The sequence below is a fragment of the Streptomyces sp. NPDC002181 genome (assembly GCF_042890485.1).
Classification (GTDB): Bacteria; Actinomycetota; Actinomycetes; order Streptomycetales; family Streptomycetaceae; genus Streptomyces.
In genome coordinates, this window is record NZ_JBIASC010000022.1 from 1 (window position 1) to 55,496 (window position 55,496).

At 72.6% G+C, this 55,496-nt stretch carries 57 protein-coding genes (1 of these 57 running past the window's edge); 28 read left to right on the forward strand and 29 right to left on the reverse strand.

The genetic code is table 11. The annotated features are described in order from the left end of the window. From ACFYXV_RS33100 to ACFYXV_RS33130, 7 genes are all read right to left on the reverse strand, one after another. On the reverse strand, window positions 1–726 hold a 726-nt coding region (locus ACFYXV_RS33100; RefSeq protein WP_389384952.1), incomplete at its 3' end, for a pyridoxal-phosphate dependent enzyme. Further along, window positions 723–1,565 carry an indole-3-glycerol phosphate synthase TrpC gene (gene trpC / locus ACFYXV_RS33105; protein WP_385472453.1) on the reverse strand — a complete coding sequence of 281 codons (843 nt, stop codon included), beginning with the start codon at window positions 1,563–1,565 and terminating at the stop codon, window positions 723–725. The genes trpC and ACFYXV_RS33100, both read right to left, overlap by 4 nt. Window positions 1,566–1,621: 56 nt before the next feature. Continuing rightward, entirely contained in the window at window positions 1,622–2,668 is a 1,047-nt protein-coding gene (gene trpD, locus ACFYXV_RS33110; protein ID WP_389384953.1) for an anthranilate phosphoribosyltransferase, read from the reverse strand. After that, the gene (locus ACFYXV_RS33115; RefSeq protein ID WP_385472459.1) at window positions 2,665–3,285 is read right to left on the reverse strand and encodes an anthranilate synthase component II; all 621 of its coding nucleotides are present in this window, start codon (window positions 3,283–3,285) and stop codon (window positions 2,665–2,667) included. Before ACFYXV_RS33115 ends, trpD begins: the two co-directional genes overlap by 4 nt. Then, window positions 3,282–4,796: an anthranilate synthase component I family protein gene (locus ACFYXV_RS33120; protein ID WP_385472462.1), complete on the reverse strand. Its 1,515-nt coding sequence runs from the start codon at window positions 4,794–4,796 to the stop codon at window positions 3,282–3,284. The genes ACFYXV_RS33115 and ACFYXV_RS33120 overlap by 4 nt, the downstream gene beginning before the upstream one ends. Continuing rightward, complete coding sequence (locus ACFYXV_RS33125) at window positions 4,793–6,061, reverse strand: acetyl-CoA carboxylase biotin carboxylase subunit family protein (protein WP_385472465.1); 1,269 nt, start codon at window positions 6,059–6,061, stop codon at window positions 4,793–4,795. Before ACFYXV_RS33125 ends, ACFYXV_RS33120 begins: the two co-directional genes overlap by 4 nt. A gap of 12 nt (window positions 6,062–6,073) precedes the next feature. Beyond that, a complete protein-coding gene (locus ACFYXV_RS33130) occupies window positions 6,074–6,643 on the reverse strand; it encodes an NADPH-dependent FMN reductase (protein ID WP_385472468.1) in 570 nt (189 codons plus the stop codon). A gap of 426 nt (window positions 6,644–7,069) precedes the next feature. Here ACFYXV_RS33130 and ACFYXV_RS33135 point away from each other — a divergent pair, with 426 nt between their 5' ends. The 11 genes from ACFYXV_RS33135 to ACFYXV_RS33185 are packed head-to-tail and all read left to right on the forward strand — an operon-like array spanning window position 7,070 to window position 18,742. Continuing rightward, window positions 7,070–8,527 carry a hypothetical protein gene (locus ACFYXV_RS33135; protein WP_389384954.1) on the forward strand — a complete coding sequence of 486 codons (1,458 nt, stop codon included), beginning with the start codon at window positions 7,070–7,072 and terminating at the stop codon, window positions 8,525–8,527. Further along, a complete protein-coding gene (locus ACFYXV_RS33140) occupies window positions 8,524–9,786 on the forward strand; it encodes an acetyl-CoA carboxylase biotin carboxylase subunit family protein (protein ID WP_385472474.1) in 1,263 nt (420 codons plus the stop codon). Before ACFYXV_RS33135 ends, ACFYXV_RS33140 begins: the two co-directional genes overlap by 4 nt. Before the next feature lie 10 nt (window positions 9,787–9,796). Continuing rightward, window positions 9,797–10,606, forward strand: a complete 810-nt coding sequence (locus ACFYXV_RS33145) for a tryptophan 2,3-dioxygenase family protein (protein ID WP_389384955.1) — start codon at window positions 9,797–9,799, stop codon at window positions 10,604–10,606. After that, window positions 10,603–11,814 (forward strand): aminotransferase class V-fold PLP-dependent enzyme, encoded by a 1,212-nt coding sequence (locus ACFYXV_RS33150; protein WP_389384956.1) that lies wholly within the window; start codon window positions 10,603–10,605, stop codon window positions 11,812–11,814. The genes ACFYXV_RS33145 and ACFYXV_RS33150 overlap by 4 nt, the downstream gene beginning before the upstream one ends. Next, window positions 11,811–13,088, forward strand: coding sequence for a tryptophan 2,3-dioxygenase (locus tag ACFYXV_RS33155; protein WP_385472482.1), 1,278 nt, complete (start codon window positions 11,811–11,813; stop codon window positions 13,086–13,088). The genes ACFYXV_RS33150 and ACFYXV_RS33155 overlap by 4 nt, the downstream gene beginning before the upstream one ends. Continuing rightward, window positions 13,085–14,758, forward strand: a complete 1,674-nt coding sequence (locus ACFYXV_RS33160) for an FAD-dependent monooxygenase (protein ID WP_389384957.1) — start codon at window positions 13,085–13,087, stop codon at window positions 14,756–14,758. The genes ACFYXV_RS33155 and ACFYXV_RS33160 overlap by 4 nt, the downstream gene beginning before the upstream one ends. A gap of 50 nt (window positions 14,759–14,808) precedes the next feature. After that, entirely contained in the window at window positions 14,809–15,756 is a 948-nt protein-coding gene (gene ilvE / locus ACFYXV_RS33165) for a branched-chain-amino-acid transaminase (RefSeq protein ID WP_389384958.1), read from the forward strand. A gap of 1 nt (window position 15,757) precedes the next feature. Next, the gene (locus ACFYXV_RS33170; protein WP_389384959.1) at window positions 15,758–16,579 is read left to right on the forward strand and encodes a cyclase family protein; all 822 of its coding nucleotides are present in this window, start codon (window positions 15,758–15,760) and stop codon (window positions 16,577–16,579) included. Window positions 16,580–16,602: 23 nt separating this feature from the next. Next, a complete protein-coding gene (locus ACFYXV_RS33175; RefSeq protein WP_389384960.1) occupies window positions 16,603–17,928 on the forward strand; it encodes an MFS transporter in 1,326 nt (441 codons plus the stop codon). A gap of 29 nt (window positions 17,929–17,957) precedes the next feature. Further along, window positions 17,958–18,185 carry a chorismate mutase gene (locus ACFYXV_RS33180; RefSeq protein ID WP_385472497.1) on the forward strand — a complete coding sequence of 76 codons (228 nt, stop codon included), beginning with the start codon at window positions 17,958–17,960 and terminating at the stop codon, window positions 18,183–18,185. Further along, window positions 18,182–18,742: a hypothetical protein gene (locus ACFYXV_RS33185; protein ID WP_389384961.1), complete on the forward strand. Its 561-nt coding sequence runs from the start codon at window positions 18,182–18,184 to the stop codon at window positions 18,740–18,742. Before ACFYXV_RS33180 ends, ACFYXV_RS33185 begins: the two co-directional genes overlap by 4 nt. Here the strand turns inward: ACFYXV_RS33185 and ACFYXV_RS33190 are convergent. The 7 genes from ACFYXV_RS33190 to ACFYXV_RS33220 form a co-directional block, all read right to left on the reverse strand. Next, a complete protein-coding gene (locus tag ACFYXV_RS33190) occupies window positions 18,720–19,787 on the reverse strand; it encodes a LuxR C-terminal-related transcriptional regulator (RefSeq protein ID WP_385472503.1) in 1,068 nt (355 codons plus the stop codon). The two genes, ACFYXV_RS33185 and ACFYXV_RS33190, sit on opposite strands and share 23 nt — an antisense overlap. Window positions 19,788–20,201: 414 nt before the next feature. Next, window positions 20,202–20,690: a DUF3180 domain-containing protein gene (locus ACFYXV_RS33195; protein WP_383339586.1), complete on the reverse strand. Its 489-nt coding sequence runs from the start codon at window positions 20,688–20,690 to the stop codon at window positions 20,202–20,204. Between the two features lie 66 nt (window positions 20,691–20,756). Beyond that, entirely contained in the window at window positions 20,757–21,365 is a 609-nt protein-coding gene (gene folK / locus ACFYXV_RS33200) for a 2-amino-4-hydroxy-6-hydroxymethyldihydropteridine diphosphokinase (RefSeq protein WP_383498130.1), read from the reverse strand. Beyond that, the gene (gene folB / locus ACFYXV_RS33205; RefSeq protein ID WP_030158540.1) at window positions 21,362–21,721 is read right to left on the reverse strand and encodes a dihydroneopterin aldolase; all 360 of its coding nucleotides are present in this window, start codon (window positions 21,719–21,721) and stop codon (window positions 21,362–21,364) included. The genes folK and folB overlap by 4 nt, the downstream gene beginning before the upstream one ends. A gap of 130 nt (window positions 21,722–21,851) precedes the next feature. Next, a complete protein-coding gene (locus tag ACFYXV_RS33210; RefSeq protein ID WP_078865047.1) occupies window positions 21,852–22,295 on the reverse strand; it encodes a nuclear transport factor 2 family protein in 444 nt (147 codons plus the stop codon). 28 nt (window positions 22,296–22,323) lie between these two features. Next, window positions 22,324–23,196 (reverse strand): dihydropteroate synthase, encoded by an 873-nt coding sequence (gene folP / locus ACFYXV_RS33215; protein WP_383339594.1) that lies wholly within the window; start codon window positions 23,194–23,196, stop codon window positions 22,324–22,326. Between the two features lie 149 nt (window positions 23,197–23,345). Beyond that, complete coding sequence (locus ACFYXV_RS33220) at window positions 23,346–25,205, reverse strand: phosphatidylglycerol lysyltransferase domain-containing protein (RefSeq protein WP_385472508.1); 1,860 nt, start codon at window positions 25,203–25,205, stop codon at window positions 23,346–23,348. 152 nt (window positions 25,206–25,357) lie between these two features. Between ACFYXV_RS33220 and ACFYXV_RS33225 the strand changes: the two genes are divergently transcribed. Then, on the forward strand, window positions 25,358–26,467 hold the full coding sequence (locus tag ACFYXV_RS33225; RefSeq protein ID WP_383339600.1) for an alpha/beta hydrolase: 1,110 nt from the start codon (window positions 25,358–25,360) through the stop codon (window positions 26,465–26,467). A gap of 40 nt (window positions 26,468–26,507) precedes the next feature. Here ACFYXV_RS33225 and ACFYXV_RS33230 read toward each other — a convergent pair whose 3' ends face one another. Next, on the reverse strand, window positions 26,508–27,476 hold the full coding sequence (locus ACFYXV_RS33230) for an ABC transporter ATP-binding protein (RefSeq protein ID WP_383339603.1): 969 nt from the start codon (window positions 27,474–27,476) through the stop codon (window positions 26,508–26,510). A 153-nt stretch (window positions 27,477–27,629) separates the two neighbouring features. Here ACFYXV_RS33230 and ACFYXV_RS33235 point away from each other — a divergent pair, with 153 nt between their 5' ends. The 4 genes from ACFYXV_RS33235 (at window position 27,630) to ACFYXV_RS33250 (ending at window position 31,303) form a co-directional block, all read left to right on the forward strand. Then, window positions 27,630–28,382, forward strand: coding sequence for an ABC transporter permease (locus ACFYXV_RS33235; RefSeq protein ID WP_389384962.1), 753 nt, complete (start codon window positions 27,630–27,632; stop codon window positions 28,380–28,382). A gap of 4 nt (window positions 28,383–28,386) precedes the next feature. Further along, window positions 28,387–29,052: an ABC transporter permease gene (locus ACFYXV_RS33240; protein WP_383339608.1), complete on the forward strand. Its 666-nt coding sequence runs from the start codon at window positions 28,387–28,389 to the stop codon at window positions 29,050–29,052. Window positions 29,053–29,132: 80 nt separating this feature from the next. Next, on the forward strand, window positions 29,133–30,125 hold the full coding sequence (locus tag ACFYXV_RS33245; protein ID WP_385472517.1) for an ABC transporter substrate-binding protein: 993 nt from the start codon (window positions 29,133–29,135) through the stop codon (window positions 30,123–30,125). Between the two features lie 101 nt (window positions 30,126–30,226). Then, entirely contained in the window at window positions 30,227–31,303 is a 1,077-nt protein-coding gene (locus tag ACFYXV_RS33250) for a hypothetical protein (protein ID WP_389384963.1), read from the forward strand. Between the two features lie 18 nt (window positions 31,304–31,321). Here the strand turns inward: ACFYXV_RS33250 and ACFYXV_RS33255 are convergent, their stop codons facing one another. The 3 genes from ACFYXV_RS33255 to ACFYXV_RS33265 are packed head-to-tail and all read right to left on the reverse strand — an operon-like array spanning window position 31,322 to window position 33,611. Beyond that, a complete protein-coding gene (locus ACFYXV_RS33255; protein WP_385472523.1) occupies window positions 31,322–31,537 on the reverse strand; it encodes a hypothetical protein in 216 nt (71 codons plus the stop codon). 28 nt (window positions 31,538–31,565) lie between these two features. Next, a complete protein-coding gene (locus tag ACFYXV_RS33260) occupies window positions 31,566–32,414 on the reverse strand; it encodes an arylamine N-acetyltransferase (RefSeq protein ID WP_389384964.1) in 849 nt (282 codons plus the stop codon). A gap of 54 nt (window positions 32,415–32,468) precedes the next feature. After that, window positions 32,469–33,611: an NADH-quinone oxidoreductase subunit D gene (locus ACFYXV_RS33265; RefSeq protein ID WP_053691355.1), complete on the reverse strand. Its 1,143-nt coding sequence runs from the start codon at window positions 33,609–33,611 to the stop codon at window positions 32,469–32,471. A gap of 113 nt (window positions 33,612–33,724) precedes the next feature. Between ACFYXV_RS33265 and ACFYXV_RS33270 the strand changes: the two genes are divergently transcribed. Then, window positions 33,725–34,216, forward strand: a complete 492-nt coding sequence (locus tag ACFYXV_RS33270; RefSeq protein ID WP_385472530.1) for a PH domain-containing protein — start codon at window positions 33,725–33,727, stop codon at window positions 34,214–34,216. Continuing rightward, entirely contained in the window at window positions 34,213–35,553 is a 1,341-nt protein-coding gene (locus ACFYXV_RS33275) for a PH domain-containing protein (RefSeq protein ID WP_389384965.1), read from the forward strand. The genes ACFYXV_RS33270 and ACFYXV_RS33275 overlap by 4 nt, the downstream gene beginning before the upstream one ends. Window positions 35,554–35,571: 18 nt before the next feature. Here the strand turns inward: ACFYXV_RS33275 and ACFYXV_RS33280 are convergent, their stop codons facing one another. Further along, window positions 35,572–36,240 (reverse strand): response regulator transcription factor, encoded by a 669-nt coding sequence (locus ACFYXV_RS33280; RefSeq protein ID WP_048478161.1) that lies wholly within the window; start codon window positions 36,238–36,240, stop codon window positions 35,572–35,574. 17 nt (window positions 36,241–36,257) lie between these two features. Continuing rightward, the gene (locus ACFYXV_RS33285; protein WP_385472537.1) at window positions 36,258–37,460 is read right to left on the reverse strand and encodes a sensor histidine kinase; all 1,203 of its coding nucleotides are present in this window, start codon (window positions 37,458–37,460) and stop codon (window positions 36,258–36,260) included. Between the two features lie 107 nt (window positions 37,461–37,567). Between ACFYXV_RS33285 and ACFYXV_RS33290 the strand changes: the two genes are divergently transcribed. Then, complete coding sequence (locus ACFYXV_RS33290) at window positions 37,568–38,563, forward strand: SAM-dependent methyltransferase (protein ID WP_389384966.1); 996 nt, start codon at window positions 37,568–37,570, stop codon at window positions 38,561–38,563. Between the two features lie 51 nt (window positions 38,564–38,614). Here ACFYXV_RS33290 and ACFYXV_RS33295 read toward each other — a convergent pair whose 3' ends face one another. After that, on the reverse strand, window positions 38,615–40,171 hold the full coding sequence (locus ACFYXV_RS33295; protein ID WP_385472543.1) for a M28 family metallopeptidase: 1,557 nt from the start codon (window positions 40,169–40,171) through the stop codon (window positions 38,615–38,617). 216 nt (window positions 40,172–40,387) lie between these two features. Then, window positions 40,388–41,509: a DUF5937 family protein gene (locus ACFYXV_RS33300; protein ID WP_385472545.1), complete on the reverse strand. Its 1,122-nt coding sequence runs from the start codon at window positions 41,507–41,509 to the stop codon at window positions 40,388–40,390. 108 nt (window positions 41,510–41,617) lie between these two features. Between ACFYXV_RS33300 and ACFYXV_RS33305 the strand changes: the two genes are divergently transcribed. After that, the gene (locus ACFYXV_RS33305) at window positions 41,618–41,839 is read left to right on the forward strand and encodes a hypothetical protein (protein WP_385472548.1); all 222 of its coding nucleotides are present in this window, start codon (window positions 41,618–41,620) and stop codon (window positions 41,837–41,839) included. Window positions 41,840–41,860: 21 nt separating this feature from the next. Here the strand turns inward: ACFYXV_RS33305 and ACFYXV_RS33310 are convergent, their stop codons facing one another. The 6 genes from ACFYXV_RS33310 to ACFYXV_RS33335 all read right to left on the reverse strand — a co-directional run bounded on the left by ACFYXV_RS33310 (window position 41,861) and on the right by ACFYXV_RS33335 (window position 48,201). Next, window positions 41,861–42,598 (reverse strand): GntR family transcriptional regulator, encoded by a 738-nt coding sequence (locus tag ACFYXV_RS33310; protein ID WP_385472551.1) that lies wholly within the window; start codon window positions 42,596–42,598, stop codon window positions 41,861–41,863. Between the two features lie 159 nt (window positions 42,599–42,757). After that, complete coding sequence (locus ACFYXV_RS33315) at window positions 42,758–43,567, reverse strand: type III pantothenate kinase (RefSeq protein ID WP_383339647.1); 810 nt, start codon at window positions 43,565–43,567, stop codon at window positions 42,758–42,760. Continuing rightward, a complete protein-coding gene (nadC, locus tag ACFYXV_RS33320; RefSeq protein WP_385472576.1) occupies window positions 43,567–44,523 on the reverse strand; it encodes a carboxylating nicotinate-nucleotide diphosphorylase in 957 nt (318 codons plus the stop codon). Before nadC ends, ACFYXV_RS33315 begins: the two co-directional genes overlap by 1 nt. 38 nt (window positions 44,524–44,561) lie before the next feature. Next, window positions 44,562–46,301, reverse strand: a complete 1,740-nt coding sequence (locus ACFYXV_RS33325) for an L-aspartate oxidase (RefSeq protein ID WP_383339649.1) — start codon at window positions 46,299–46,301, stop codon at window positions 44,562–44,564. After that, window positions 46,298–47,299 (reverse strand): pantoate--beta-alanine ligase, encoded by a 1,002-nt coding sequence (gene panC / locus ACFYXV_RS33330; protein WP_385472555.1) that lies wholly within the window; start codon window positions 47,297–47,299, stop codon window positions 46,298–46,300. The genes ACFYXV_RS33325 and panC overlap by 4 nt, the downstream gene beginning before the upstream one ends. Continuing rightward, window positions 47,296–48,201: a DUF2520 domain-containing protein gene (locus tag ACFYXV_RS33335; RefSeq protein WP_359179517.1), complete on the reverse strand. Its 906-nt coding sequence runs from the start codon at window positions 48,199–48,201 to the stop codon at window positions 47,296–47,298. The genes panC and ACFYXV_RS33335 overlap by 4 nt, the downstream gene beginning before the upstream one ends. Window positions 48,202–48,298: 97 nt before the next feature. Here ACFYXV_RS33335 and ACFYXV_RS33340 point away from each other — a divergent pair, with 97 nt between their 5' ends. The 7 genes from ACFYXV_RS33340 (at window position 48,299) to ACFYXV_RS33370 (ending at window position 52,374) form a co-directional block, all read left to right on the forward strand. Then, window positions 48,299–49,420 (forward strand): threonine aldolase family protein, encoded by a 1,122-nt coding sequence (locus tag ACFYXV_RS33340; RefSeq protein ID WP_385472560.1) that lies wholly within the window; start codon window positions 48,299–48,301, stop codon window positions 49,418–49,420. A gap of 146 nt (window positions 49,421–49,566) precedes the next feature. Next, complete coding sequence (locus tag ACFYXV_RS33345) at window positions 49,567–49,752, forward strand: DUF397 domain-containing protein (RefSeq protein WP_030158488.1); 186 nt, start codon at window positions 49,567–49,569, stop codon at window positions 49,750–49,752. Window positions 49,753–49,817: 65 nt separating this feature from the next. Further along, on the forward strand, window positions 49,818–50,501 hold the full coding sequence (locus ACFYXV_RS33350) for a hypothetical protein (RefSeq protein ID WP_385472563.1): 684 nt from the start codon (window positions 49,818–49,820) through the stop codon (window positions 50,499–50,501). Between the two features lie 13 nt (window positions 50,502–50,514). Further along, the gene (locus ACFYXV_RS33355) at window positions 50,515–50,688 is read left to right on the forward strand and encodes a hypothetical protein (RefSeq protein WP_048478149.1); all 174 of its coding nucleotides are present in this window, start codon (window positions 50,515–50,517) and stop codon (window positions 50,686–50,688) included. Between the two features lie 141 nt (window positions 50,689–50,829). Then, complete coding sequence (locus ACFYXV_RS33360) at window positions 50,830–51,330, forward strand: BlaI/MecI/CopY family transcriptional regulator (RefSeq protein WP_389384967.1); 501 nt, start codon at window positions 50,830–50,832, stop codon at window positions 51,328–51,330. Window positions 51,331–51,339: 9 nt separating this feature from the next. After that, window positions 51,340–51,870: an amino-acid N-acetyltransferase gene (locus tag ACFYXV_RS33365; RefSeq protein ID WP_385472569.1), complete on the forward strand. Its 531-nt coding sequence runs from the start codon at window positions 51,340–51,342 to the stop codon at window positions 51,868–51,870. Between the two features lie 165 nt (window positions 51,871–52,035). Next, the gene (locus tag ACFYXV_RS33370) at window positions 52,036–52,374 is read left to right on the forward strand and encodes an Lsr2 family protein (RefSeq protein WP_383339669.1); all 339 of its coding nucleotides are present in this window, start codon (window positions 52,036–52,038) and stop codon (window positions 52,372–52,374) included. On the opposite strand, the gene ACFYXV_RS33375 is transcribed toward ACFYXV_RS33370, so the two are convergent. After that, window positions 52,353–53,000 carry an SCO3374 family protein gene (locus tag ACFYXV_RS33375; protein WP_385472573.1) on the reverse strand — a complete coding sequence of 216 codons (648 nt, stop codon included), beginning with the start codon at window positions 52,998–53,000 and terminating at the stop codon, window positions 52,353–52,355. The two genes, ACFYXV_RS33370 and ACFYXV_RS33375, sit on opposite strands and share 22 nt — an antisense overlap. A 450-nt stretch (window positions 53,001–53,450) precedes the next feature. On the opposite strand from ACFYXV_RS33375, the gene ACFYXV_RS33380 reads away from it, so the two are divergent. Next, window positions 53,451–55,496, forward strand: partial view of an ATP-dependent Clp protease ATP-binding subunit gene (locus tag ACFYXV_RS33380; protein WP_048478491.1) — the 5' portion only. The gene runs 480 nt beyond the window's last position; only the first 2,046 of its 2,526 coding nucleotides appear in the window; it begins with the start codon at window positions 53,451–53,453; the stop codon falls past the right edge of the window.

Below are 55,496 nucleotides of genomic sequence, written 5' to 3' on the forward strand. Positions count from 1 at the left end.
GCAGGCGGCGACGGCGTCGGGGAGGCGGCCTGCGCGTTCCAGGATCTGGCGGCGGGCCTCGACGCCGATGACGCGGTGGAAGTCGCGGACCATGGTGGGGAAGGGGTGGGGGCCGGCGACGGTGCCGAAGAGGTAGTGGGTGCGGTCCACGTTGGCGACCCAGTCGCGGAACGCCTCGTTGATGGCGTCCTTGAGGGTGCGGGAGCCGGATGTCACGGCGATGACCTCGGCGCCGAGCATCCGCATGCGGGCCACGTTCAGGGCTTGGCGCCGGGTGTCGATCTCGCCCATGTAGATGGTGCATTCGAGGCCGAAGAGGGCGCAGGCGGTGGCGGTGGCGACGCCGTGCTGGCCGGCTCCGGTCTCGGCGATGACGCGGGTCTTGCCCATGCGTTTGGTGAGGAGGGCCTGGCCCAGCACGTTGTTGATTTTGTGGGAGCCGGTGTGGTTGAGGTCCTCGCGCTTGAGGAAGATCCGGGCCCCGCCGGCGTGCTCGGCGAAGCGGGGGACCTCGGTCAGGGCGCTGGGCCGGCCGGTGTAGTTGACCATGAGGTCGTTGAGCTCGGCCGCGAAGGCCGGGTCGTCCTTGGCCTTCTCGTACTCGACGGCGACCTCGTCCACCGCGGCGACCAGCGCCTCCGGGATGAACTTGCCACCGAAGTCACCGAAGTAACCCTCGGCATTCGGGGAGTGACCCTCCGGGTCCGGGATGAAGAACGAGGTCATGACCCCTCCTGAAGGGTTCGGTGTGCCTGCGTGTTCTTGAGTCGTGCCACCTCGGCGGCCGGATCGGCCGACCGCATCAGGGTTTCCCCCACCAGCACCGCGTCCGCCCCGTCGGCGCGCAGCCTCAGGGCGTCCGCCGGGCCGCGTACGCCGCTCTCCGCGACCAGCACGCGGTCTGCCGGGACCTGCGCCCGCAGCCGGCCGGTGAGGCCGAGGTCGATGCTGAAGTCGCGCAGGTCGCGGTGGTTGACGCCGATGTTGACGGCGCCGAGGGCGAGGGCGGTCCGTGCCTCCGCCTCGCTGTGGACCTCGACCAGCAGGTGCAGGCCCAGGGTTTCGGCGTACGCGTACAGCTCGGCCAGCCGGTCCTCGGTGAGGGCGGCGACCACGAGCAGGACCGCGTCCGCGCCGTACGCGCGTGCTTCGGCGATCTGGTACTCGTCGACGATGAAGTCCTTGCGCATGACGGGCAGGTCCACGGCCTCCCGTACGGCTTCCAGGTCCTCGGGCCGGCCGCCGAAGCCCTCGGTGTGCGCCAGTACGGAGAGCGCGCACGCGCCGCCCGCCCGGTAGCGCCGGGCCAGCTCGGCGGGCCGGTACGCGGCCGGGTCGACGAGCGGGCCCTTCAGCGGGCTCCGGGGCTTGAGCTCGGCAATGACGCCGAGGCCGGGGGCGCGCAGGGCGGCACCGAAGTCCCGTACGGCCGGGGCGGCCGCGGCGCGCCGCTCCACCTCGGCCGGCGGGACCTCGGCGCTGCGGGCGGCCGTCTGGCGGTGTGCGGCTTCGATCAGCTCGCCGATCAGGCCCGGCAGGCCCGGCGGGGCGGTGGGGGTGGGCAAAGCGGTTGCTCCTCGTTCGGTTCGCGGGTGCGGAGGTGTCGGTGCGGTGCGGGGTGTCACGCGGCGGCCCGCTCGGCCCGCTCGGCCCGCTCGGCCCGCCGGGCGGTGCCCGTCGCCACCCACCGGTCCAGGACACCGGCCGCGTCCCCGCCGTCGATGGCCTCGGCGGCGCGGGCGATGCCCGCCCGCCAGTCCTCGCACTGCCCGGCCGCACGCAGTGCCGCGGCCGTGTTGAGCAGCACGACGTCCCGGCACGGGCCGTGCTCGCCCGCCAGGATCCGGCGTACGGTCGCCGCGTTGGCGGTGGCGTCGCCGCCCCGCAGGTCCGCCAGGGTGGCGGTGGCGAGACCCAGATCGGCGGGGTCGAGCCGGTAGGAGGTGGTGGTGCCGTCGGCCAGTTCCACGACGCGCGACGGGGAGCAGGTGCTCAGCTCGTCCAGTCCGTCCTCGGCGCAGAACACCAGGGCGCGTTCGGTGCCGAGCCGGTGCAGGACCTCGGCCATCACCTCCAGCAGGGCGGGGTCGGACACCCCCAGGGTCTGGAAGCGGGCGCCGGCCGGGTTGCAGAGCGGGCCGAGGACGTTGAAGACGGTCCGTACCCCGAGTTCGCGCCGGGGACCGGCGGCGTGCCGGAACGCGGGCTGGAAGACCGGCGCGAAGAGGAAGGTGATGCCGATCTCGGCCAGGCAGGCCGCGGCGTCCGCCGGGCCCAGGTCGATGGGCACGCCCAGCGCTTCGAGGACGTCGGCGCTGCCGCAGGCGGAGGAGGCGCTCCGGTTGCCGTGTTTGGCGACGGGAACTCCGCAGGCCGCCGCGACGATCGCCGCGGTGGTGGAGATGTTGAAGGTGTCGTGGCCGGCGCCGCCGGTGCCGCAGGTGTCCAGGACCCGGCCGTCACCGGCCAGGCGGGTGCCGAAGGCGCGGGCGGTGGAGACCAGTCCGACGATCTCCTCCACGTCGGCGCCACGGGCGGACAGCGCCATGGCGAAGCCGGCGATCTGGCCGGGAGTGGCCTCGCCGCGGAGTACGGCGGCCATGGCGCGGCCGGTCTCCTCAAGGGTCAGGCGGTGGCCGGCGGCCAGCGTGCGCAGTGCGGACTTCACCGGACCTCCTGGAGCCGGCGGGAGGAGGAAGAACGTACGGATTCCACGAAGTTGACGATGATCCGCAGCCCTTGGTCGGTGAGGACGGACTCGGGGTGGAACTGCACTCCGTACGTCGGGTGGACGAGGTGCCGCAGGCCCATGACCGTGCCGTCCTGGGCCCACGCGTTGGCGACCAGCTCGTCGGGCAGGGTCCGGGGGTCGACGGCGAGCGAGTGGTAGCGGGTGGCCGTGAACGGGTCGGGCAGGCCGGCCAGTACGCCGGTGCCGTCGTGCCGTACGCGCTCGGTCTTGCCGTGCACGGGGCCCACCCGGACCACGTCGGCGCCGAAGGCCTCGGCGATGGACTGGTGGCCGAGGCAGACGCCGAGCAGGGGGAGGCGTCCGCTGAGGTCGCGGACGGCGGCGAGGCTGACGCCCGCCTGGCCGGGGTTACCGGGGCCGGGCGAGATCAGGACGGCGTCGTGGGCGGCGAGTTCGCCGGTGGTGACGCCGTCGTTGCGGTGGACCACCGGTTCGGCGCCGGCCTGCGCGAGGTACTGGACCAGGTTGTAGGTGAAGGAGTCGTAGTTGTCGACGACTCCGACGCGGACCGGGACGCGGGGGCGGTCGCTCATGCGGCTGCCTCCGCCCGTTCCACGGCGGCGAACAGCGCCTGCGCCTTGTTGAGGGTCTCCCGGTACTCGGCGGCGGGGTCGGAGTCGGCGACCACTCCGGCGCCGGCCTGGACCCAGGCCTTGCCGTCGGCGATGACCAGGGTGCGCAGCGCGATGGCCGTGTCGAGACAGCCGCCGGTGCCGATGAAGCCGAGGGCGCCGCCGTAGACGCCGCGGCGTTCCTCCTCCAGCTCGGCGATGATCTCCATGGCCCGGATCTTGGGTGCGCCGGAGACGGTCCCCGCGGGGAAGGTGGAGCGCAGCGCGTCCAGGGGGGTGCGTCCGTCGGCGAGGTCTCCGCTGACCGTCGACGACAGGTGCATGACGTGCGAGTAGCGCTCGACCTCCATCAGCCGGTCCACGCGGACGGTGCCGGGGGCCGCGATCCGCCCGATGTCGTTGCGGCCGAGGTCGACGAGCATGACGTGCTCGGCGCACTCCTTCTCGTCGGCGAGCAGTTCCGCCTCCAGGGCGGCGTCGGTGGCGGCGTCGGTGCCGCGCCAGCGGGTGCCGGCGAGCGGCCGGGTCTGCGCCCTGCCGTCCTCGACCTTCACGAGCAGCTCCGGCGAGGCGCCGATGACGTGCCGGCCGCCTCCGAGGGAGAGGTGGAACATGTACGGGGACGGGTTGACCGCGCGCAAGTGGCGGTAGACGTCCAGGGGTTCGGCGGCGAGCGGCTTGCTGAACCGCTGGGAGAGCACGACCTGGAAGATGTCCCCGGCCCGGATGTACTCGCGGGCGGCGGCGACCATGTCGAGGAAGCGTTCCTCACTGGTGTGGGCGTGCCAGGCGGACCGGTCCTGCTGCTGCGCGGTACGGGTCGGGGCGAGCGGCCGGGTGTCCGCGCCGCTGCCGCTGCCGTCGCGGCCGGGGGCTGCGTCGGCGAAGAGGCGGTCGCGGGTGGCGGAGAGCCGGGCGACCGCGTCCTCGTACGTCTCCGCGGCGGTGTCGTGGAGCGTGGTGATCAGGAGTCGGCGGGTGGCGTGGTCGAAGACGACCAGGTCGTCGGCGCGCAGGAACACCGATTCGGGCATGCCGGGCCCGGCTCCCGGTGCGCTGGGCAGGCGCTCGAAGTGACGGGCGCTCTCGTAGCCGAGATAGCCGACGGCCCCGCCGTGGAAGGGCGGCAGGCCGGGTACGCGGGCGACGTCGCGCTCCGCGAGCGGCTGGAGCGCGACCAGCGGGTCGCCGTCGCCGAGGGGGACGGGGCTGGTCCGGTGGGCGATGTACGAGTAGCGGGCCACGGCGACGCTGCTCTCGGTCCCGATGACGCTCTCCAGGAGCAGGCCGGGCTCCTCGGGGCCGCAGAGCCGGGCGAAGGCGGTGACCGGGGAGAGCGCGTCGGCGAGGAGTTCGACGTAGAGCGGTACGTGGGCGTGCTCGGCGGCCAGTGCGCGGGCGGCCGCGGGGCCGGGGACGACCCCGGAGCCGAGGGAGGCGGGCAGGGCGGCTGCGGTGGTGGTGGCGGTCATGCGGCGGCCTCCGTTCCCGGCTCGGGGAGCGGGTCCACGGCGCGGTCCACGGCGCCGTGCGCGGAATCGAGGATCTGCCGGCAGGCGTGCTCGTACGGGCCCACCGCCACCAGTGCGGCCAGCCGCGGGATGGCCTGGCGGGGCGGCAGCAGCAGCCGGTCGCCGGGTTCGGCCAGGACGGCGGTGTGGGCGATGCCGGGGACGGCCGCGGCGGCGGTGAGGTCGAGCGGGCGGGCACGGCCGTCGGTGTCGGCGTACACGAACCGGACCTCGGCGGTGCGCCGCAGGGTCGGGGTGAGGTCGGGGAGGCGGCCGAAGGACAGCTCGGCGGCGACCCTGACCAGGTCGATCCCGGTCGCGAAGGCGCTGATGAAGGGGATGAGGTCGCCGCCGAGGCGGGCGTTCAGCTCGATCAGCCGGGGGCCGCGGGAGGTGAGGCGGACCTCGGCGTGCGTGACGCCGGTGGTGACGCCGAGCACCCGGTGCGCTGCGGCGACGAGCTCGCGCACCTCGTCCTCCCACGGTTCGTCGTACGAGGCGGCGACCAGGTGGCCGACCTCCTCGAAGTACGGGGCGAAGCCGAGGCGCTTGCGGGCGATGTGGACGACGTGGACCTCGCCGTCGTGGACGGCGCTGTCGACGCTGATCTCGGGGCCGTCGAGGTACTCCTCGACGAGGATGCCGTGGCCGGTGGGGAGCGTCGCGAAGGCGGCCCCGGCGGCGAGCGCGAACGCGGCGCGCACCTGGGTCTCGTCGTCGGCGCGGGTGACGCCGATGCTGCCGGCCAGTGCGCGCGGCTTGAGGACGACGGGCCAGCCGAACTCGGCGGCGGCGGCCACCGCTTCGTCGGCCGTGGTGACGAGCCGGTGGCGGACGGCGGCGAGGCCCGCGTCCGCCATCAGGGTGCGGGTGGCGTACTTGTCGCGGCAGTGCCGGGCGGCCTCGGGCGACAGCTGCGGCAGCCCGAGCTTGGCGGCGGCTTCGGCGGTGGCCTCGACGGCGGTCTCGTCCCAGGTCATGACGGCGACCCGGGTGGAGTCCGCGCCGGCCAGCGCGAGCACGGCGTCGGCGATGGCCACCGGGTCGGACAGGTCGGCGACGACGTACGAGTCGAGGTAGGCGCGCTGCCAGGTCGGCTCGGCGCCGAGCACGGCGCTGAGGGCGTACTCCGTGTGCAGGGACCGGAAGGAGTACTCCCGGTACGGGCGCCCGCCACTGCCCACGACGACGAGGCGCTCGGCGGACCGGAGGAAGGGGTCGGTCATGTCGGCTTCCTCTCAGACCTGTGCGGGGGAGGCGGCGGTGTCGGCGGCCAGCTTGGCCAGCTCGTCCAGTACGCAGGACAGTTCAGCGGCGAGCCCGGCCGGGGCACGGAACCCGTCGGGGCCGGTCAGCTCGCCGATGCCGGGTACGCGGACGCTGTGCCCGGCGGGGCGGAAGCCGATGCGGGTGAGGATCGGGCGCAGGGCCTCGATCGCGGGGACGCCGCCGGAGGGGCCGGCCGTGTACGTGAACAGGCCGACCGGCTTGTCCTGCCACTCGGCGTAGAGGAAGTCGATCGCGTTCTTCAGCGGCGCGGAATAGGTGCCGTTGTACATCGGCATGACGAAGAGGCAGGCGTCGCCGCGGGAGATCGTGGCGCTCCAGTCCTTGGTGTGCTGGTGGACGTAGTTGCCGGTGGACGCCTCCTCCGGCTCGTCGAGGAACGGCAGGGCGACCTCGGCCAGGTCGATGGCCTCGACCTCGAAGGCTCCGTGCCGGCGGGCCTCGTCCAGGGCCCAGGCGGCGACGGTGGAGCCGACGCGGCCGGGGCGGGTGCTGGCGGTGATGATCTGCAGGCGGGGCATGGGGTTCTCCTTGGTGGACGTTCCGGTGTCACCGCGGATCGTCCGGAGGGGCACGGGCCCCTGCAGTGATGTGTAGGTAAACAGCAGCGCCGGGCGGCGCGCAACCGGAAGTGGCCCGCCGGCCGTGCCCTACGTACCCATCTGTCTGTTTATGTCCGGCCGGGCCCGCCTGGCGCATTCACGACAGCCGTAAACGCGCGGCCCGGGAGGCGGCCCCGGCCGGTGGCGCCGGTGCCACAGTGAGATCACGTCACCGCGGATCTCCTCGCATCCGTCCCGTCATTCCGGCGCGACGCGCTTTCCTTCCCCGGTATTTCCCTCCCGGTACTGCCTTCCCCGGTACTTCCCGCGCCGCCGCGCTTTCGGCGGCTTCCCCTTCGTGCCGTGATCCGGCATGCCCTGATCCGGCAGAAATGGAGACCGCCCATGGAGAATTCAGCGAATTCGCCCACCGGTCGCTACGTCACCGCGACCGCGGATCCCGACAACGACCTGCGCACGCTGATCGCGCGGATCGACCTTCCCGCCGAATACGACAAGTCCTACGGACACGTCCTGCTGCCCCGTCCCGTCCTCGTCTCCGAGCGCGAGATCACGGCCTTCGCCGAAGACCTGGCAGCCGTCTTCCGGCTCCTCGTCTCGCTCCCCGGCCGCTGCTTCGGCGGCGACCTCGACCGCTACGGCGCGGCCATCGGACTGACGCCGGAGCTGATCGAGGTGATGAGCGAGGGGGCGACCGGCGACCCGCTGCTGTACGCCCGCGCCGACGCCTTCCACGACGGTGAGCGCTTCCGGCTGCTGGAGCTGAACGTCGGCAGCGAACTGGGCGGGGTCGACAGCGCCCAGCTGAACCGGGCACTCCTGGACGTGCCCGCGTTCCGCGCCTTCGCCGAGGCCAACGGGCTGGGCCACACCGACACCATGGACCACCTGGTGGCCGAGGTGCGCGCCGCGGCGGCCGCGGTCGCCGGCGCCGACCCGGTCAGCCCGGTGGTGGCACTGCTGGAGGGGCCGGGAGCGTTCGGCGACCACGACAGCGTCTTCCTCTCCATCCAGGAGGACATGCGCGGCCACGGCATCGAGCTGCTGCTCGGCGAGATCCAGGAGCTGACCGAGGAGGCGGACGGCAAGCTCGCCCTGCACGGCCGCCCCCTGGACGTGGTCCTGCGCTACTTCGCCGCCGGCCAGATCGCCGGGGACCCCGTCGCCAGGGCGGCCCTGAGCCGGGTCAACCGCGCCCACGCGGCCGGCCGCACCGCCCTCTTCACCCCGCTCGAAGGGGCCCTGTTCACCAGCAAGGCCGCGCTCGGCCTGCTGCACCGGTCCGCGGTGCGCGCCGAACTCTCCGACGCCGAGAAGGAGCTCGTCGACCGGGTGCTGCCGCGCACCTGGGTGCTCGCGGCCGACGCCCCCGACGCAGCCGAGGCCCTCGCCCACGCCCGGACGCACCGCGCCGGGCTCGTCCTGAAGCCCGGCATCGGCTACAGCGCCGACGGCGTGGTCATCGGACGCGACGTCACCGACGCCGTGTGGCAGGAGGCCCTGGCGGTGACCGCCGTACGGGACTACGTGGCGCAGGAGCTGGTCGTACCGGCCCTGGAGCCGGTGCTCGACCCGGGCAGCGGACGCGTCGAGGAGTGGGTCGCGAACTGGGGGATCTTCGTCACCCCGCAGGGATTCGGCGGGGCCTTCTGCCGCGCGCTGAAGCCGCAGGACGGCTCCGTCATCACGTACGCGAACCCCGGCACCCGCGGCACCTGCGTATTCACCCACCCGGAATCCGCGCCGGAATCCGCCCCGGAATCCGCCCCGGAATTCGCGCCTGAAGCCGTGCCCGCATCCGCGCCGGAATGCGCGACCGCATTCGAGGAGTCCCGGATATGACCGACCACCGTCCGCACATCGTCGTCGTCAATCGCTGGCGCGAGCGGTACGCGGAATTCACCCGCTACATCGACCATGCCGAGCACCGCGTCAGTTACGTCACCACCGAGGTGGGCACCGGTTCCGTACCCGCAGAGGCCCACGAGGTCGTCCTGGTCCCGGCCACCGACGACTTGGAGCGGGTGCGCACCGAGGTCCGCGCCCTCGCCGCCCGGCACGGTGCGCCCGCGGCGATCGTCGCCCTCAAGGAGGACGACCTGCTGGTCGGCGCCGCACTGCGCGAGGAGTGGGACGTCCCCGGCCCCCGCCAGCCGTCGCAGATCGTCTTCCGCGACAAGTACGTGATGTGCCGCGCCGTCGCCGACGCGGGACTGGACGTCCCCGCCTTCGCCGCGGCCACCGACACCTCTGCCGTCCTCGCCTTCGCCGCGGACTCGGGCTGGCCGCTCATCGTCAAGCCCCGCACCGGCAGTTCCAGCGCCGGCGTGGTGAGGGTGGACGGCCCGGAGGAGGTCGGCGGGCTGGACCTGGACAGCGAGCCGATGCTCGTCCAGGCCTTCGTCCAGGCCCCGATCTCCCACGTGGACGGAGTCTTCGACGGCCGGCGGATGTCGGCCTGGCGGGCTTCGCGCTACCTCAACACCTGCCTGGGATTCCGCGGCGGCAACTTCCTCGGCTCCGTCGAGATCGACGATCCGGAGGTCAACGCGGCCGTCGAGCGGGCGGCGAACGCCTACCTCGGCGCGCTCTCCCCCGGCCGGGCCACCGTCTTCCACCTCGAACTCTTCATCGACCGGGACGCGGACGGCCGCCCCGTCTGCCGGTTCCTGGAGTGCGGCGCCCGCGTCGGCGGAGCCGAGATCCCCTTCCTGTGGCGGGAGGTGCACGGCTACGACCTGATGCACGCCGCCTGGCAGCTCCAGCTGGACCGCCCCCTGCCGCCGGTGCCGCCGGGCGCCGCCGCGCCGCACGCCGCCGGCGAGGTGGCCGCCTGGATGCTCGTGCCCGCCCCGGCCGAACGCCCTTGCCGGATCACCGAGTCCACCTCCATGACCGGCCGCGCCGCAGGCCCGTACGCCGAGGTCGTCCTGCGCCCCGGGGAGGTGCTGCCGGACGCGGACGCCTACTACGAGCACGTCGGCGGCCGCTTCCGGTTCCGCGCCGCCAACGGCGCCGCCGCCGAGGCCGCCGTCACCGCCACCGCCGAGGACTTCCGGGTGCGCGCCGAGCCGCTCGCCCTGTCCACCACGAACGCCTGACAGGAGCACCGTGTCCGTGTCCAAGGACTACTCGGTTCCCGTACTCGACGGAGACGGGGACAACGACTACACGCGCTACATGCGCACCGACACGCTGTTGTCGCTCCAGCGCCGCCCGGAGGACATGATCCACCGGGACGAGATGCTCTTCCAGGTCGTCCACCAGTCCACCGAACTCTGGCTCAAGCTGGCCTGCTACGAGGTCGAGGAGGCGGCCCGGCAGATCGACGCGGGGCGTCTGGACACCGCGGCCCGTCTGCTCGGCCGCGCCTCGCTCGGCGCCCGGATGACCGCCGACCAGCTGGAGATGATGCGGCACCTGGCCCCCTGGGACTTCCAGATCATCCGCACCGTCCTCGGCCACGGCTCGGGGTTCGAATCCCCGGGCTGGAAGCTGGCCCGCCAGGTCAGCCAGGACATCGACAAGTCCTTCTCGCGGCTCGTCGAGGCCCGCGGCACCGACCTCGTGGAGGTCTACCGCACCGGCCACGACACTGCCGAGTACCGGCTGGCCGAGGCGATGATCGACTGGGACGAGCGGATCTCGCTGTGGCGCACCCAGCACTACAAGATGGCCACCCGCGTCATCGGCCACTCCGTGGTCGGCACCAAGGGTGCCCCGGTGGAATTCCTGGCCAAGCTGATCGGCCACAAGTTCTTCCCCTACCTGTGGGAACTGCGCACCGAGCTGACCCTGTCCGGCCCGATGGGCGATGCCGAACCGGCACCCGAGTTCGCCGACGAGGCCGCCGAGGCCGACGAGGCCGCCGAAGCCGCCGAAGCCGGCGCGACGCAGGTCTGCCCGGTGGGCCGGGCATGAGTCCCGGCCCACAGGCCCCCGCACCCGTCACGGCCGCCGCTTTCCGCCGCGGGTTCCCGATGCTGGAGCGGACGGTCCACCTGGCCAGCTGCAGCCTGGGCGCCCGTTCCGACGCGGTCGACGCGGCACTGGAGCGGATGCAGGAGGCCATCGCGGCCCACGGCGCGCCCTGGGCCCGGTTCGAGCAGGAGATCGAAGGCGCCCGCCTGCGCTTCGCGACCCTGATCGGCGCCGCCCCGGAGCAGATCGCGATCCTGCCCAACGCCTCGGTCGGCGCCTACCAGGTGGTCTCGACGCTCGCCCTGGACACCCGGACCGACATCGTCGCGACCGTCGAGGAGTTCCCGTCCGTCGCGCACGTCTGGCTCGCCCAGCGTCCGCGCGGCGCCCGGGTGGTCTTCACGGGCGACCGGGGCACGGGGCGGATCCGGCCGTCCGACTACACGGCGGTCCTGGGCCCGGCCACCGCGCTCGTGTCGGTCCCGATGTCCACCTACCAGTACGCCGAACGGCCGCCGGTCGCCGAGATCGTCGAGGCCGGCCGCGAGGCCGGGGCGCTGACCTTCGTCGATGCCTACCAGGCCGTCGGCGCGATGCCGGTGGACGTCGCCCGGATCGGCTGCGACTACCTGGTCGCGGGGACCATGAAGTACCTCGCCGGACTGCCCGGACTGGCCTTCCTCTACGCCCGCTCCGGCCTGGCGGGTGATCGGGATCCGCAGCTGACGGGCTGGTTCGGCCGCGTCGAGCCGATGGCCTTCGACCCGCTGAACCTCGACTTCCCGGCCGTCGCCCGGCGGTTCGAGACCGGCACCCCCGCGGTGCCCGCCGTGTACGCGGCCAACGCCGCGCTCGATCTGTTCCTCGGGGTCGACCCGGCCGACGTGCGGCGTCACGTCGCAGCCCTGATCGACCGTACGGCGCGCACGCTCGGCGCCCAGGGCGAGCGCGTGCGGCGGGCCGAGACCCCCGAACTCCAGGGGGCGCACCTCGGCCTGTACGACGCCGACCCGCCCGCCCTCGCCGGCTGGCTGGCCGGCCGGGGCATCGCGGTCAGCCCGCGCGGCCCCGTCGTACGCCTGTCCTTCCACTACTACAACTCCACCGACGACGTGGAGGCCCTGTGCCAGGCCATGCGCGAGTTCCGCGCGCTGACCGGTCCGGCCGTCCTTCCCGTCCCACTCCCGAAGGTGAGCCCGCAAGCGTGAATGAGCTGACCGACTGGCTGGCCGATCCCGTGCCCAGCCGGTTCCCCTACTCCGCGGTGACCTGCGAGTTCCACCGCGTCGGCAAGCACTTCGTCCCGGACCGGACCCTGAAGTCCCTGGCCCTGGCCAGGGAGCGGCTCGCCGCGCAGGAACCCTCCGGCGCCGACGGGGCCGAGCGGCTCCTCCTGGACCGGTTCCTGGACACCGCGCTCGACAAGTGGGACGGCCGCTACGACTACCCCACCTACACCTCGCTGAGCGTGCTCGGCCTGCCGACCGCGGACGACGGCGAGGCCGCCGCCCCGGCCGCGCGGACCACCCGGGACCGGCTCACCGTCCAGCTCCTCGCCGACCTGCTCCGGTTCGAGCTGTCCGCGGCACAGGGCCGTACCGACTGGCTGCCGCACATGCGGCCGGACGCCCGGCTGGTCGAGAAGCGCCACCGCCTCGCCATACGGGTGGCCAGGCCCGCGCTGGCCCGGCTCGGCCACGCAGACCCGCTCACCGCGACCGAACCGGCCGACCAGGCCGCGCAGTTGTGGGAGTTCGTCGAGGGCGAGCTGCTGGACCCCCGCGAACGCGACGTGCTGAGGCTCAGCATGCTGCCCGTGTACACGTCCCACGACGAGCACATGTTCATCCGGGTGCTCCAGACCTTCGAGACCACCTTCGCGCTGCTGGCCCTGAGCATCCGTACGGCCATCGGCTGCCTGGAAGAGGCGCGCACGCAGGACGCGGCCGGGCACCTGAAGGCCGCCGAGACCGTACTGTCCGAATCGGCTCCGCTGTTCTCGCTGCTCGCCACGATGCAGGTCGAATCCTTCCGGACCTTCCGGGAGTTCACCGACGGCGCCAGCGCCATCCAGTCCCGCAACTACAAGCTGGTCGAGTCCCTCTGCCGGGTCCCCGACCAGGACCGGCTGGACTCCCCGGCCTACCGCTCCACCCCCGAGGTGCGCATGCGCATCCTGGCCGGCCAGCCCACGCTCGACGAGGCCTGCTCCGCCGCCCTCGCCGACGACCGGTTCGGCGCACAGGACCGCGAGCTGCTGACCACCGCGATGCTCGGCTTCGCCGGCGCGCTGCGCCGCTGGCGCCAGACGCACTACCGGATCGCCGTCCGGATGCTCGGCACCCGCTCCGGGACCGGCTCCACGGAGGGCACCCCGTACCTCAGCTCCGTACGCAAGATCCCCGTCTTCCGCAGCGTCGTGGAGGCGCCCGGGGCCACCGATACCACCGACCACGCGAACGAAGGCGAAGCAGCAGCATGAACAGCGACCTGATCCCCGTAGGCATCGTCGGGGCCGGGCCCGTGGGCATGGCCCTGGCCGCGCGCCTCGCCTCCTTCGGCATCCCCAGCGTCCTCTTCGAGCGCGACCCCGAGCTGCGCAAGCAGGGCTCCAAGGCCTGCCTCATCCAGGGCGACGTGCTGGAGGTGCTGGACAAGTTCGGCTGCGCCGAGACCATCGGCGCCGAAGGCGTCACCTGGACCACCGCCCGCACCTACGTGCGCGGCAAGGAGATCCGCGCGGCCGAGTACACGCGCCGGATCGGCTACGGCCCGTTCGTGAACATCTCCCAGTTCCGCATCGAGCAGCTGCTGCTGGAGAAGGTCGAGGCCGGGGCCCTCACCGAGGTCCGCTGGAGCCACGAGATCACCGGTGTCGAGCAGGACGGCGAGGCGGTCACCGTCACCGCCGACACCCTGGACGGCCCGCGCTCGTACCGCTGCCGCTACGTCGTCGCCTGCGACGGCGTGCGCAGCCCGATGCGGGCGCTCACGGGGGTCGAGTGGACCGGCTACAGCCACCAGGACCGCTTCCTCATCACCGACCTCAAGGTGAAGCTGCCGCTCGCCAAGGAGCGCCACTTCCACTACGACCCGCCCTTCAACCCGGGCCGCCAGCTGGTCATGCACCCGCAGCCGAACGACATCTGGCGCATCGACTGGCAGCTCGCCCCCGACACCGACATCGAGGCCGAGCGGGCCGACGGCCGCTTCGACGCCCGCGTCCGCGCGGTCATCGGCGACGTCGACTACGAGATCGACTGGCTGTCCACCTACCGCTTCCACCAGCGCGTGGTCGAGAAGTTCCGTCTCGGCCGGATCTTCTTCGCCGGAGACTCCGCCCACTCCCTGCCGCCCTACGGCTCCCGGGGCATGAACAGCGGCATCCAGGACGCGGACAACCTCGCCTGGAAGCTGGCCCTGGTCATGCAGGGCAAGGCCGAGGACGCCCTCCTCGACACCTACCACGACGAGCGCCACGCCGCCGCAAAGGAGAACCTGGCCGTCACCGAGGCCACCATCAAGTTCATGGTGCCCCCGAACCTGGCGCGCCGGATCGCCCGCAAGGTGCTGCTGACCCTCTCCCGGCCCTTCCAGGGAGCCCGCGACAAGGTCAACAGCGGCAGGATGGCCGAGCCGTACACCTACACCGCATCCGCGATCACGGAGTCCGCCGAACGGCATCCGCTGCTGGGCGCCTTCGCCCCCGACGCGCGGATCACGGCCCCGGGCGCCGTCCGCGTCCGCGAGCTGTACGGCGCCGGCTTCACCGGTCTGTACTTCGCCCCGGACCGTGCCGCCGCCCGCGCCTTCGCCGAGCGCGCGCTCGCCGACACCCGGGGCCTGGCCGCCCGTCTGATCGTCGTGCTGCGCGAGGGCGAGCTGGCCGTACCGGCCGCCGGCCCCGCGTCGGACATGCCCGACGGAGTCACCGTCCTGCGCGACCGCGACGGCGTGCTGCGCGAGGCCTACCGGGCCGCCGAGGGCACGTGCCTGGTCGTCAGGCCCGACGGGCACCTCGCCGCCCTGGCCGACGCGGAGCGGCCCGAGCTCTTCGGCGCGACGCTCGCCCGCTGCGCCGTCGCCACCGCGCCGGCTTCCGCCCCGGCTGCCGCCCCGGACCGCGCCGGGCGCGTTCCCGCCGCCGCCTGACCCCGGTCGCCCGCCCCCTTCCCGATGCCCCTTCCCGCTTGGAGTACGAAGTGACCACACCCCCACCCCCCACCCACGCCTGGCTGGGCGGCACCATCGTCGACTGGGACAAGTGCACGGTCCACGCCCGTTCGCAGGGCGCGTTCTGGGGCGCCAACGTCTTCGAGGGCCTGCGCGCCTACCGCCGTCCCGGCCAGGACGGGCTCGCCGTCTTCCGGATCGACGAGCACCTGGCCCGGCTGCGCCGCTCGATGAAGAGCCTGCGCATGGAGATCCCGTTCAGCGACGAGGAGTTGCGCCAGGGAGTGCTCGACGTCCTTGAGGCCAACGCCTTCGAGGAGGACGTGCACATCTGCGTCGTCGCGTACTTCAACATGGGCCCGAACGCCGACCCGCTCAGCCACACCGATGACGCGGGCGTCCACATCACCTCCACCCGCGCCCCGCGCGGCCGGGGCTTCGACGGCGGCCTCGCCGCCACCATCTCCTCCTGGCGCCGCATCAGCGACGACTCGATGCCGCCCCGCATCAAGGCGGGCGCCAACTACCACAACAGCCGCCTCGCCCACCACGAGGCGATCCGCAACGGCTACGACACGACCCTGCTGCTCAACCAGCGCGGCAGCGTCTCCGAGGCCCCCGGTTCCTGCGTGGTCATGCTCCGCGAGGGCAAGCTCGTCACCCCGCCCGGCACCAGCGGGGTCCTCGAAGGCATCACCGTCGCCACGATCGGCGAGATCGCCGAGCGCGAGCTCGGCATCCCCATGGAGCGCCGCGAGATCGACCGTACCGAGCTCTACACCGCGGACGAGATCTTCGTCGCCGGGACGCTCGCCGAGATCGCCCCGATCACCAGCCTGGACCGGATCGCGGTCGGCGACGGCGCTCCCGGCGTGACCGTCCGCAAGCTCCAGGAGATCTACGACTCGGTCGTGCGCGACGGACACCCGGACTACCGGCACTGGTCCACGATCGCCCACACCACCGGGGGGAACTGACATGACGGACACCGCCGACACCACCACCCGGGCGGCGGCCGCCGCCGGCGCGCCGGCCGCGGGTGCCCTCGCCCCACTGCTGACCGCCCTGCTCGACGGTTCCGTCCAAGTCGTCGACCTGACCTCGCCGCTCTCCGAGCAGACCCCCCTCATCCAGCTGCCGCCCGAGCGCGGCCAGCCCTGGCCCTTCGAGCGCGAGGTCATCAGCCACTACGACGAGGCGGGCCCGACCGTCTACTGGAACAACATCCGTCTCTCCGAGCACACCGGAACCCATTTCGACGCCCCGATCCACTGGCTCACCGGCAAGGACCTCGACGACGTCTCCCAGGTCCCCGCCCAGCGCCTGGTCGGCCCCGCCTCCGTACTGGACTTCTCCGCCGAGGCCGCCGCCGACCCCGACTTCCTCCTCCGGCGCCACCACGTCGAGGCCTGGCAGGAAGAGCACGGCCCGCTCGCCGCCGGCGGCTGGCTGCTCTACCGCACCGGCTGGGAGTCCCGCCAGGACTCCCAGGAGAACTTCCTCAACGGCAAGCACACCCCGGGCATCGCCCCCGAGTGCGCCAGGTGGCTGGCCGAGGAGACCGGGATCATCGGCATCGGCGTCGAGACCGTGGGCACCGACGCGGGCCAGGCCGGCGAGTTCGACGACCAGCCCTACCCCTGCCACTGGTACTTCCACGGCGCCGGCAAGTACGGCGTCACCCAGCTGCGCAACCTCCACCGGCTGCCCCCGCAGGGCGCCGTACTCATCGCCGCGCCGCTGCCGATCGTCGGGGGCTCCGGCAGCCCGGCGCGGGTGCTCGCCCTGGTATCCGGCTGACCCCACGGAAGGTGGTCCATCCCGTGTTCCGCACGTCCGACGGCCCGGCCGCGCTGCGCCGCAGGTCGGTCAACCGCATCCTCGTCCTGCACGGCCTGTCGTCGTTCTGCTACGGCATGGTCTTCCCGTTCATCGGCATCCACCTGGCGTCCCGGCCCGGCATCGGCACCGGCGGGGTCGCCGTCTACTACGGCGTCAGCGGCCTCGCCAACCTCGCCGTCTCGCTCCTGCTCGCCTCGGCGGCCGTGCGCCTGCCCCGGCACGCCCTCGGGATCACCGGCCTGCTGCTGTGGGCCGGCTGCTTCCTGCTGCTGACCGGGGGCGACACCCTGACCGCCGCCGCTGCCGCGGCCGTGCTGGGCGGCGCCGGGCAGGGCTGCTTCATGGCCGCGATCATCCCGATCGTCAACTCCCTGGTCCCGCCCGAGGAGCGCCGCCAGGTCTTCGCCCGCCGCTACCAGATCCTCAACGCCACCCTCGCGGGCGGCTCCCTGGTGGCCGGCCTCTTCCTGACCGTCTTCTCCCGGGAGGCCATCGACTGGCTGCTCGTGGCCAACGCCGTCGGCTACCTGCCCGTCGCCTTCGCCCTCGGCCTGGCCCGCAAAGTGCCCGAGGTGGCCGAGGTGCCCGAGGTGCCCGAGGTCCTGGAAGCGCCCGAGGCCCCGGAAGCGCCCGAGGCAGGCGCGATCGGCGGAGCGCCGACGGGGGGTGCCGCCCCCGCGCCGCTGGGCATCGGCCTCCTCGTCCGGGCCTCGCTCGGCGCGGCGCTCTTCCAGTTCGGCGCCTACGCGGTCGGCTTCAGCCAGTTCGAGGCCACCGCCCCCCTGGTCGCCGACCGGCTCATGGACACCGGCATCGGCTGGATCTCCGTGATGCTCACCCTCAACGTCGTCAGCATCGTGGCCTTCCAGCGCCGCATCACCAGAGTGCTGGAGAAGCGCCCCGAGCGACACGGACTGCGCATCGCCGTCGCCCTGTGGGCGGCGGGCCTGGTGGTCGCCGGGGTCACCGCCTTCGGCCCGGACCCGGTCCGGCTCGCCGGACTGCTGGCGTACGCGGTCCTCTTCGGCCTCGGCGAGTGCGCGTACTCCTGTTCCTTCCACCCCTGGCTGATCTCCAAGGTGCCCGACCGGGAGCTCACCCGCGCCAGTGCCCTGTGCAACTCGATGATGGGCGTCGGCATGTTCTTCGGCCCCTCCCTGGGCGTCCTGCTGATCGGCGCGCGGCACGCCGCCTGGGTGTGGCTGCCGCTCGCCGCGCTCTGCGGCCTCGTGGCCCTCACCACCCTGCGCCGCAGGGCCCGTACCGCTGCCGTCGTTCCCGTGTCCGAACCCGTACCGGTCGCCTGACCCCGCTCGAAACGACAACGGAGAGCCCCATGTCCGACGAGATCGCCACCCTCGACCAGCAGATCATCCGCCTCGTGGGCCGCCGTGCGGCCGCCGCCCGGCAACAGACGCGCGCCCGGATGGACTCGGGCGGCTCGCGCACCTCCCTCGCGGAGGAGAACGTCGTCATCGACCGCTACCGGGAGGAGCTCGGCCGCCCGGGCGTCAACCTGGCCCTGCTGCTGCTCGGGCTCCCCGACCGGATGCCCGCCCGGTGACCCTCCTGCGCACCGCCCCGAACAGCTCGGCCCTGCGCTGTTTCGTGTACGCGCGTACGCCCGGCACCGCGGGCACCGCGGGCACCGCGGTCACCCCGGGCACGCAGTGGCTGCTGGGGGTGCTCCCCGGAGAACCTCCGAGGCTGCCGCACGCGGTGTTACCGTACGGCGCCGATCCCGCCGACGCCGCCGCGGAGGCCGTCCGCCGGCTGACCGGGCGCACGCCCCGGCCGGTCATGCCGCCGGTACCGCCGCTGGAGGCGGCCGGGCCGGGGACGGCCTGGTGGCTGCGGGCGCCGCACGGGGGCCCGTACGAGACCGAGTACGAGTACGTGATGACCCTGCCCGGCGCCCCGCCGGCCGGGCTGGTGTGGCTGGACCCGGAGCTCGCCCGGCTCCGGGCTCCGCACGACGAGGACGTGCGGCTCGCGGGGGCGCTCGGCGCCGTCATGGACGCGCTGCTCGCCGGACGGATCACCCCGGACGTGATCCGCGCGATGACGCTCGGCCACAGCCGCCGGGCGGTGGGCCGTCCTAGGGCCGTTCCTCTGTGGTGACGCCCTCGGCGGCCGGCCCCCCGGCGGTGAGGGCGCCCGCGGCGCCGCCCGCCTCCTCCAGACCCACCAGGTAGCCGGTCTGGAAACGGCTCTTCGTGTCGAGGGTGCGCATGATCTCGGCGACGTGCCGCTGCACGGTGCGCATGGACATGCCCAGGCGCCGGGAGATGGCCTTGTCGTCCAGCCCCTCGGTCAGCAGCCGGACGATCGACTGGCGGAGATCGTCGGAGACCTGCTTGGCCCATTCGCGGTCGAAGCCCACGGGGAAGGGGTCGGCGGCCCGCCACGCCGTCTCGAACGAGGACACCATGAAGGCCACGAGGTTGGGTTCGTACACGACGAGCGCGTGCGCGGAATTGCCCTCGACGCTGATCACCGCCGCCTTGCGGTCGTAGACCAGCATGCGGTCCGGGCCGTCCGCCAGGGTTCGCACCTCCGCACCGCGCTCCATCATCCACTCGGCGAACTCCACCGTGTGCTGGCTGTAGCGGGCCGGGTGCTGGTAGATCGAGCGGCTGCTCACCCCTCGGCCGAGCAGCCGGCCCATGCTGCCGCGCGCCTTGAGCAGTGCCTCCGGATCACGGGCGCCGCCCGGCTGGACGTGCAGCGCCTCGGTCCGGCAGCTGTCCGTCAGCTCGTCGATCATGCGCCGTACGTCGTCCAGGTCGGTCAGCAGCTCGACGTCCTTGCGCTGCTGGCGCTGGCGGCCGTTCTGGTAGCAGGGGCCGAGCGCGGCGAAGGCCGTGCGGATCCGCTCCACGTCCTCGGTCTGGCGGCGGATCTCGCGCTCCAGGGGCCACAGCAGCTGGCCCGCCGCGAACTGGGGTGAGACGACGGTGAGCCGGTCCGGCTGATCGGCGTCGCGGCGCAGCAGCCGCAGCTCTTCGAGCCGTTCGATGGCGGCGCTCAATTCCGGCCGTGCGAGGCCCAGCGCGGCGCAGGCTTCCTCCCTCGTGAAGGAGGGGATGCCGGCCGCGTATTCGTAGAGCGCCAGGCCGGCGGGCGTCAGCTCCACGGTCTGGGCGCCCTGCTCGGCATGGTCCATATCGATTTCCACCCTTCGTGTTTGCGACAGGCGTGAATACCGCAGGTCAGGGGGTCTCCCTAGGCAAAGTCAAACACGGCAGGCTGACAGCGTCGGAGGGCAGGCCGGGGCCCCGCGACGCAGGAAGCGAGCGCTGGACGACCTACAGCGCCGCCCGTTATGCCCCTATCGCGTTCGCGTCACGCATCAGGAAAAGGACCACAATGCACTCGTTCACCGTACGAATCACCCTGATCGTCTCTGGCCTCGCAGCGGCAGTGGCGCTCATTATCGGCCACTCCGCTGTGGGTGACACCACCTCGGAACGGGTGGTCGCAGACAACGGCTGGTCGGCCCCCGTCCCGCGGGTGACGCTCGACAACGGCTGGTCCTAGGGGGTGCCGGCTCGGGCGCGCCCGGCCCGCTGGCGGGGGATCAGGCCCGGGAGGGGGTCTGGGGGGTGGTGTCGTCGTCTTCCGGGAGTTTGAGGACGTGCTCCAGGAAGAGGGCGGCGGCGATGACGGCCGCGCCCGCCAGGACCGCGAAGCCGGCGTACCAGGTCTGGTCGCGCCGGGCCGGGACGTCCAGGGAGTCCATCAGCAGGAAGACGCCCACACCGCCGTACATCCCCGCCACGAGGGCCGCGACGAGCGCGCTGGCCTGGGCGAAGACGGCAGCGCGGGCCGCCATCAGCGGCTCCACGCCCTTGGCGCCCGGCCTGCGCTCGCGCTGCGCCTTGAGGCGGGCGCGCAGCGAGAGGGCCGTGGCCAGCAGGACGACCGCGATGGCGCCCAGCACGATGGGCGCGGCGAGCGGGACGCCCGGCAGGGTCCCGTACGCGTTCCACAGCCGGGCGCCCGCCCAGGACAGCACCCCGGCGACGGCGAAGATCCCCGCCAGGACCGCCGGCCTCAGTTGCTTCACGTGCCCGTTCCCCGCTTTCCGCGCCGCGGACTCGTCGTCGCCCCGGCTCCAGCCACAGGTTAACGACTACTCGGGCAGGCGGAGTTCCAGGTCCGGGCGCGGCGTGACGCCCGCCAGGCCGATTCCGGCCAGCAGCGCCGCGACGGGGCCGCGGCCCGGGATCTGCGCCTCGGGGTCGATGTCGTTCCACGGGGCCAGGACGAAGGCCCGCTGGTGCGCCCGCGGGTGCGGGAGGGTGAGGACCGGGTCGTCCGAGACCACGTCGGCGTACGACACGATGTCGACGTCGATCGTGCGCGGCCCCCAGCGCTCCTCGCGGACGCGGTCGAAGGCCTCCTCGATGGCGTGGCCGCGCTCCAGCAGGGAGGACGGCGGCAGCGTCGTCTTCAGCGCGACGACCGCGTTGAGGTACGAGGGCTGCGAGCCGGGCTCGACGCCCCACGGCTCGGTCTCGTAGACGGGGGAGACGGCCTTGACCCGCAGGCCGGGGGTGTCGCCGAGGGCGTCGACGGCGCCCTGGAGGGTCTCCAGGCGGTTGCCGAGGTTCGCACCGAGCGCGATGACGGCCCACTTGGGGTTGGAGAGGGTGGTGTCCGCCGCGTCGACCGTCTCTACGACGGATGCGGGCACCGGCTGGACGGTGGGGTCGCTCGGGGCGTTCAGTCCGTTGTTCACACGCGGCTCCGGGTGATCGTGATGGTCACGTCGTCGAAGGGGACGGTGATGGGGGCGTCCGGTTTGTGGACGACGACCTCCACCTGTGCCACCGCTTCGTGCTTGAGGCACTGCTGGGCGATCCGCTCGGCGAGGGTCTCGATCAGGTCGACGGGCTCTCCCTGGACCACATCGACGACCTCTTCGGCGACGACCCCGTAGTGCACGGTCTTCGCCAGGTCGTCGTCGGCCGCCGCGGGGCGGGTGTCGATGTGCAGCACGAGGTCGACGATGAAGGTCTGGCCCTCCTCGCGTTCCCGGGGGAAGACGCCGTGGTGCCCGCGAGCCTTGAGGCCGCGCAGCGCGACACGATCCACGCGAATCACTCCTGCTTTCGTAGGTGCTTCCGGTCCGGGACTCCCCGGATCCATGGGCCTGCGCCGAGTGCGGTCGGCGTCGTCCGTCTTCGAATTTACCTGCGAAAGACCCCGGCCCCCGCCGGTGGGGTCAGGCGGGGTCCTCTTCCTCGTCCTCGGCGGAGTCCGTCAGCACGGGAGAACCGTGGTGGGACCAGAGCCGCCAGCCCTCCGATGTGCGTCGGAACACATTCGTGGCGACGACCAGCTGGCCGACGAGCGGTCCGAGTTCCCCGCCGTCCTCGGCGGGCCCGCCGCTGAGGATGTTCTCCGTACACGTCACCAGTGCGGTGTCACCTATGACGGCGACCTTCGTATCGGTGAGGAAGAACTGGATGTAGTCGGTGTGGGACATGATCAGCGCGTACGAGCGCAGCACCTCCCCGCGGCCGGAGAGCACGGGCCAGCCCGGGTGCACGCAGGAGATCTCGTCCTCCAGCCAGAGCGCCGACAGTGCGTCGAAGTCCCCCCGCTCCATGGCCTCGTAGAAGGCCGTGTTGACCTCGTCGACCGCTTCGATGTCGGTTCTGCTCACCGTGCTCCTTCCGGTTCGATGGTCACGGTCACAGCGCTCCTTCCACGGCCCGGGCCACCCGAACCGCGTCGGCGGTCGCCCGTACTTCGTGGACCCTTACCGCCCACGCGCCCTGGTGGGCCGCGATGGCGGAGACCGCGGCGGTGGCGGCGTCGCGCTCGCGGGCGGGGGGCGGGGCGGTGTCGGCGGCGCCGGCCAGGATCCGGCCGAGGAAACGCTTCCGCGAGGCGGCGACCAGGAGCGGGAAGCCGAGGGCGCGCAGCTCGGGCAGGTGCGCGACCAGGGCCAGGTCGTGCTCGGCCATCTTCGCGAAGCCGAGGCCGGGGTCGACGAGGAGCCGCTCGGGGGCGATACCGCCGGCCACGACGGCGTCGATGCGGGTCCGGAGCTCGGCGGTGACCTCGGCGACGACGTCCTCGTACACGGCCAGCTTGTTCATGCCGTCGCTGAAGCCGCGCCAGTGCATCACCACGAAGGGCACCTCGGCGGCTGCGACGGCCGGGATCATGCCGGGGTCGGCGAGGCCGCCGCTGACGTCGTTGACCAGCGTGGCGCCGGCGGCCACGGCCCGGGCGGCGACGGAGGCGCGCATGGTGTCGACGGAGACGGTGATCCCCTCGGAGGCCAGGCCGCGCACCACGGGGACGACGCGGCGCAGCTCCTCCTCCTCGTCGACGCGGGTGGCGCCGGGGCGGGTGGACTCACCGCCGACGTCGACGAGGTCCGCGCCCCGGGCGACGAGGTCGAGGCCGCGCTTGACGGCGGCGGTGGTGTCGAACCAGCGCCCCCCGTCGGAGAAGGAGTCGGGGGTGACGTTGACGACGCCCATGACCCCGCAGCGGTCCCATTCCGGCAGGCCTGCGACCCGGCCCCTGCCGGCGGCCCCGCGCTTGATGTTCATGGCTCCAGGGTAGGGCCGGTGTCCTGGCCGGGCCGTATGCGGGGACCGGGGCCCCGGCGGCGCACCGCCCGGGCCGCGAAGCGGCGGAGCCCGGCCCGCCGACGGTGCGGCGGACCGGGCTCCGGGGTCCGGGGATCGGGGGATCCGGGTCAGGCGACCTGGACCTCGCGCTCCTGCTTGGCCTGGGCCGGCACCGGCGCCGTCAGGTGCGTGTGGGCGCAGGTGCGGACCGGCTTGGGACGGCGGCGGCTCGCGAAGAGCCGCGGCAGGGCCAGCGTGACGAAGCCCTCGGCCTGCATCACGGCGAAGCCGATGCGGGGCAGGTCGCGGCTGTTGCGGTAGACCATGAAGCGCGGCTCCCAGCGGGGGCGGAACTTCTCGTTGAACTTGTACAGCGACTCGATCTGGAACCAGCGGGACAGGAAGACCAGCAGGCTGCGCCACATGCGCAGGACCGGGCCGGCGCCGATCTTCTCGCCGCGGGCCAGGGCCGCGCGGAACATCGCGAAGTTCAGGGAGACCTTCTCGATGCCCAGGCCGGGAGCCTGCTGCAGGGAGGCGACGATCAGCAGCTCGTTCATGCCCGGGTCGGCGGCGCGGTCGCGGCGCATCATCTCCAGCGACATGCCGTCCTTGCCCCACGGCACGAAGTGCTGGATGGCCTTGAGGTCGCCGAACGGGCTGGTGTCGCCCTCCTCGACCCGGTGCGCGGTGGCGATGAAGCAGTCGCCGTCGCCCTCGTCGCCGACACGGCCCAGGGCCATGGAGAAGCCGCGCTCGGTGTCGGTGCCGCGCCAGGCGACGGCCGCGCCGCGGACCTGCTCCAGCTCCTCCTCGGTCAGCTCGCTGACGCGGCGGACCTTGGTGGTGTAGCCGTTGCGCTCGATGCGCTTCACCATCTGGCGGACGTTGCGCATGGGGCGGCCGGTGAGCGAGAAGTCTTTGACGTCGACGATCGCCTCGTCGCCCAGCTCCAGGGCGTCCAGCCCGGTCTCGCGGGTCCAGACCTCGCCGCCGGTCTCGCTGCAGCCCACGACGGCCGGGGTCCAGGAGTGGGCCTTGGCCTCCTCCATGAACCGCTCGATGGCGCCGGGCCAGGCCTCGACGTCGCCGATCGGGTCGCCGGAGGCGAGCATCACGCCGGAGACGACGCGGTAGGTGACGGCCGCCTTGCCGCTGGGGGAGAAGACGACGGCCTTGTCGCGGCGGAGCGCGAAGTGGCCCAGCGAGTCGCGGCCGCCGTGCCGGGCGAGCAGCTCGCGCAGCTTGGTCTCGTCGTCGGCGGTGAGCCGGGCGGCCGGGTGCTCGGGGCGGAAGGCCAGGTAGATGGTGGTGAGCGCGGTCAGCATGCCGAGGGCGCCGAGCGAGTAGCCGACGGTCCACGAGACGCGGCCGGAGTAGTCGACCGGCCCCTCCATGCCGAAGAGCCCGTACACGACGTGGCTGATCTGCTCGTAAATACCCGGATGGCCGACGACGCGGCCGGGGTGGGAGTTGACGATGACCAGACCGAGGCCGATGGAGCCGGCGCTCATCAGCACGAAGTTGGCCAGCGCCTTCCAGCGGCTGCGCGGGTCGGGCAGGGCCTTGAATTCACCCTGGTGGCGCACGATGAGCCCCAGGAGCACCGCCGCGATGACCACGCTGATGACGGAGTGCCGGTACATGAACTGCGCCGCTGCCCCGGCCGGGAGCAGGGCGACGGCCGCCCGCCAGGCGCGGCGCTTGCGGCGCTTGAGGCCGTGGGCGAGCAGAAGGAGCAGGACGCCCGCGCTGATGGCGAGGGCGGCTGCGAACGGGCCCAGCGAACCGGGCAGCACCTCGGTGACCGCGTGGATGCGGCTGTGCCGGAACCGCGGGAACACTCCCGCCGCGATGTCCAGAAGGCCGACGATCATGACGGCCGTACCTACCAGCCCGGGCACCGACTCCGGTCGTGGGCCGCGGAAGATTCGGCGGACCTGCTTCGGAACCTGTCCCGACTTATCGCCATCTATCCTGCTAGACATCGCTTCCCGTTGCTCCGCGAGAGATCATGTGGCCGAAGGCCGCGACAGCCTCCGGAGTGTGGTGCGTCCACTAGGACGACATCGGGGTCGAGCGGGTTCACTCTTCCGCCGAGAAAAACTAGTCCTGCCATCAGAAAGTCGACTGACTGCTCATGGGTCTCACCAGTAATACGGTTCTGGCGCTGGCCATCATCGCCGGTGTGCTGCTGTTCGCAGCCACGGTGTGGTTCTGGCCCCGGCTCTCGGGCCGCACCTGGCGTGCGCTGCTCGGCCGGGTCGGGCTCCTGCTCGCGACCCAGCTGGCGCTGTTCTCGGCCGTGGGCCTGGCGGCGAACAAGTCCTTCTCCTTCTACGGCTCGTGGGCGGACCTGTTCGGCCAGCAGACATCTGTCGGCAAGGTCGTGGACCACTCCATGAGCAGCAAGGACATCAAGGTCGTCGACAAGCAGAAGCTCGACGTGCCGGGCGGGGCCCAGCCCCAGGTCGGCGGACAGATCCTGAAGGTTGCCATAACCGGGCAGAAGTCGAAAATAACGAGCCCGGGCTACGTGTGGCTGCCGCCGGAGTACTTCCAGCCGCAGCACAAGGAGCAGAACTTTCCGGCCTCCATCGTGCTGACGGGCTACCCGGGCACCGCCGAGAACCTGATCAAAGGGCTGAACTACCCGATGACGGCCTTCAAGCAGGCCAAGGCGGGCAAGATGAAGCCGATGATCCTGGTGATGCTGCGCCCGACCATCGCGCCGCCGCGCGACACCGAGTGCGTGGACATACCCGGCGGACCGCAGACCGAGACCTTCTTCGCCGAGGACCTGCCGCAGGCCATCCAGGCGACCTTCCGGGTCGGCAAGAAGCCGCAGAACATGGGCTTCATCGGGAACTCCACGGGCGGCTACTGCGCCCTGAAGATCGCAGCGCACTACCCGCAGACCTTCGGCGCCGCCGCGGGTCTGTCCGCGTACTACGACGCGGCGAACGACGCCACCACCGGCAACCTGTTCCAGGGCGACGACAAGCTGAAGAAGCGCGCGGACGTCCTGCACAGCATCGAGCACAAGAAGCCGACCGGTACGTCCTTCCTGGTCACCAGCAGCGAGACGGGCGAGCCCAACCTCGACGACACCAAGAAGTTCATCAAGCTGGTCAAGGGCCCGGACCGGGTCTCCTCGATCATCCTCGACAGCGGCGGCCACAACTTCAACACCTGGCGCCGCGAGATCCCGTCGATGCTGGTGTGGATGAGCAACCGCATCCAGGCCTGACCCCCGGCCCGCCCCGGGCCCGGGGCCGTGCCCCGCGGCGCTACGCCTCCTGCAGCTGGGCCCGGCGCAGTGCCCGGTGGACCCCCTCCGGGGTCAGTACGCCGACCAGCTCGCCGGAGTCCGGGTCCGTGACCCCGATCCGGCCGGAGTCCTCCTGAAGCAGCAGCGCGAGCGCCTCGCGCAGACTCGCCCCCAGTGCCACCGCGGCAGTGGGGGCTTTCCCGTCCTCGGCCGCCCGCGCCAGGTCGGCCCGCTCCACCGGGGTGACCGCGAGGTGCTTCAGGCCCCGGTCCGCGCCGACGAAGGAGGCCACGTACTCGGTGGCGGGCGCGGCCAGCACCGCGGCCGGGCGGGCGAACTGCTCGATGGTGCCCGTGCCGTAGACGGCGATGCGGTCGCCGAGCCGGATCGCCTCCTCCAGGTCGTGCGTGACCAGCAGGATCGTCTTGCGCACCGTCCGCTGGAGCGCCAGGAACTCGTTCTGGAGGCGCTCGCGGACCACCGGGTCCACCGCCCCGAACGGCTCGTCCATCAGCAGCACCGGCGGATCGGCCGCCAGGGCGCGCGCGACGCCGACGCGCTGGCGCTGACCGCCGGACAGCTGCTCCGGGTACCGGCCCCCGTACACGGCCGGATCCAGCCCCACCAGTTCGAGGAGCTCGGCGGCCCGGGCGCGGGCCTTGGCCTTGGGGGTGCCGATCAGCTGCGGGACGGTCGCCGTGTTCTCCAGCACCGTCTTGTGCGGGAACAGCCCGACCTGCTGGATGACGTAACCGATGTGCCGGCGCAGTTCGACCGGGTCGGCGCTCGCGATGTCCTCGCCGCCGAGCAGGATCCGGCCGGAGGTCGGCTCGATGAGCCGGTTGACCATCTTCATCGTGGTCGTCTTGCCGCAGCCGGACGGTCCCACGAGCGTGACCAGCTCACCCTCCGCCACCTCGAAGGACAGGTCCTCGACGGCCGTGGTCCCGTCGGGGTAGCGCTTGGTCACATGCTCGAATCGGATCACCTGCCCATCCTCCCCCACACGCTGCGGGTTGTTTGTGACGGGAGTATTACCCCGGTGCGAAGGTTTCCGGCCATTGTCCGCCCCGGGGGTTATGGTCGCTTGTGAACGGGCCCGTTCGGACGGGTGTACGCAACGGCGGCAGGGGGTGAGGGCATGGCCGGGCAGAACTGCCTGGTGGCGAACGACTGGATCTGCTGGGACTACGTCACGTCCCGCTCCCAGGAGCTCACCGACGCCACGGTCCAACATGTCTGGATCACGGGTGTGTCGGTGCTTATCGGCCTCGTGGTCTCCCTGCCGCTGGCCCTGCTGGCCCGCCGGGGCCGGCGCTGGGCCGCGCCCGTGCTGGGCCTGACCACCCTGCTCTACACGGTCCCCTCGCTCGCCATGTTCTCCCTGCTGCTGCCGCTGTTCGGGCTGTCGGCCTCGCTCGTGGTGACCGGGCTGGTGCTGTATTCGCTGACCATCCTGGTCCGCAACGCGATGGCCGGCCTGGAAGCGGTCCCCGAGGAGGTGCGGGAGGCGGCGCGCGGGATGGGCTACGGTCCGGGGCGGCTGCTGTGGCAGGTCGAACTGCCGCTGGCGCTGCCCGCGCTGCTCGCCGGGGTCCGGATCGCCACGGTGTCCACGGTGGCGCTGACCACCGTCGGCTCCATCGTCGGCAAGGGCGGCCTGGGCAACCTCATCGCCCCGGCGGTCAACAGCTCCTTCAAGGCCCAGGTGCTCACGGCCTCCGTGCTGTGCGTGCTGCTCGCCCTGGTGGCGGACCTGCTGCTGCTGGGCGTACAGCGGATGCTCACGCCGTGGACGCGGGCGACGCGCGCGCCGCGGGCCGCCCGGCGCGCGAAGCCGGTCCCCGCCGAGCCCGCTCCGCCCGCAGCGACGACTCCGACGAAGGGGGCCTGAGGCGATGGGCGTGCTGGGACAGGCCTGGGACTGGCTGGCGGACGGGGCCAACTGGGCCGGGGAGAACGGGGTGTGGCACCGGCTCGGCGAGCACGTCTACGTCAGCGGGATCTCCCTCGCCATCGCCTGCGCGCTGGCCCTGCCGATCGGCCTGTGGCTCGGCCACATCGGCAAGGGCGGGGCGCTCGCGATCAACATCTCCAACATCGGGCGGGCCGTCCCCGTCTTCGCGGTGCTGGCCCTGTTCATGGTCTCGCCGCTGCGCAGCGCGGGCTATCTGCCCACCATCGCCGCGCTCGTGCTCTTCGCCGTACCGCCGCTGCTGACCAACGCCTACGTGGGCATGCGCGAGGTGGACCGCTCGGTGGTGGAGGCCGCCCGGGGCATGGGCATGTCCGGCGGGCAGCTGTTCTGGCGGGTGGAACTGCCGCTCGCGCGCGAACTGGTGATGACCGGGCTGCGCTCGGGCGCCGTCCAGGTGATCGCGACGGCGACGATCGCGGCGATGGTCGGGCAGGGCGGGCTCGGCCGGATCATCACCGCCGGCTTCAACACGTACAACACCCCGCAGGTCTTCGCGGGGGCGCTGCTGGTGGCGGCGCTGGCCCTGCTGGTCGAGGGCGCCCTGGTGGCGGCGGACCGGCTCTTCCCGCGCCCGGCGGCGCGCTGACCCGTGCGCCCGCCGCCCGTCCGTCCCCGCGGGCCCTTCCTCGTCCGTTGGTCGTTCCCACTCCCTTGGAGGAGCACAAGATGAGCAAGTCCACGCGCGTCCTCGGCGCCGTACTGGGGGCGGCGGCCCTGACCGCCTCCCTCGCCGCGTGCGGCGGCGACAGCCTGGAGAAGAGCAAGGACACGGGGTCGGGAGCCTCCGCTCCCTCCGACTCCGGTTCAGGTTCCGCCAAGGGCAAGATCGTCATCGGGGCGGCCGGGTTCACGGAGTCCAACGTGCTGGCGGAGCTGTACGCGCAGGTGCTGAAGGACGCGGGCTACAGCACGTCGATCACCACGGTGAACAACCGGGAGCTGTACGAGCCCGCGCTGGAGAAGGGCGAGATCGACGTCGTCCCGGAGTACGCGGCCACCCTCGCGGAGTTCCTCAACGCCAAGGTGAACGGTCCGAAGGCGCCGGAGGAGAAGCCGGTCGCCTCCAGCGACGTGGCGGCGACGGTCGCGGGGCTGGAGAAGCTGGCGGCGCCGCTCGGCCTGAAGGCCCTGCCGGCGGGCCCGGCGGTCGACCAGAACGCGTTCGCGGTGTCGAAGGAATTCGCCCAGAAGAACAACCTGAAGACGCTTTCCGATCTCGGCAAGTCGGGGCTGAAGGTGAAGATCGCGGCGGGTGACGAATGCGCCGTACGGCCCTTCTGCGCGCCGGGGTTGAAGAAGACGTACGGAATCGATGTTTCCGGTATCGACCCGAAGGGCGTCGGCACCCCGCAGGCCAAGCAGGCGGTCAAGGACGGCGTGGACCAGCTGGCGCTCACCACGACCACCGACGCCACGCTCGACACCTTCGGCCTGGTCCTGCTGGAGGACGACAAGAAGCTCCAGAACGCCGACAACGTCCTGCCGGTGGTCAACGCCAAGGACGCCGGATCCCCGGAGATCGCGGCCGCCCTCGACAAGCTGACCAAGGTCCTCACGACCGCCGACCTCGCCGAGCTGAACAAGCAGGTGGACGCAGAGCGCGAGAAGCCGGCGGACGCCGCGAAGGCCTATCTGAAGGCGAAGGGCCTCACGAAGTAGGAGCAGTTGCGGGTTTGGTGGAGAAATGACGGGTAACTGCCCGGCCACAGATTGCCGGGCAGTTACCCCACTCGACCCCCACGCCCTGTAAATTTCAGGCCATGCCCCGTGGACGCCACCGCAATCCCGAACCCCTGCACCGGCTGCTCACGCCGACGACCGTGGCCGGAGTCTCCGTCGCCAGCGCGGCCGCGGCCTGGCTGCTCGCGGAACCTCTGCCCCTGCGCCTGCTCGTGGCCCTCGCGGGCGCGGCGGGCGTGTCCGGCGCCGTCCTCATGCGCGCCTGGGACCGCGCGGCCGGTCGCCGCGTGGCCGAACTCGCCCGCGAGCGGGTCAAGGACGAGTGGAAGACCGAGGAGCGGATAGCCGAGCTGGAGTCCGACCTCGAAGAGGCCCGGGCGCTGCGCGCCAAGCTGGACGCGAAGCTGCGGGCCAAGCGGGTCGAACTCGCGGGGCTGCGCGGTGAGCACGCCGCGCTGCTGCGCCGGTACGCCACCGCCGAGACCGAGCGGGCCAGCGCCCTGGAGGGCCGCCGGCTGCTCGCCATCGAGGCCTCGGCGGCCCCGGCCTCCCCGGCGGCGCCGAAGGAGCTCCCGGCGGTGACCGAGGAGCGCACGTCGAGCGGGGCGCCCACCAGCGTGGGATACGCCCGGGCCAACGCCGCCATGGCCGCCCTGGTCCGCAAGGCGGAGGCGCAGGAGAAGGCGAAGGCGAAGGCACCGGGCGGGAGCGGGCCCGAGCCGTCCCGGCCGAGGACGCCGCAGGCCAAGGCGGCCGCCGAGCCGATGGCCCTGGAGGCCGGGCACGCCCGCCCGGGCGCCGTACCGGCACGCCGGCCGGCCGCCGCGGTGGCCCCGTACTCGGCCGCGCGCCGCTCGGCGTCCCGCGTCGAGGGCGGCTTCGACTTCTTCGGCACCAAGACCGCGGCCCAGGCCCGCGCGGTGATCGAATCGGTCCAGAACGAGGACCTGGCCGACGTGGTCGGAGCGGAGGCCCTCGCGGTCCACAAGGCGGAATCCGCCCGGACGGAGCCGGCCGCGGCAGAGCGGCCGGTCAAGGAGCAGGGCTTCAAGCAGCCCACCCCCGAACAGCGCGCGGTGGGCCAGGTCATCGACCTGACGGCCCACGACGAGACGGAGCCGATCGACGTCGTCCGCCTGCGCACCGCCATCTCGTAGGCGGACGCGCGCCGGCCCTCAGAACAGCGGGAGTTGGCCCGGCAGCGGCGGCAGGGCGAAGCCGTCCAGGGTGGGGGCCGAGGCGCCGAGCACCACGCGGGCCCGCGATCCCGGGCAGGAGATCAGGTCCGCCCGGGTGCGGCCGGCGGGAGGGTCGTGGCGGGCGATCCGGCCGGCGGTCACGGCGCAGTCGCGCCCGCATGCGGGGCAGGCCCGTCGGGGGGAGAGGGACATGTCCCAAGTCTGCACCCCCGTACCGACATCAGCGCCGGGCGGCCTGCCATGACTCGTGGGCCGCGCAGACCCGCTCCCACAGCGCCGTCCGGTCCGCCGGGGACAGGTCGTCGAGCTCCCGGCCGAAGACGCCGCCCACCACCGCCCAGAACTCCCCCGGCGTGTCCAGGATCCGCTCGGTCGTGCCCTTCCCCGGCTCGGTCCGGCTCAGCACCCGGCCCCGCAGCGCGTCGATGCCGTGGGCGTCGCGCCGCAGCAGCGCGAGGGTCCGTACGAAGCCCGAGTCCTGCGAGGTCGACAGCCGTACGTGCGTGGCCTCGAAGTCGTCCGGCGCCGCCGCCGGCGCCGAGAGCATGTTGACCACCGGGAAGGGCCCCGCCTCGTAGACGTACCGCCAGCCGTGCAGTTCCCCGCCCAGCGGGTGCAGTTCGTACGTGAACTCCCCCTGCCGGTGCGTTCCGGCGCGCAGCGGCAGCGGCTCGTACGGGCCGTCGCCGAGCCCGGTGTCGACGAAGAACTCCTCGCCGCCGGCCCGGACCGTCAGCGCGAGGTGGTCGCCGTTGACGTCCCGGCGCTCGCGCTCGTCCCGGCCGATGACGCCCGCCAGGTGCCGGGTCACGTCGAAGCCGAGGCCTTCCAGGAGCACCGCGAAGGCGCCGTTGAGGTGGAAGCAGTACCCGCCGCGCCCGGCCGCGATGCGGCGCACGGACAGCTCGGGGTCGATGCCGGGCGGCCGGCCGAGCTGGATGCCGAGGTTCTCGTACGGTATGCGCTCGACGTGGGCGCGCTGGAGCGCGAACAGCGCCTCCGCGGTGGGCCGGGGCGGACGTGCGAAACCGAGCCGCCGCAGGTAGCCGTCGAACAGGCCAGGGGTCATGCCCGCACCCTAAACAGGAAACGCCCGCTCAGGCACGGGGGTTCCCGGGTCTTATCACTTGTCGATGTCTCCCACGACGAAGAAGAGCGAGCCCAGGATCGCCACCATGTCCGCGACCAGCTGTCCCGGCAGCAGCACCGACAGCGCCTGGATGTTGTTGTACGAGGCGGAGCGCAGCTTCAGCCGGTACGGGGTCTTCTCGCCCTTGGAGACGAGGTAGTAGCCGTTGATGCCGAGGGGGTTCTCGGTCCAGGCGTAGGTGGCCCCCTCGGGCGCCTTCAGCACCTTCGGCAGGCGCTGGTTGATCGGCCCGGGCGGCAGCTCGGCCATCCGGTCCAGGCAGGCCACGGCCAGGTCGAGCGCGTTGTGCGTCTGGTCCAGGAGGCATTCGAAGCGGGCCAGGCAGTCGCCCTCGGTGCGGGTGACCACCTTCAGGACGTCCTGGAGCTCCCCGTACGCCAGGTACGGCTCGTCGCGGCGCAGGTCGAAGTCGACGCCGGAGGCGCGGGCGATCGGTCCGGAGACCCCGTACGCGTGCACCGCCTCGGCGGAGAGCACGCCCACCCCGCGCGTGCGGCCGCGGAAGATCTCGTTGCCGTGGACCAGCTTGTCGTACACGTCCATGCGGGTGCGGACGTCGGCGATCGCGGCCCGCGCCCGGCCGAGCCAGCCCGCGGGGAGGTCCTCCTTGAGGCCGCCGACCCGGTTGAACATGTAGTGCATGCGGCCGCCGGAGATCTCCTCCATGACGGCCTGGAGCTCCTCGCGCTCGCGGAACGCGTGGAAGATCGGAGTGATCCCGCCCAGTTCGAGGGGGTAGGAGCCGAGGAACATCAGGTGGTTGAGCACCCGGTTCAGCTCGGCGAGCAGCGTCCGCATCCACACGGCCCGCTCGGGGACCTCCATGCCGAGCATCCGCTCGACGGCCATGACCACGCCGAGCTCGTTGGAGAACGCGGACAGCCAGTCGTGGCGGTTCGCGAGCATCACGATCTGCCGGTAGTCGCGCGCCTCGAAGAGCTTCTCGGCGCCGCGGTGCATGTAGCCGACGACGGGCTCGGCGCTGACGATCCGCTCGCCGTCCAGGACGAGGCGCAGGCGCAGCACGCCGTGCGTGGAAGGGTGCTGGGGTCCGATGTTGAGCACCATGTCGGTGCTCTCCGCCGCTCCGCCGATACCGACCGTGGTCTCCGTCATGGCGGCATTGTCGCAGCCGCAGGGGGCGGCGCGTCGGCCAGGCCGGATGAGGGAGCGGCACCATGCGCCGCGAGCCCGGTCTGGCCGGGGCGCCACCCCCCTACGCTGAAGGCATGGAAACGGGGACGACGGGTGAGACCGGCGAGTGCGCATGGGTGGGGCTGCCGGGTGGGCTGCTCAGGCTGCGGCGGCTGCTGCTGGTGATGTGGACCGTGCCGCTCGCCGCGGGGACCGCCCTGCTGCTCGGGTTGACGGCCGGTCCGGCGTGGGCGGCCGCGGGGGCGTTCTGGCTGGTCGCCCTGGGCTGGGGCTGGGTGCTGCTCGGCCGTAACTGGCGGTCCTGGCGGTACGCCGAGCGCGCCGACGACCTGCTGATCAGCCGGGGCGTGCTGTGGCGGGCCCAGACCGTGGTCCCGTACGGGCGCATGCAGCTGGTCGAGGTGACCTCGGGGCCGCTGGAGCGGCGCTTCGGGCTGGCCTCCGTACAGCTGCACACGGCGGCCGCGGCCACCGACGCCAAGATCCCGGGACTTGCCCCGGAAGAGGCGCAGCGGCTCCGGGACCGGCTGACGGAGCTCGGCGAGGCAAGGTCGGCGGGCCTGTGACCGCCGAACCGGCCGCCGCGGCCGAACCCGCCGTCCCCGCTGTCCCCGCCGTCGAGCGCCGGCTGCACCTGCTCACGCCGCTGCGCCGGGCATGGGTGCCGATCGGCGCGACCGTCGGCGTCGCCGCCCAGCAGGCCGACCAGATACAGCGGTGGGCGAGCGGGCTCTCCGCGACCCTGCGCGGTCTCGCGCTGCTCGGACTCGTCGTGGTCTTCGGCGTGTACGGGTTCCTGAGCTGGTGGTTCACCCACTACTCCGTCACCGACACCGAGCTGCGCATCCGTAGCGGGCTGCTCTTCCGGCGCACCGCCCACATCCGGCTCGACCGTATCCAGGCCATCGACGTGACCCGGCCGCTGCTGGCCCGGGTCGCCGGGGTGGCCAAGCTGCGGCTCGACGTGATCGGCGCCGAGGACAAGGACGAGCTCGCCTTCCTCGAAGAACGCGAGGCCGTGGCGCTCCGCGCCGAGCTGCTGGCCCGCGCGGCCGGGTTCGCGCCCGCCGAGGCCGTCGCGCTCGGCGAGGCCCCGCAGCAGGAGCTGCTGAAGGTACGGCCCGCCGATCTCGTGGTGTCGCTGCTGCTCACGCTCTCGGTGTGGGCGGCGCTGGCCGCCGGGCTGATCGCCCCCGTCGCCGTGTGGTGGTTCAGCGGCAACCCCTGGGCGACGATCGCGACCGTGCTGCCCATGCTGGGCGGCGTCTGGTCCGGTACGGCCGGCCGTTTCCTGACCGAGTTCGACTGGCGGGTCGCCGAGTCCCCCGACGGGCTGCGCCTCGACCACGGGCTGCTGGACCGGGCGCACGAGACCGTGCCCCCGGGCCGCGTGCAGACCGTACGGATCGTGGAGCCGCTGCTGTGGCGGCGCCGGGACTGGGTGCGCGTGGAGCTGGCGGTGGCCGGATCGAAGAACGGGGTCCTGGTACCGGTGGCCTCGCGGGCCGCCGCCCAGGCGGTGGTCGCCCGCGTGCTGCCGGGCGTGGACCTGGCCGCCCTCGACTTCGGCCGTTCCCCGAAGACCGGATCGCGGTGGGTGGTACCGGTGTGGTGGCGGGGCTACGCCCTGGCCGTCTCCGCGGACGTGTTCGCCGCCCGCAAGGGGCTGCTGTGCCGCCGTACGGAGATCGTCCCGCACGCCAAGGTGCAGAGCGTCCGGCTCACCCAGGGCCCGTGGGAGCGGGTGCAGGGCCTCGCCGACGTCCATGTGGACACCGGCGCCAACGGCACGGTCACGGCCAGGCTGCGCCCGGCGGCCGAGGCCGCCGGGCTGCTGGACGCCCAGGCGGCCCGCTCCCGGACCTCCCGCGCGGATGCCCGCCCGGACCGCTGGATGACCTGACGGGAGAGCGGGTGGAGGTCAGGCGCCGCCGGCGCGGACCAGGCCCGTTTCGTACGCGAGGACGACCACCTGGACGCGGTCGCGCAGGTTCAGCTTGGTCAGGATGCGGCCCACGTGCGTTTTGACCGTGGCTTCGGAGAGGACCAGGCGGGCGGCGATCTCCCCGTTCGACATGCCCTGGGCCACCAGCAGCATGACCTCGCGCTCGCGCTCCGTCAGCCGCTCGATCTCCTTGTTCTGCGGCTCCTGGGTGGCCGTGGGCAGCATCGGCGCGAAGCGGTCCAGCAGGCGCCGGGTCGTGGACGGGGCCACCACCGCGTCACCGCTGTGCACGGAGCGGATCGCGGCCAGCAGCTCGGCCGGCGGCACGTCCTTCAGCATGAACCCGCTCGCGCCCGCCTTCAGCCCCGAGAAGGCGTACTCGTCCAGGTCGAAGGTGGTCAGGATGATCACGTCGGGGTGCTCGTCGCGCTCGCAGATCCGGCGCGTGGCCTCGACCCCGTCGAGCTTCGGCATCCGGACGTCCATCAGCACCACGTCCACCTTCGTGGACCGCAGCACCTCCAGCGCCTCCAGGCCGTCGCCGGCCTCGGCGACGACCTCCATGTCCGGCTGGGCCGCGAGCACCATGCGGAAGCCCGTGCGCAGCAGCACCTGGTCGTCTACCAGCATCACTCGGATGGACATCAGTTACCTCGACCTCGTCATTTCTTCTTGAGCGGGAGAAGTGCGCTGATCCGGAAGCCTCCGCCCGGGCGCGGGCCCGCGTCCAGGGTGCCGCCGACCATGCCGATCCGTTCGCGCATGCCGATCAGTCCGTGCCCGGCGCCGTCGGCGCCGCCGTCCTCGTACAGCTCGTGGGCCGCGCCCCGGCCGTCGTCCTCGACCAGCAGGCCGAGCCCGTCGTCGAAGTAGACCAGCCGGACGCTCGCCTTGGCGTCCGGGCCGCCGTGCTTGCGGGTGTTCGTCAGCGCCTCCTGCACGATCCGGTACGCGGTGAGCTCGACGCCCGTGGGCAGCCGGCGCGGGGCGCCCTCGACCTCGAAGTCCACCGTGAGCCCGGCCGCCCGGACCTGCTCGACGAGGACCTCGATCTGCTCCACGTCGGGCTGGGGCACGTAGTCCTCGGACTCCTGCGGCTCCCCGGTGCGCAGTACGCCGAGCAGCCGGCGCATCTCGGCCAGGGCCTGGCGGCCGGTGCCGGAGATGGTCTGGAGGGCCTCCTTGGCCTGTTCCGGGGCCACGTCCATGACGTAGGCGGCGCCGTCGGCCTGGACCACCATCACCGAGACGTTGTGCGCGACGACGTCGTGCAGCTCGCGGGCGATCCGGGCGCGCTCGGCGGCGACGGCCACCTTGGCCTGGGCCTCGCGCTCCTTCTCCAGGCGCTGGTTCCGCTCGACGAGCTGGGCGTAGTAGGCCCGGCGGGTGCGCAGGGAGTCGCCGAGCACCCAGGCGAGGGCGAACGGGACGATCGCGAAGAGCGCGCCCAGGACCTCGTCGGGGCTGTCGAGCCCGGCCACGCGGAAGCGCAGCACGTACAGCGGGGCGGCGGACAGGCCGATGGCGAGGGCCGTACGGGACAGCCAGCGGGGGATCTCGGCCGAGGCGGCCACCGTGTACAGGATGATCAGCATCGCCAGGTCGGACGTGATCAACTCGGTGTGGGTGGCCAGCTTGTAGACGCCGGTGCCGACGGCCAGCCAGAACATCGGCTGCGTCCACTTGCGGCGCAGGGCCACGACGACGCCCATCGCGAGCACCGTGGGGACGGCGATCAGACGGGCGGCGGTGCTGGGGAGATCGTCATTGGCGACTTGCAGCATCCCGATCCCGACCAGGAGGACAGCCCAGAAGCTGTCGACGCCCGTCGGGTGTCTGCGGAGGAAGTCGTAGAGGCGCTGCACGTAACCCAGAGTAGGCAAAGGAGATAGGTGCTGGAGTCAACCACAGGTGCGATCCGTGCGACGGGGGCGTACTCCCCAAGGTGGAGGGCGAGCTTAACCTTTCGGGGATGAGCACTGAGGGAGAAGCGGCGGCCGCGGATCCGGTTCCGCATGCGGCTCCGGTCGGATGGCGGACGGCGATGGAGACCGCGCTGTACGGACCGGACGGGTTCTACGTCCGCCCGGGCGGACCGGGCCCGGCCGGACACTTCCGCACGTCCGTGCACGCCTCGCCGCTGTACGCCGGGGCCGTGGCCCGCCTGCTGCTGTGGGTGGACGCGGAACTGGGGCATCCGGCGGAGCTGGACCTGGTCGACGTCGGGGCCGGGCGCGGGGAGCTGCTGACCGGGGTGCTGGACGCACTGCCCGCGCAGGTCGCGGGCAGGGTGCGGGCGTGGGCCGTGGAGCGGGCGGAGCGGCCGGCCGGGGCGGATGCGCGGATCCGGTGGGTGCCGCGCCCGCCGGAGGGTGCGCGGGGGCTGCTGTTCGCGAACGAGTGGCTGGACAACGTACCCCTGGAGATCGCGGAGGACGGTCGCTACGTGCTGGTCGCCCCGGACGGTACGGAGAGCCCCGGCCCCGTGGTGGACGGCGCCGACCGGGCGTGGCTGGAGCGGTGGTGGCCGGGGCCCGGCCGGGCGGAGATCGGGCGGGCGCGGGACGAGGCGTGGGCCGGCGCCGTGCGCTCGCTCTCGCACGGCCTGGCCGTGGCGGTGGACTACGCCCACACCCGCGGGGCCCGGCCCCCGTACGGCACCCTGACGGGCTTCCGGGGCGGCCGGGAGGTGGCGCCGGTACCGGACGGGAGCTGCGACGTGACGGCTCACGTGGCACTGGACGCGTGCGCGGGGGAGGGGGCGGTGCTGGTTGCGCAGCGCGAGGCGCTGGCCCTGCTCGGGGTCTCGGGGGCCCGCCCCCCGCTGGCGATGGCGTCTTCGGACCCCGCGGGGTACGTCCGCGCCCTGGCCCGCGCCGGGGAAGCGGCGGAACTCACCGCCCGCGGCGGCCTCGGCGACTTCGGCTGGCTGGTCCAGCCGGTCGGCGTGCGTCCCTGGCCGGCCTGACCGGCTCCGCCGCGCGGGGCTCTGCCCCGCCCCGCGCGGCGGAGCCGCCGGCTACTGCGCGGTGCCGTGGTCGTGCCCCGGGCGCAGGCCGCCTCCCGTGGCGCCGCCCGTGGTCGGCTTCGAGACGACCGGCCTCGTCAGCGGGGCCAGGTCGAAGGCGTAGTGGCCGACCGCGTTCGCGATGACGTCGACGTTGATGTCGAGCGCCTTCTGGTTGATGTTGCCGATGTCGTCGCCCTTGCCGTGGTAGTTCACGTCGTACGCGACCCCGGCCTGGCCCCCGAACTTCGCCGCCTGCGCCGCCGTCTTGATGCCCTCGGCGCCCGTGTCCGTACCGCCCGACGGGATGCCGGCCTCGATGAACGGTCCGTAGTCCGAGCGGCCCGTGAAGTCGGACCCCTCGTGCGGGATCTTCTGCGCGTCGAGGAAGTCGGTGATGCCCTTCTCCAGCTGCGCCGAGCCCTCCGGCCCCGGGCCCGAGCCGACCTTGTCCGAGTCGTCGCCGTCGTAGACGAAGTACGCCGCGTTCGGCGAGGCGATCATGTCGAAGTTCAGGTAGAGCCGGATCTGCTTCTTCTGCGCGTCCGTCAGCCCGCCGACGTACGCCTCGGAGCCCAGCAGGCCGAACTCCTCCGCCGACCACCACGCGAACTTGACCTTGTTCTTGATCTTCGTCTGGCTGCTCGCGAGACGCTGCGCGACCTGGAGGATTCCGGCCGAGCCCGACCCGTTGTCGTTGATGCCCGGACCGGCCGCGACCGAGTCGAGGTGCGCGCCGAGGAAGACGGTGTTGTTCTCGTCGCCGCCCCGCGTCTCCGCGATCACGTTGTACGTCTTGCGGTTCTCCCGGAACTCGCGGATGTCGAGGGTGACCTCGACCGGCCCGGCCGTCGCCTCGGCGGCCAGCCGCTCGCCCTCGGCCTGCGAGAGGCCGCCGGTCGGCACCTTGCCTGCGTTCGCGTCGCCCAGGGTGCCGTTGAGGGCGCCCGCGGTGTTGTTGTAGATGACCGCGCCGACCGCCCCGGCCGCCGCCGCGTTGGCCTGCTTGACCGCGAAGGTGCAGCCGCCGCGCTTGATCAGCGCGATCTTCCCGGTGAAGGCGCCCGCGGCGAAGTCGCCGGGCTCGCAGCCGTTCGTACCGTCCGCGTCGACCGGCGCGACGGCGATCTGCGCGGTCACCCCGTCCTCGGGGCCGCTCGCCGTGTACGTCATCAGCTTGATCGGGACGTCGCGCTCGCGCCCCGCGCCGTTGACCTTCAGCGTCTCGGCGATCGTCTCGACGTACACGAAGTCGAACTCGTTCTTCGAGACCTTGTAGCCGGCCGCCCGCATCACCGCCTCGACGTACTGCGCGGACTGCAGGTGGCCCTTGGAACCGGCCACGCGCGTGCCCTTGTTGTAGTCCGCGATCGCCTGGAAGACCTTCAGATGGTTGTTGGCGCCCTTTCCGGTCGAGTCCTTGACCAGTTTCCGGGCCAGCGCATCGCCCCGCGCGGCGTCGCTCTGCGGGCTGCCGGCGGCACCGGCCGGTCCCGCGAGCATCAGCGGGGAGACGAGGGCCGCGGCGGCCAGGGCGGCGGTTGCTGCGGCTATACGGCGTGAGGGCATGAAGGTCCTTCCACGACAAGTACGAGCAGACAGACGGACAGACAGACGGACGGACGTGACGGTCGGACGAGACGGACGTGACGGACGGTCTGGCGCCGGTGGTGCGCGGTGGACGCACGGTATAGACCGGGTGGCCGATCTCGCCAGAGGTTTCGCTGATTCCGGGTGAGGGTCTCCGCATACCGGTGAAAGCCGCCGCCGGCTTTCGGACTTGCGTCAGCGCAGGATGCCCTCGATGAACTCCGAGCCGATCCGGGCGACGACCTTCAGATCCAACTGGTGCTGGACGTAACGCCCTTGGCGCCAGGTGTGCAGCAGGCCCGCCTTCTTCAGCGCCGACAGGTGCCGCGAGACCTCCGGCGCGGTGATCCCGTGCACGGTCGCCAGCTCGCTCGTCGTGTACGGGGCCCGCGCCAGGCTCCGGCACAGCATCATCCGCATCGGATGCGCCAGCGCCTCCATCCGCCGCTGGAGCAGCTCCACCGAGCCCGGCTCGGGCAGTTCGGGGGAGCGGATCGGATAGTGCACCACCGGCACCCAGCCGGGCGCGTGCAGCACCAGCAGGTGCGGCCAGCCGAAGCTCGTCGGCACGAAGACCAGGCCGGGGCCTATCCCGGGGTCCGTCGCGGTGGCCGAGCCGTGCACCATCTTGTCGACCGTGATGGTGGTCGCGGCCGCGTCGACGCTCAGCGCCGGCGACACCTCGCGCAGCGTCGCCGCGAGCCCCTTGCGGCGCAGCACCTCCGTCTTGTGCCGGGCGTCGGCGCTCTGCTGAGGCTCCATCCGCCGCCAGGTCTCCGCGAAGAACGCCTCGTCGCACTCCTCCAGGAGCCGCCGCAGCCACACCCGTACCGAGGCCGTGTCGTCCAGCAGTCGCAGCGAGAACTCCAGCTGGCGCGGGCCGCGCGCGGCCGCCGTCTCCAGTGCCTTGGTCCTGGCCCGCTGGTTCTTCAGCGGGGAGGGCCCGCCGCCCTCGTTGTACAGCGCCAGCCAGCAGTGCTCCAGGGCGGCCATCACGAACCGCTCGTCGTCCATGCGGTCCAGTACGTCGAGCTCCTCGGCCAGGGTCGCGGCCGGCAGGCCGTCGCCGCCGGGGATGCCCGCGAAGGCCATGAAGATGTCGGAGAACGAACTGCGCCACATGAACTCCCCCTCCAGCAGCCGGTCCGCCAGGCAGGGCTCCAGCGCGGCGGCCGTGGCGGTGGTCCAGGAGGCCAGGCCCGGGTGGTGGGCGGGCTGCGAGAGGGCGTGCAGCGTCATGCAGAGCTCGGAGAGCGGAGAGGGCGCGAAACGGATGCGCCCCGTGGGGAGCCCGGCGATGTCGATGGTGACGCTCATCGGGCCATTCTGACCTGTCCCGGGCCTGTGACCTGGACGGACACGGTTCGATTGACCAGGAGCGTCAATCGTCGTGCGGGCCGGCCCGAGCGGGTCCAGGGTGGAGGCATGACAGCGATCGAGCAGTACCTCATAGACACCTGGCGGGCATCCCAGCAGGGTGTGCCGATGCCCCCGCCGCCGGGCCGCGACGACGTCGCCGTCCTGCGCTCGGCCCGTACGTACGCCCAGTTCCAGGCCGTCGTGGACGGCAGGGAGGCCCGGCACCCCTGGCGGGCGGCCCTGCACCGGCTGACCCACCCCCACGCGGCCCGGCAGTGCGGGCCCTGAAGCGGGGCCGGTCGGCGGCGGTCAGCGGTCCCCGGGACGGAAGTCGATCTCGTACGCGATCTCCGAGCGCCGGTCCGCGATCACGATGTCGGCCGTCTCCACCGCCCGGCCGTCCACCGCGTAGTACGTCCGCTCGATCTCGGTGATCAGCTCGCCGACGCCGATGCCGAGCAGTCGTGCCTGCGCCTGGTCGGCGCGCGCCGGGCGGGGGACTTCCGTCGCCGAGGCGACCAGCACGCCGATCGAGCGCATCCGCTCGATGACCCCGGCCCCCTTGAACGGGCCCGCCTCCGGCAGCACGACCGGAGTGCCGTCCGTGACCGCCATCGGCTCCCAGGACTCGCAGACCTGCACCGGCCGGCCCTCGGCCAGGAACTCGTACGTGGTGTGCACGCACGGGTCGCCCGGCGCGACGGCGAGCCGCTCCGCGATCCGCTCCGGTGCCGGCGTACGGGCCGTGGAGTGCGCCTCCCACGTCAGGCCGCCCCCGCCCGGCCCCGCCCGGCGGCGGCGCCGCGAGCGGACGATCCGCAGCCGCTCGCGCGGGGCGCGCAGGTAGGTGCCGGAACCCGCCCGGCCCTCCAGGAGCCCCTCGATGACCAGCAGCTCCAGCGCGCGCTGCGTGACGCTCTGCCCGACCCCGTACTCCAGGGCGAAGCGCGAGCGTGACGGCAGCTTGGCGCCGGCGGGCCACTCCCCGGCCCGGATCCGGGCCCGCAGCGCGTCGGCCACCTTCACGTACGCCGTACCACGGGCCATGTGAGCCGTCCTGTGCCAGTCGACGAGTTGGCCTCAAGCTAATTCATCAGGTGGGACCCGGGACTTCGGAACGGCGGGGAGTGAGACGAGCACCACACGCACCCCGCGCCCGCCCGCCGCCGGCGGCGGCCGGCGGCGGGAGGGCGCAGGGGGACGGCCTCAGTCGAAGTTCGGCGCGTTGCGCTCGTAGACCAGGCGCAGCCCGATCAGCGTCAGCCACGGCTCGTGGTCGTCGATGACCGAGGACTCGCCGAGGACCATCGGCGCCAGCCCCCCGGTGGCGATCACCCGTACGGCGCCCGGGTCGCCGTGCGGTCCGGCCAGCTCCTTGGCCATCCGCGTGACGACCCCGTCGACCTGCCCGGCGAACCCGTAGACCACGCCCGACTGCATGGCCTCGACCGTGGACTTGCCGATCACGTTGCGCGGCCGCGCCAGCTCGATCTTGCGGAGCTGGGCTCCCCGTACGCCGAGGGCCTCCATCGAGATCTCGATGCCCGGGGAGATCACCCCGCCCACGTACTCGCCCTTCGCGGACACGGCGTCGAAGGTGGTCGCCGTACCGAAATCGACCACGATCGCCGGGCCGCCGTAGAGCTCGACGGCGGCGACCGCGTTGATGATGCGGTCCGCGCCGACCTCCTTGGGGTTGTCCATCAGGATCGGCACGCCCGTCTTGATGCCGGGCTCCACCAGCACCGCGGGGACGTCGCCGTAGTAGCGGCGGGTCACCTCGCGCAGCTCGTGCAGCACGGACGGGACGGTCGAGCAGATCGCGATGCCGTGGATGCCGTCGCCGAGCTCGCTGCCGAGCATCGGGTGCATGCCCATCAGGCCCTGCATCAGGACGGCCATCTCGTCGGCCGTGCGGCGCGGGTCGGTGGAGATGCGCCAGTGCTCGACGATCTCGTCGCCGTCGAACAGGCCGAGGACGGTGTGGGTGTTGCCGACGTCGATGGTCAGCAGCATTACCGCTCCTCGCGCAGGTCCAGGCCGATGTCCAGGATCGGGGAGGAGTGCGTGAGCCCGCCGACCGCCAGGTAGTCCACGCCCGTCTCCGCGTACGCGCGGGCGTTGGCCAGCGTGAGCCGGCCCGAGGACTCCAGCACCGCGCGGCCGGCGACCAGGGCCACGGCCTCCTCGGTCTCGATCGGCGTGAAGTTGTCCAGCAGGATCAGGTCCGCGCCCGCGTCCAGCGCCTCGCGGACCTGGTGCAGGGTGTCCACCTCGACCTCGATCGGCAGGTCGGGGAACTGCTCGCGCACGGCCTGGAAGGCCTCCGCGACACCGCCCGCCGCGATCACGTGGTTGTCCTTGACCAGCGCCGCGTCCGACAGGGACATGCGGTGGTTGACGCCGCCGCCGCAGCGCACCGCGTACTTCTCCAGGGAACGCAGGCCCGGCGTCGTCTTGCGGGTGTCGCGGACCTTCGCCTTGGTGCCCTCCAGCTCGTCGGCCCACCCCCGCGTCGCCGTGGCGATGCCCGACATCAGGCAGAGCAGGTTCAGCGCGCTGCGCTCGCCGGTGAGCAGGTCCCGGGTACGGGCCTTGACCGTCAGCAGCACCTGGCCGGGCTTGACCCGGTCGCCGTCCTCCACGTGCCGCTCGACCTCGAACTCGTCCTCGCAGACGACCGACAGGACGGCCTCGGCCACGCGCAGGCCGGCGACCGTGCCCGCCTCGCGCGCGGTGAAGTCGGCGTGCGCGACGGCCTCCTCGGGGACGGTGGCCACGGTGGTCACGTCGACCCCGCCGTCCAGGTCCTCGGAGATCGCCATGTGGGCGATGTCCTCGACCTCGATCGGGTCCAGGCCCGCGTCGGCGAGCAGCTGGGCGAGCGCCGGGTCCAGGCCGCTCTCCTCGCCGTCGCCGCACCCGCAGTCGTCGCCGCAGCCGCCGCCCGCGGACTGGTCGAGGAGCGGCAGCTCCGCGTGCTCGTGGTCGTGCTCGTGCTGTTCGGTGCTCACGATGACTGCTCCTGGCTCAGGGGGTGCTGTACGGACGGAAAGCCCGCGGAGTCGGTGGGGGTGACGACCAGGGCCCGCCTCTCGGTGGCGGACAGCCGGACGACGAGGTGGCGGCGCCAGGCGGCGTCGTCGCGGTCGGGGTGGTCCTCGCGCCAGTGGCAGCCGCGGGTCTCCTCGCGGCGCAGGGCCGCGGCGACCAGGACGCGGGCCACGCACAGCAGGTTCGTGGCCTCCCAGGTCTCGACGCCGGGCACGGCGGTCTTGCCGTCCGTCTCCAGCGCCGTGAGGGCCTTCGCGTACAGGTCCTCCAGGGCGGCGGCGGCCGTGCGCAGGGACTCGGCGGAGCGGAGCACGCCCGCGCCGTCCGTCATGATGCGCTGGACCTCGTACCGTGCCTCGGCGGGCTGGAGCGGGCCGGTCGCCGGGACCGGGATGCCGGGTCCGCTGCCGGCGGGCGCGCCGCCCGCGATGTCGGCGGCGATCCGCTCGGCGAAGACCAGCCCCTCCAGCAGGGAGTTGGAGGCGAGCCGGTTCGCGCCGTGCACGCCGGTGCAGGCCACCTCGCCGCACGCGTACAGGCCGGGGACGGTGGTGCGGCCGTGCAGGTCGGTCCGTACGCCGCCGGAGGCGTAGTGCGCGGCGGGCGCGACCGGGATCGGCTCGGTCACCGGGTCGATGCCGTGGGAGCGGCAGGCGGCCAGGATGGTCGGGAAGCGCTGCTCCCACATCCGCGCGCCGAAGTGCCGGGCGTCCAGGTACATGTGCTGCGCGCCCTGCTCCTGCATGCGGCGCATGATGCCCTTGGCGACGATGTCGCGCGGGGCCAGCTCGGCGAGCTCGTGCTGCCCCTGCATGAAGCGCACCCCGTCGGCGTCGACGAGGTACGCGCCCTCGCCGCGGACCGCCTCCGAGACCAGCGGCTGCTGGCCCTCGGCGTCCGGGCCGAGGAAGAGCACGGTGGGGTGGAACTGGACGAACTCCAGGTCGGAGACCTCGGCCCCGGCGCGCAGCGCGAGCGCGACCCCGTCGCCGGTGGACACCGACGGGTTGGTGGTGGCCGAGAAGACCTGGCCCATGCCGCCGGTCGCCAGGATCACGGCGGGCGCGTGGACCGCGCCGACGCCGTCGTGCTGGCCCTCGCCCATGACGTGCAGGGTGACCCCGGCCGTGCGGCCCTCGGCGTCCTGGAGCAGGTCCAGTACGAGCGCGTTCTCGACCGTACGGATGCCCGCCCGCTGGACGGCTTCGACCAGCGCGCGGGAGATCTCCGCGCCGGTGGCGTCGCCACCCGCGTGCGCGATCCGGCGGCGGTGGTGGCCGCCCTCGCGGGTCAGCTCTATCTCGCCGGTCTCTTCCGAGGTGTCGAAGACGGCGCCGGTGGCCATGAGCCGGCGCACGGCGTCCGGCCCCTCGGTCACCAGGAGCCGTACGGCGGCCTCGTCGCACAGCCCGGCGCCCGCGACCAGCGTGTCGTCCAGGTGCTGCTCGGGGGTGTCGCCCTCGCCGAGGGCCGCGGCGATCCCGCCCTGCGCCCAGCGCGTGGAGCCGTCGTCGAGGCGGGCCTTGGTGACCACGACCGTACGGCGGCCCGCGGCGGCGCAGCGCAGTGCGGCGGTCAGGCCGGCGACGCCGGAGCCGACGACCACGACGTCGGCGTCGAGGGCCCAGCCGGGGGCGTTGGCGTGCAGCCGTATGCCGGTACCGGCGGTGCCTGTGCCTGTGCCTGGGGTGCTCACGTGTGTGCTCCGAACTCCAATGGGATGTTGTCGATCAGCCGGGTCGTCCCCACCTTGGCGGCGACGGCCAGGACGGCCTGCCCGGTGAAGTCCGGGCGGACGTCGGTGAAGTCCTGCGGATCCACCAGCGCCAGGTAGTCCAGCAGCAGCGGCGGATCGTGCCGGCCCGCCTCCTCCAGGACGTGCCGGGCGGCGGCCCGTACGGCGTCCGGCAGCCCGGTGCCCGCGGCGGACACGGCGTGCGCGTCGGCGGCGCAGCGGATCTCGCCGAGCCGGGCCAGGGCGGTGGCCCGCTCGTCGCTGGCCGGGGAGGCCTCGGCGCGGGCGCGCAGCGCGGCCTGCGCGGCGAGCCGGTCCTGCCCGGCGAACAGGGCACGGGACAGGGCCAGGGCGGTGCGCCGCTCCTGGGGCGACAGGTACCGGTTGCGCGAGGACAGCGCGAGCCCGTCCTCCTCGCGGACGGTCGTCACGCCGACCACCTCGACCGGGAAGTTCAGGTCGGTCACCATCCGCCGGATCAGGGCCAGTTGCTGCGCGTCCTTCTGGCCGAAGAGGGCCAGGTCGGGGCGGGTGAGGTGGAGCAGCTTGGCGACGACGGTCAGCATGCCGTCGAAGTGGCCGGGCCGGGTGGCCCCTTCGAGGCGCTCGCCCATCGGGCCGGCGCTGACCCGCACCTGGGGGTCGCCGCCGGGGTAGACCTCGTCGACGGCCGGGGCGAACACGGCGTCGGCGCCGGCCGCGCGGGCGATCTCCAGGTCGGCGTCGAGGGTGCGGGGGTAGCGGTCGAGGTCCTCGTTCGCCCCGAACTGCAGGGGGTTCACGAAGACGGTGACCACGACCTGGCCCGCCTCCCCGGCCCGTTCGCGCGCCGAGCGGATGAGGGTGGCGTGGCCCTCGTGGAGGGCGCCCATGGTCATGACGACGGCGCGCGGGCCCCCGGCGGTGCGCGGGAGCTTGTGCAGCTCCTCGGCGGTGTCGATCAGCAGCAGGCCGGTCACTGGTCCCCACCCTCGGGATCGGCGAGCACGCCCAGGAGGTCCTCGGCGAGTTCGGGCTTGAGGAGGCCGTGGGCGAGGGCCCGGTCGGCGGTGGTGCGGGCCATCGCCAGGTACCCGGCGACCGAGGCGGGCGCGTGCTTGCGCAGCTCCGCGACGTGTGCGGCGACCGTACCGGCGTCGCCGCGGGCCACCGGGCCGGTCAGGGCGGCGTCGCCCGAGCGCAGGGCGTTGTCGAGGGCGGCGCCGAGCAGCGGGCCGAGCATCCGGTCGGGGTGCTCGACCCCGGCCTTGTGCAGCAGCTCCATGGCCTGGGCGACCAGGGTGACCAGGTGGTTCGCGCCGAGGGCGAGGGCCGCGTGGTAGAGCGGGCGGTTCTCCTCCGCGATCCACTCGGGCTCCCCGCCCATCTCGATCACCAGGGCCTCGGCCGCGAGCCGCAGCTCCTCGGGGGCCGTGACGCCGAACGAGCAGCCGGCCAGGCGCTGCACGTCCACCTCGGTGCCGGTGAACGTCATCGCGGGGTGCAGGGCCAGCGGGAGCGCGCCCGCGCGCCGGGCCGGGTCCAGGACGGCGGTCCCGTACCGCCCGGAGGTGTGGACGAGCAGCTGGCCGGGCCGGATCGCGCCGGTCTCGGCGAGCCCCTCGACGAGGGCCGGCAGCGCGTCGTCGGGGACGGTCAGCAGCACCAGGTCGGCCAGCTCCAGCACCTGGGCGGGCGGTACGAGCGGCACGTCGGGCAGCATCCGCGCGGCACGCCGGCGGGAGGCGTCGGAGACGCCGGAGACGGCGACCGGCCGGTGTCCGGCCTGCTGGAGCGCACGGGCCAGCGCGGGGCCGACCCGGCCTGCGCCGACGACGCCGACGGTGAGCCGGGCGGGGCGCGGTTGCTGGGATGAGTTCACGCGGGGAAGGCCTTCCGTTCCAGTCCGCGGGGGGTACCGGACGATACGCCGCCATGCTAGCCCCTGGGCGTGTTGACCGGTCGGCGATGATCGGGGCATGACCGATGACGAGGATCTGGCGAAGCGGCTGGTGGCGGCGGGGCGTACGGCGGAGCGGACGCTCTCGCACGGCCTGCGCGAGGCGACGGTGGGGGAGCTGCTGGCGGGGCTGGCCGCGCCGGACCCCGACGAGCCGGCCGACGTGTACGGGGACGGGGTGGTGACCCGGCTCGAACAGCGGGTGGCGGAGCTGCTGGGGACGGAGGACGCCGCGTACTTCCCCTCGGGGACGATGGCCCAGCAGATCGCGCTGCGCTGCTGGGCGGGACGGACCGGGAACCCGGTGGTCGCCCTGCACCCGGCGAGCCATCCGGAGCTGTGGGAGGGCGGGGCGCTGTCGGTGGTCTCGGGCCTGCGCACGGTGCACCCGACGAAGGAGCCGCGCCAGCCCTCGGCGGAGGAGGTCGCGGACCTGGCGGAGCCCTTCGGCACGCTGATGCTGGAGCTCCCGCTACGCGAGGCGGGCTTCCTGCTGCCGGCCTGGGAGGAGCTGGAGGAGCTGGTCGGCGCGGCCCGCGAACGGGACGCGGTGGTCCACTTCGACGGGGCCCGGCTGTGGGAGTCGACGGTGCACTTCGGGCGGCCGCTGGAGGAGATCGCGGGGCTCGCGGACTCCGTGTACGTCTCGTTCTACAAGTCGCTCGGCGGCCTCAGCGGCGCCGCCCTGGCGGGCTCCGCCTCCCTGATCGCGGAGGCTCGGGTCTGGCGCCACCGGTACGGGGGCCAGGTCTTCCGCCAGTTCCCGCAGGCCCTCTCCGCGCTGGACGGGCTGGAGCGGGAGCTGCCGCGCCTGCCCTCGTACGTGGCCCAGGCGCGCACGGTGGCCTCGGCGCTGGCCGAGGCGCTGGCCGGCGGCCCGGTCCCGTGGTTCCGGATCAACCCGCAGACCCCGCACACGCACCAGTTCCAGGTCTGGCTGCCGTACGAGGCGGACCGGCTGACGGAGGCGGCTGTCCGCACCGCGGAGGAGACGGGCACGGTCCTCTTCCGCCGCTGGTCGCCGGCGCCGGCGCCGGGCGTCTCGGTGACGGAGCTGACGGTCACCGCTCCGGGCCTCTCCTGGACCGCGCAGGACGTGCACGAGGCGCTGAAGGCCTTCGTCACCCGCCTCGATCCCTGACGGGACGAGGCGCCGGGGAGGGGCGAATGGTCCCGTTCGTGCAACAGCGACGCACCGATTTCCGCCGAAGTCATCGGTCCGGCGCCGCCTCCCGGTTACCTTCCCTCCACGGGAAAGCAACGGAGCCGTCCCCCGGAGGAGACACCATGACCGCTCACCCCGCCTGGCAGAAGTCCACGTACTGCGGCGAAGGAGACAACTGCGTCTACGTCTCCGCCGCCCCGGGCCACCTGGTCCGGGTGGCCGACCGGGCCGACCCGGCGCACCTGGTTCTGGCCACGACCCAGTCCGCCTGGGCCGACTTCCTTGACGCCGTCAAGGCGGACGGGTAGCCGTCGGCGCGCCCGGAATCATGCCCCTGAGGGGATTTTGTCCGATTAGCGCGTATCTTCGGCCCATGCCCACGCCCTACGGATCCCGCGGCGGCATGGCGTTCAGCGCCGCCGAGCTGCACGTGCTCAGGCGCACGCTCGCCCACGCCCTCCAGTCCTCCACGGCCCCCGCCCCCCTGACGACCCCGGAGGTCCAGGACTGTCTGCGCCTCGCGCAGTCGGTGGACGAAGCGGTCCGGGAGGCGGGGCGGCTCAGAGAGTTCCTCCTCGCCGACCTCGCCCGCTACCGCGGCGCCCTGCCCGGCAGCCTCTCCGGCTACCTGGAGCTGCTCCAGGACGCCCTGGCGGCGGGGTACGAGCCCGCGCCGGACGATCTGGCCGCCCTGCGCGCCCTGCGGGCCAACCCGGTCGCGGCGGCGCTGCTGGAGCGCTGCCAGGTCATCGCCGAGCGCTCCCTGCGCAGGCGGCTCTCCACGGCCCCGCCGCCCCGGACCCGGCTGCTGGCCCTGTCGGGGGGCAAGGACACCGGGGAGTCCGGGAACGGCGGGGAGGCCAGGAGCGTCAGGGAGGCCGGGGGCGGCAAGGACGGCAAGGACGGCAAGGGGGAGCCCGCCCGGCCCGCGCCGGCCCCCAAGGACCCGCCGCACCCCGAACGCCCGTCCGAGCGGCCCATCCCGACCCCCGGAGAGGTGTTCCCGCCGCGCCGCAAGCCCACCCCGCCCCCGGCGGCCGGGCTCGCCGCCGGGTAGCTACGCTGGGGGCATGGACTACGTTTCCGCGCTCGTGCCCCCCGTAGTGATGGCCGGCTTCTTCATCGCGCTCGTCGTGACGATCGTGAAGAGCCAGGGCGGCGCCAACAAGGCCAAGGAAGACGCGGCCGTCGACGCCGTGATCGCGCGTGCCGAGGCCGCGCAGCAGACCGGCCCCGCCAAGTAGTCCGACCCGCCTTCCCCGCGCGACCCGCACGGGTACCGCTCCCGCGCGCCCCGGCGCGTAACGGCGCGCCCTCGCATTCTCGCGGCGCGTTGCGTTCCGAATAGCCGGGCAATTCCGCACATTCCGCACTATCGTGCTGTTGTGCCTCGCCCCTTGGGAGAACTCGAAGACGCGGTCATGACGCGGGTGTGGCAGTGGAACCGCCCGGTCACTGTTCGTGAAGTTCTGGAAGACCTCCAGCAGGAACGGTCCATCGCGTACACCACGGTCATGACGGTTATGGACAATCTCCATCAGAAGGGCTGGGTCCGCCGGGAAGCCGAAGGCCGGGCCTATCGATATACCGCGGTCTCCACCCGGGCCGCCTACTCGGCCGCACTGATGAACGAAGCCTGGTCGACGAGCGACAACCCCGCGGCCGCCCTCGTGGCCTTCTTCGGGATGATGTCCGCCGAACAGCGCGACGCCCTGCGGGACGCCTTCCGCATCGTGGGGTACGACGACGGGACGGCGGCCGAGCCGCCCGCCGAGTCCGCAGGCCGGCCGCCCGCAGCCCCCGTCGCCCGGCCCACCGCCCCCGCCGCCGAACCCCCGCCCGGCGAAGAGGACTCCGCCGGGCGCCCGGCCGAGCCCGGGCGATAGCGTCCGGGCATGGGTGAGTTTTCCGCTGAACACGCAAAAACAGTGACGATCCGCCGTGCCCGCACCGGCGATGTTCCCGCGCTGCGACGTCTCCTCGACCAGTACGTGCAGCAGCGGATCCTCCTCGACAAAGCGCCCGTCGTCCTTTACGAGGACATCCAGGAGTTCTGGGTCGCGGAACGCGGCGGGGACGGCCAGGTCGTCGGATGCGGCGCTCTCCACGTCATGTGGGAAGACCTGGCCGAAGTCCGCACTCTCGCGGTGGACCGCGAGTTGAAGGGCGCCGGAGTCGGGCATCAGCTGCTGCGGCAGTTGTTGGACACCGCGCGGACCCTCGGGGTCGCCAAGGTTTTCTGCCTGACCTTCGAAGTGGACTTCTTCGCCAAGCACGGCTTCGTCGAGATCGGGGAGACCCCGGTCGAGACGGATGTCTACATGGAGCTCCTGCGTTCCTATGACGAGGGCGTCGCCGAGTTCCTCGGTCTCGAACGAGTGAAGCCGAACACCTTGGGCAACAGTCGGATGCTTCTGCACCTCTGAACGATCACGGTGGCTTTTCCCGTGCTCCACGCACCTGTGGCCTATGTCCGAATCGCGCACGTTTCCCGCCGCGTTGCGGTCTCGAACCTCTCCCCGGGGGTTTGTGTTTTCCAGGGAAAAGCGGTTTCCTTTCCGCGTACTGCTTTTCGATGAAAGGAAATCCCGGTGGCACAGAAGGTTCAGGTCCTTCTTGTCGACGACCTCGACGGTGGCGAGGCGGACGAGACCGTGACGTTCGCTCTGGATGGCAAGACCTACGAGATCGACCTCACCACCGCCAACGCGGAGAAGCTGCGCTCCGCGCTCGCCGACTACGTGAAGGGCGCCCGCCGCACCGGTGGCCGCGCCTCCGGCGGTCGTGCCAAGACCCGTACGGCCGCGGCGTCCGGAAACCCGGACACCGCCGAGATCCGCGCCTGGGCCAAGGCCCAGGGGATGAGCGTCAACGACCGCGGGCGCGTCCCGCAGGAGATTCGCGAGGCCTACGAGAACGCCAAGGGCTGACCCTCGGCCTCTCGTTCCCCCGGGGTCGGCGGCCCGGCGGGGGAAGGGGCCCTCAGGGGCGTACGCCGCCACAGGCGCGCCCGGTGGCATTCCGTCGCCGCCGCCGCGACCAGGCGTACGAGATCGGGCCCGGCACCACCGTGCCGGGGACCGGCACCCTGCCCCGGACCGGGCAGGGACGGCAGCAGTGCCTCACACCCCTGCTCGGGGGGTCGCAACCACACGGCGGCCCCCCGGGGACTTCCCCCGGGGTGTCCCGGCGGGACCGGGGCCGCGATCCGGCCGCCGGAGCCCAGCGCGGTGAGGTCCAGGGCCACCCCGCCCCACTCCAGCCACTCCAGCAGGCCGTCCAGCTCCTCCGCGCTCCCCGGGGCCACCAGGAACCTCATCCGGCGTCCGGCGAACGCCACCGGGCCCGTGGCGACCGGCCCGCGCAGCAGGCGCTCCCCGGCATCGGCCGGCAGCTCCAGCGCGTCGAACCGCACCCCGGTGACCAGCTGCGGGGGAGACCCTTCCGCGAGGGGCCAGCCGAGCACCCCCTCGTACCAGGACGCGTACGCGTCCCGGGGCGGATCCGCGGGTGAATCCTCGGGCGCGACGCGGGGCGGCGGAACGGTGACGGCCATGACCGGAGCAACTCCGGAGCGCCACCAGGGTTACGCAGCGCGCCGGTTTCAATGCGGAACGTAAACGTCCGTCGGGGTGGAGTCCCACATTCGGGACGCAATCGTGTTCGCCCGTAGCGGAGGGAACCGGTGCCACCGGCATGGAGTGTCAGTCCTTACGGGTAAGACATTCCTAGTGGATCGGGGCGACACGCTGATTTGAGCGGCTTCCGTTCGCCATCGGCGTACACGTGTGACGGGTATCTGCCTGGCCTGCGGGAACATCGTCTCGCACCATCGGGTTGGAGCAGTTGTCGGCTGTTGAAGCCGGTTTTCCCCACTGACGTGGGGGTGATCGCGGACGGATGTCGGCAGTTGGAATGAGCTGTCCCGCCCCGCGGGACTAGCATGCGGAAGGACAGGGCGGGGACCGACCCCGAACTGCCCGACCGCTCTGAGGAGCGATAAACGATGTTCGAGAGGTTCACCGACCGCGCGCGGCGGGTTGTCGTCCTGGCTCAGGAAGAAGCCCGGATGCTCAACCACAACTACATCGGCACCGAGCACATCCTCCTGGGCTTGATCCACGAGGGTGAGGGTGTCGCCGCTAAGGCCCTGGAGAGCCTCGGGATTTCGCTCGAGGCTGTTCGCCAGCAGGTTGAGGAGATCATCGGTCAGGGGCAGCAGGCCCCGTCCGGCCACATCCCCTTCACCCCGCGGGCGAAGAAGGTCCTGGAGCTTTCGCTCCGAGAGGCCCTCCAGCTCGGCCACAACTACATCGGCACCGAGCACATCCTGCTCGGCCTCATTCGCGAGGGCGAGGGCGTCGCCGCCCAGGTCCTGGTGAAGCTGGGCGCCGATCTCAACCGAGTCCGGCAGCAGGTCATCCAGCTGCTCTCCGGCTACTCCGGCGGAGGCAAGGAGTCGGCCACGGCCGGCGGCCCGGCCGAGGGCACGCCCTCGACCTCCCTCGTCCTGGACCAGTTCGGCCGCAATCTCACGCAGGCCGCCCGCGAATCCAAGCTCGACCCGGTCATCGGGCGCGAGAAGGAGATCGAGCGGGTCATGCAGGTCCTGTCCCGCCGTACCAAGAACAACCCCGTCCTCATCGGCGAGCCCGGCGTCGGCAAGACCGCCGTCGTCGAGGGCCTGGCCCAGGCGATCGTCAAGGGCGAGGTCCCCGAGACGCTGAAGGACAAGCACCTCTACACGCTTGACCTCGGCGCCCTGGTCGCGGGTTCCCGCTACCGCGGTGACTTCGAGGAGCGCCTGAAGAAGGTGCTCAAGGAGATCCGCACCCGCGGCGACATCATCCTGTTCATCGACGAGCTCCACACCCTCGTGGGTGCGGGCGCCGCCGAGGGCGCGATCGACGCCGCCAGCATCCTCAAGCCCATGCTGGCCCGTGGTGAGCTCCAGACCATCGGTGCCACGACGCTGGACGAGTACCGCAAGCACCTCGAGAAGGACGCGGCCCTTGAGCGCCGCTTCCAGCCGATCCAGGTGGCGGAGCCTTCCCTCCCCCACACGATCGAGATCCTCAAGGGCCTGCGCGACCGCTACGAGGCCCACCACCGCGTCTCCATCACGGACGAGGCCCTGGTCCAGGCGGCGACGCTGGCCGACCGGTACATCTCGGACCGCTTCCTGCCGGACAAGGCGATCGACCTGATCGACGAGGCCGGTTCCCGGATGCGCATCCGCCGGATGACCGCGCCGCCGGACCTCCGCGAGTTCGACGAGAAGATCGCGGGCGTGCGCCGCGACAAGGAGTCGGCCATCGACTCCCAGGACTTCGAGAAGGCGGCTTCCCTCCGCGACAAGGAGAAGCAGCTGCTGGCGGCGAAGGCCAAGCGCGAGAAGGAATGGAAGGCCGGCGACATGGACGTCGTCGCCGAGGTCGACGGCGAGCTCATCGCCGAGGTCCTCGCGACCGCGACCGGCATTCCCGTCTTCAAGCTCACCGAGGAGGAGTCCTCGCGACTGCTCCGCATGGAAGACGAGCTCCACCGTCGGGTCATCGGCCAGAAGGACGCCATCAAGGCGCTCTCCCAGGCGATCCGCCGTACCCGTGCGGGTCTGAAGGACCCGAAGCGCCCCGGTGGCTCGTTCATCTTCGCCGGCCCGTCCGGTGTCGGTAAGACCGAGCTCTCCAAGACGCTCGCCGAATTCCTCTTCGGCGACGAGGACGCGCTGATCTCCCTCGACATGTCGGAGTTCAGCGAGAAGCACACGGTCTCGCGCCTCTTCGGTTCGCCCCCCGGCTACGTGGGCTACGAAGAGGGCGGGCAGCTCACCGAGAAGGTGCGCCGCAAGCCGTTCTCCGTCGTCCTCTTCGACGAGGTCGAGAAGGCCCACCCGGATATCTTCAATTCCCTTCTCCAGATCCTGGAGGACGGTCGCCTGACCGACTCCCAGGGCCGGGTCGTGGACTTCAAGAACACGGTCATCATCATGACGACCAACCTGGGTACGCGGGACATCTCGAAGGGCTTCAACCTCGGTTTCGCCGCTGTC

Coding starts and splice junctions, on each gene's coding strand:
- ACFYXV_RS33115 (WP_385472459.1), bottom strand. CDS start 3,285: ATGAGCGACCGCCCCCGCGTCCCGGTCCGCGTCGGAGTCGTCGACAAC.
- ACFYXV_RS33120 (WP_385472462.1), bottom strand. CDS start 4,796: ATGACCGCCACCACCACCGCAGCCGCCCTGCCCGCCTCCCTCGGCTCC.
- ACFYXV_RS33125 (WP_385472465.1), bottom strand. CDS start 6,061: ATGACCGACCCCTTCCTCCGGTCCGCCGAGCGCCTCGTCGTCGTGGGC.
- ACFYXV_RS33130 (WP_385472468.1), bottom strand. CDS start 6,643: ATGCCCCGCCTGCAGATCATCACCGCCAGCACCCGCCCCGGCCGCGTC.
- ACFYXV_RS33135 (WP_389384954.1), top strand. CDS start 7,070: ATGGAGAATTCAGCGAATTCGCCCACCGGTCGCTACGTCACCGCGACC.
- ACFYXV_RS33140 (WP_385472474.1), top strand. CDS start 8,524: ATGACCGACCACCGTCCGCACATCGTCGTCGTCAATCGCTGGCGCGAG.
- ACFYXV_RS33150 (WP_389384956.1), top strand. CDS start 10,603: ATGAGTCCCGGCCCACAGGCCCCCGCACCCGTCACGGCCGCCGCTTTC.
- ACFYXV_RS33160 (WP_389384957.1), top strand. CDS start 13,085: ATGAACAGCGACCTGATCCCCGTAGGCATCGTCGGGGCCGGGCCCGTG.
- ACFYXV_RS33170 (WP_389384959.1), top strand. CDS start 15,758: ATGACGGACACCGCCGACACCACCACCCGGGCGGCGGCCGCCGCCGGC.
- ACFYXV_RS33180 (WP_385472497.1), top strand. CDS start 17,958: ATGTCCGACGAGATCGCCACCCTCGACCAGCAGATCATCCGCCTCGTG.
- ACFYXV_RS33190 (WP_385472503.1), bottom strand. CDS start 19,787: ATGGACCATGCCGAGCAGGGCGCCCAGACCGTGGAGCTGACGCCCGCC.
- folP (WP_383339594.1), bottom strand. CDS start 23,196: ATGAACATCAAGCGCGGGGCCGCCGGCAGGGGCCGGGTCGCAGGCCTG.
- ACFYXV_RS33220 (WP_385472508.1), bottom strand. CDS start 25,205: ATGTCTAGCAGGATAGATGGCGATAAGTCGGGACAGGTTCCGAAGCAG.
- ACFYXV_RS33225 (WP_383339600.1), top strand. CDS start 25,358: ATGGGTCTCACCAGTAATACGGTTCTGGCGCTGGCCATCATCGCCGGT.
- ACFYXV_RS33235 (WP_389384962.1), top strand. CDS start 27,630: ATGGCCGGGCAGAACTGCCTGGTGGCGAACGACTGGATCTGCTGGGAC.
- ACFYXV_RS33240 (WP_383339608.1), top strand. CDS start 28,387: ATGGGCGTGCTGGGACAGGCCTGGGACTGGCTGGCGGACGGGGCCAAC.
- ACFYXV_RS33245 (WP_385472517.1), top strand. CDS start 29,133: ATGAGCAAGTCCACGCGCGTCCTCGGCGCCGTACTGGGGGCGGCGGCC.
- ACFYXV_RS33250 (WP_389384963.1), top strand. CDS start 30,227: ATGCCCCGTGGACGCCACCGCAATCCCGAACCCCTGCACCGGCTGCTC.
- ACFYXV_RS33255 (WP_385472523.1), bottom strand. CDS start 31,537: ATGTCCCTCTCCCCCCGACGGGCCTGCCCCGCATGCGGGCGCGACTGC.
- ACFYXV_RS33260 (WP_389384964.1), bottom strand. CDS start 32,414: ATGACCCCTGGCCTGTTCGACGGCTACCTGCGGCGGCTCGGTTTCGCA.
- ACFYXV_RS33265 (WP_053691355.1), bottom strand. CDS start 33,611: ATGACGGAGACCACGGTCGGTATCGGCGGAGCGGCGGAGAGCACCGAC.
- ACFYXV_RS33270 (WP_385472530.1), top strand. CDS start 33,725: ATGGAAACGGGGACGACGGGTGAGACCGGCGAGTGCGCATGGGTGGGG.
- ACFYXV_RS33280 (WP_048478161.1), bottom strand. CDS start 36,240: ATGTCCATCCGAGTGATGCTGGTAGACGACCAGGTGCTGCTGCGCACG.
- ACFYXV_RS33290 (WP_389384966.1), top strand. CDS start 37,568: ATGAGCACTGAGGGAGAAGCGGCGGCCGCGGATCCGGTTCCGCATGCG.
- ACFYXV_RS33295 (WP_385472543.1), bottom strand. CDS start 40,171: ATGCCCTCACGCCGTATAGCCGCAGCAACCGCCGCCCTGGCCGCCGCG.
- ACFYXV_RS33300 (WP_385472545.1), bottom strand. CDS start 41,509: ATGAGCGTCACCATCGACATCGCCGGGCTCCCCACGGGGCGCATCCGT.
- ACFYXV_RS33305 (WP_385472548.1), top strand. CDS start 41,618: ATGACAGCGATCGAGCAGTACCTCATAGACACCTGGCGGGCATCCCAG.
- ACFYXV_RS33310 (WP_385472551.1), bottom strand. CDS start 42,598: ATGGCCCGTGGTACGGCGTACGTGAAGGTGGCCGACGCGCTGCGGGCC.
- ACFYXV_RS33315 (WP_383339647.1), bottom strand. CDS start 43,567: ATGCTGCTGACCATCGACGTCGGCAACACCCACACCGTCCTCGGCCTG.
- ACFYXV_RS33340 (WP_385472560.1), top strand. CDS start 48,299: ATGACCGATGACGAGGATCTGGCGAAGCGGCTGGTGGCGGCGGGGCGT.
- ACFYXV_RS33345 (WP_030158488.1), top strand. CDS start 49,567: ATGACCGCTCACCCCGCCTGGCAGAAGTCCACGTACTGCGGCGAAGGA.
- ACFYXV_RS33350 (WP_385472563.1), top strand. CDS start 49,818: ATGCCCACGCCCTACGGATCCCGCGGCGGCATGGCGTTCAGCGCCGCC.
- ACFYXV_RS33355 (WP_048478149.1), top strand. CDS start 50,515: ATGGACTACGTTTCCGCGCTCGTGCCCCCCGTAGTGATGGCCGGCTTC.
- ACFYXV_RS33365 (WP_385472569.1), top strand. CDS start 51,340: ATGGGTGAGTTTTCCGCTGAACACGCAAAAACAGTGACGATCCGCCGT.
- ACFYXV_RS33375 (WP_385472573.1), bottom strand. CDS start 53,000: ATGGCCGTCACCGTTCCGCCGCCCCGCGTCGCGCCCGAGGATTCACCC.